Below are 57,012 nucleotides of genomic sequence, written 5' to 3'. Positions count from 1 at the left end.
GAGCGACGATGCGGGTCGGGTCGACACCCATCTTCACCAGTGCCATGCGCACGGAGCCCGCTCGGCGTTCCGACAACGACTGGTTGTGCGAGGCGGTACCGGTACTGTCGGTGTAGCCCTCGACAATCGCCTTGCGATCCGGGTTGTCCCGCAGGTACTGCGCCAGTTTGTTGATGTTCACCAGACCGTTGGATTTCAGCTCGGCCTTGTCGGTGGCGAACAGCACATCACCGAAGGTCACCAGCGTGCCGCGATCGGTCTGCTTGGCGTTGAGGCTGTCCTGCAGCTGTTTGATCTGCTGGTCGCGGGCGTCCAGACGGGCCTGGGCCCGTTGCGCGGAAGCGTTTTTCAGGTTGGCTTCGGCGGTGCGCAGGGCGATGGTCTGTTTCGCCACTTCGACGCGCTGGTTGGTCAGGTAGGCCAACTGGTCGACCTTGGCCGCGTCTTCCTTGTCCAGATAAGCCTTGTCGGCTTTGTCCAGGTAATCGCTGGCTTCCTTGGTTTCCAGCGCCGCGACTTTGCTCGCCTGCGGGTTGGCTTGCAGGCCAGCATAGTTGGTGCGGGCCTGTTCAAGGCTGGGGTTCGGTGGCGTGGAGCACGCAGCCAGGGCGACGCTTGCGGCCAGCAGGGCAGGGATCATCACGTGTTTGTAATTCATGCTTTTGGAAATCATGGTTTCGTCCTTTTAGTCGAAAAGAAATACGTCGGGCCGCGCCGTTACTGAACGGTGCGCTGGCTTTCCTGACGCAGTTCCTGAACTCCTTTCTGAGAGTCCTTCACAGTCTGTTCGGCTTTCATCGCCTGGGCTTTGCGCTCGGCGACGCGAGCATCCCACTCAGCCTGTTCGGCCAGGGTCCTGGCTTGATCGTACTTTTTGTCATGCATGGCAATTTCGGCTTGCTTGAGCTTGTCCTGGGCAGCCTTCATTTCCACCGCAGCGAATTCGGTACCACCGGCGCTGACGGCGTCGTTGACCGCGGACTCGGTGACGGCAAATTGCTCGCTGGGTGGGTTACCGGCGCAACCGGCCAGTACCAGGCTGCCGCCGATCGCCAGTGCCGCCATTTTCAGGCTGTGCAGGGAAGAAAATGTGCCAGTTCGGGTTTTCATCGTTTTCAACTCCATGGGGCTAACTCCTGAGAAACGTGAACATCCATCCTGGGCAAGGAGCCGAAAGCTACCGTTTTGGGGGCGTTTTGATACGGCCGTCCCAGGCGTGGTTACTGGGTTGACCCGAGGCGTTTTTCGAAAGTTCAGAGAAATTAGCCTGCTACCGAAAAAAACTTCGATTCAGTGGACAGGGCTCTATATCGAGGAGTGCGGCGATGAACATGGCTGTTCACGCCCCCCTCGAAGGGGGCACGAGCAGCGTTTTTCAGAAGGGGATGAATGCGGGGAAGTCAGTGTTTCTGCTTGTCGTTACCGGTCGACAAGTCGTGCAGATGACGACGGGACAACGCTAGAAAACGTGGGGTAGGGCCGATGTCTTCGTACAGCGGATCGCCTTCTTCATCCGTGGCGACCACGGTCGAACCTTTCACGTAGGGAAAGCTTTTTTCCAGCTCTTCCAGGGCGGCCCCGATCAGTTCGCCCAACAGTTCTTCGGGGCTGCGCTTGGGGTACATTTCGATGATCGCCGCAAGCCGTGCGGCAGCCTCCACGTCCAGATGAATCGAATAGCCTGTATCGGTCAGGCGACCTTTGGCGTTTTCTTCCCAGTGGTTGGCAAGCTCGCGGATTTTCATAATGACCTCATTGCGCTCCTGCTCCAGGCAGGCGGGGAATGTCCGGCAGGCGCCGGCGACAGCCGCTGTACGGCTTACTCTTGAGACTAGCTTCAACGCCAAAGGTTTACAGGCCCTTCGTCGTCTTGCTTGTAAGAACCGGTCTGGAGCGGCACTCTTAAGGTTCCTGGTCGACCGGATTTTTCCCTGGAGAACTGTTGATGACCGATATTGATGCACGCTTGCGCGAAGACGTTCACCTGCTGGGTGAGTTGTTGGGCAATACCATTCGTGAACAGTACGGGGACGGCTTTCTCGACAAGATCGAGCAGATCCGCAAGGGCGCCAAGGCGGACCGCCGCGGCTCCATGGACGCCGAACTGAGCGCCAGCCTCAACCAGTTGACGGAAGACGAATTGCTGCCGGTGGCGCGGGCCTTCAATCAGTTTCTCAACCTGGCCAACATCGCGGAGCAGTACCAGCTGATTCACCGTCGCGAAGAATCCCAGGCCGCGCCCTTCGAAGCGCGGGTGCTGCCGGAGTTGCTCGCCCGCCTGCGCGCCGAAGGTCATGGCGCCGAGGCCCTGGCCCGGCAACTGGGTCGGCTGGAAATCGAACTGGTGCTGACCGCGCACCCGACCGAAGTCGCGCGCCGCACGCTGATCCAGAAATACGACGCCATCGCTGCGCAACTGGCGGCTCAGGACCATCGCGACCTGACCAGCGCCGAGCGCGAGCAGATCAAGTCGACCTTGCAGCGCCTGATCGCCGAAGCCTGGCACACCGAAGAAATTCGCCGCACGCGCCCGACGCCGGTCGACGAAGCCAAATGGGGCTTCGCGGTGATCGAGCATTCGCTGTGGCAAGCGATCCCCAATTACCTGCGCAAGGCCGACCAGGCCCTGCACGCTGCCACCGGCCTGCGTTTGCCACTGCAAGCCGCACCGATTCGCTTTGCCTCGTGGATGGGCGGCGACCGCGACGGCAACCCGAACGTGACGGCGGCGGTGACCCGGGAAGTGCTGCTGCTGGCGCGCTGGATGGCGGCCGATCTGTACCTGCGCGATGTCGATCACCTGGCTGCCGAGTTGTCGATGCAGCAGGCCAGCGAGGAATTGAAGGCCAAGGCAGGCGACAGCGCCGAACCCTATCGCGCCGTGCTCAAGCAGCTACGCGAACGCCTGCGGGCGACGAGAAACTGGGCGCACACCGCGTTGTCGACCCCGACGCCTGCCCCGGCCGATGTCTTGCAGAACAACCGCGAGCTGCTCGACCCGCTGGAGTTGTGCTACCACTCGCTGCATGAGTGCGGCATGGGCGTGATTGCCGACGGTCCGTTGCTCGATTGCCTGCGCCGGGCAGTGACCTTCGGCCTGTTCCTGGTGCGCCTCGATGTGCGTCAGGACTCGTCGCGCCATACCGCGGCCATGACCGAAATCACCGATTACCTTGGCCTGGGTCGCTATGAGGACTGGAGCGAAGAAGAGCGCATCACCTTCCTGACGCGCGAACAGAATAACCGTCGGCCCTTGCTGCCGGCCCACTACAAGCCCTCGGCCGACACCGCCGAAGTACTCGCGACCTGCCGGGAAATCGCCGCCGCGCCAGGGGCGTCGCTGGGTTCCTACGTGATCTCCATGGCCGGTGCCGCTTCCGATGTGCTGGCCGTGCAGCTGTTGCTCAAAGAGTCAGGAGTGCTGCGGCCGATGCGCGTGGTGCCGCTGTTCGAAACCCTCGCCGACCTCGACAACGCCGGCCCGGTGATCGAGAAGCTGTTGCTGCTGCCGGGTTATCGCTCGCGCCTGCAAGGCCCGCAGGAAGTGATGATCGGTTATTCCGACTCGGCCAAGGACGCCGGGACCACGGCCGCCGCCTGGGCACAATACCGGGCGCAGGAGCGGCTGGTGGATATCTGCCGCGAACAGCAAGTGGAACTGCTGTTGTTCCATGGTCGCGGTGGCACCGTGGGGCGTGGTGGCGGCCCGGCCCACGCGGCGATCCTGTCGCAGCCACCCGGTTCGGTTGCTGGACGTTTCCGCACCACCGAGCAGGGAGAAATGATTCGTTTCAAATTTGGCCTGCCGGACATCGCCGAGCAAAACCTCAACCTGTACCTGGCCGCGGTACTCGAGGCGACCTTGCTGCCGCCACCACCGCCCACGCCTGAGTGGCGCCACTTGATGGACGAACTGGCCGCCGACGGAGTCAGCGCCTACCGCGCCGTGGTGCGGGAAAATCCGCAGTTCGTGGAATATTTCCGCCAGTCCACCCCGGAACAGGAACTGGGGCGCCTGCCGCTGGGCAGTCGTCCGGCCAAGCGCCGCGCTGGCGGGATCGAAAGCCTGCGGGCCATCCCGTGGATCTTCGGCTGGACCCAGACCCGCCTGATGCTGCCGGCCTGGCTCGGCTGGGAAGCGGCCCTGAGCAAGGCGCTGGAGCGCGGTGAAGGCGCACTGCTTGCGCAGATGCGTGAGCAATGGCCGTTCTTCCGCACCCGCATCGACATGCTGGAAATGGTCCTGGCCAAGGCCGACGCGGATATCGCGCGGTCTTACGATGAGCGGCTGGTCGAACCGGACTTGCTGCCGTTGGGCGCGCACTTACGCGACCTATTGTCGCAGGCATGCACCATCGTTCTCGGGCTGACCGGTCAGTCGCAGCTGCTGGCACATAGCCCAGCCACCCTTGAATTCATCCGCTTGCGCAACACGTACCTCGACCCGCTTCATCTATTGCAGGCCGAGTTGCTGGCACGCTCGCGGCAACGTGATGTGGCACAGGATAGCCCGGTAGAACAGGCGTTGCTGGTGTCTGTGGCGGGGATTGCCGCCGGTTTGCGCAATACCGGCTAAGGTTTGTTGTCGTGCTTTGGAGCATCCGGCGCGAGCGTCGGATGTGCTTCGATAGCGGGTGCAAAAGTGCTGCCAAGCGACAGTTAATGATGGGGTTGCGACTTGGGGAACCGGGTTACAGGGTCACGACAGACAGCGGTTTCTCCGACTTTTGGCGGCTTGTGTGGGCGCAGCCTGCTGTGTATCTTGAGCAGCCTTTGGCCGTTTGGGCGGTCACGACCCTATTTTTGAGATTGGCCCCACGAGGCGAATCTGACGTTATCTAAATAAAAAATTGAGGAGCACATCGATGCGCGTCATTCTGCTGGGAGCTCCCGGGGCCGGTAAAGGTACTCAGGCTAAGTTCATCACCGAAAAATTCGGCATTCCACAAATCTCCACGGGCGACATGCTGCGCGCCGCGGTCAAGGCCGGCACCGAGCTGGGCATCAAGGCCAAGAGCATCATGGATGCCGGCGGCCTGGTGTCCGATGACTTGATCATCGCCCTGGTCAAGGACCGTATCGCCCAGCCCGACTGCGCCAACGGTTTCCTGTTCGACGGCTTCCCGCGCACCATTCCCCAGGCTGAAGCCCTGGTGACTGCTGGCGTCGAGCTGGATGCGGTGGTTGAAATCGCCGTTGAAGACGAAGAGATCGTGCAACGTATCGCCGGTCGCCGTGTTCACGAGGCCAGCGGCCGCGTTTACCACATCGTCTACAACCCGCCGAAAGTTGCCGGCAAGGACGACATCACTGGCGAAGAGCTGGTGCAGCGCAAGGACGACACCGAAGAAACCGTGCGTCATCGCCTGTCGGTCTACCATTCGCAGACCAAGCCGCTGGTGGCCTTCTATCAGGAGCTGTCGGCTGCCAATGGCAAGCCGAAGTACAGCCATATCGAAGGCGTCGGTTCGGTTGAAGCAATCACCGCCAAGGTGCTTGCAGCCCTGAGCTGAAAAATCGCTTGATCTTCTACGGCCCGCTTGCGGGCCGTAGTTGTTTATACTGACGCACTTTTTTCCGATCACTCTTGTGGATACATCGATGAGCACCTTGCTGGCCCTGGACACCGCGACTGAAGCTTGCTCCGTTGCCTTGCTGCATGACGGCAAAGTGACGAGCCATTACGAGGTGATTCCGCGCCTGCATGCACAGAAGCTGCTGCCGATGATCCAGCAGTTGCTCGCCGATGCAGGCACCACCCTGCAAGCGGTCGACGCCATCGCCTTCGGTCGCGGGCCGGGCGCGTTCACCGGCGTGCGCATTGCCATCGGTGTGGTGCAAGGCCTGGCGTTTGCGCTCGATCGCCCGGTGTTGCCAGTGTCGAACCTGGCCGTGCTGGCCCAACGCGCCTATCGCGAGCATGGTGTGAGCCAGGTCGCGGCGGCCATCGATGCGCGTATGGACGAGGTGTATTGGGGCTGCTACCGCGAGACGGCGGGGGAGATGCGCCTGGTCGGCGCTGAAGCGGTATTGCCGCCGGAGTCGGCTGCCTTGCCGGCCGATGCCAGTGGCCAATGGTTCGGTGCAGGCACGGGCTGGGGGTATGCCGAGCGCATCGCTGTCGAGCTGAGTGGCCAGGATGAAGGCATGCTACCCCATGCAGAAGATTTGCTGACCTTGGCGCGGTTTGCCTGGGCGCGGGGGGAGGCGATTGTGGCGGATGAGGCGCAGCCGGTTTATCTGCGGGATAAAGTGGCGACGCCTAAGGCGCGTTAATCCTCCAGACCGAGTTGGTCCCATCGCGAGCAAGCTCGCTCCCACAGGTTCTCCACCACCCTGTGGGAGTGAGCCCGCTCCCACAGGATCTCCGCTAACCCTGTGGGAGCGGGCTTGCTCGCGAAGGCGATCTATCTGACAAAGCCAATCGTCAGTTTGTAACCCCGGGTTTTAAACCTTTTGCCTTTTATGTGTTCTAGTTATCACTAGGCGGTTTGCGATGTGGCCTGGGTGCCACTAGACTGCCATTACTGATACCGAGCATGCACCTATGCGTATAGACGGCGTTTCCTCTCAGTCCTACCCCATCAAGCGCAAGCCTCGCAAAGACCAGGTAGTGCATGACGAGTCCGTCGATATCGAGGGTGAGCTGGAGTTTGCCAGCGAAGAACAACTGGCTTCCCGTGCCGCCAAGGCCGCCGCGCAAAAGCTCAGCAATCTTCCCGCCCGTCAGCAGGACATGCTTTATCACCGCGCGATGAGCAAGAGCGTGGCAACGGCGCTGGCCAGTTACCTGAGCACCGCCAGTTTCGTCGATTGGGATGCGCAAGTGCTGGGCCTCGACCTGTACATCTGATGCTGCCTTACTACCTCGGTTGTCCGTCCTGGAGTGAAAACGCCTGGCGCGATTACCTGTACCCGCCTGCGGCCAAACCCGCCGATTTTCTCAATCTCTATGCGCAAGTGTTCAATGCCGTGGAAGGCAATACGACCTTCTACGCGAGCCCGGCTGCCAGCACCGTGCAGCGCTGGGCCGAGGCCATGCCCGGACACTTTCGCTTCACCGCGAAGTTTCCCCGCGAGATCAGCCACGGCGGTGACCTGCGCGAACAACTGACCGCCGCCGAAACCTTCACCCAGCTACTCAGCCCCCTCGGTGAGCGGGTGTCCCCACTGTGGTTGCAGTTGTCGAAGAGCTTCACACCACAACGCTTGCCGGAGCTGGCCGGATTTATCGATGGGCTGCAGCGGCCATTGGCGGTGGAAGTGCGCCATGACGACTTTTTCGCCAAGGGTGACAGCGAGCGCGAACTCAATCGCCTTCTACTCGATCGCGGCGTCGAACGTATCTGCCTCGATCCCCGTGCGCTGTTCAGCTGTACCTCGACCGAGCCCTCGGTGCTTCACGCCCAATCGAAGAAACCCCGGGTGCCACCACGCCCGGCAGCGTTCACGCAATTTCCGCAGGTGCGTTTCATCGGTCATCCGCAGCTTGAAGCCAACGATCCGTTCCTGGAGCCGTGGGTAGAAAAAATCGCCCTGTGGATCGAAGAGGGTCGCACGCCCTACATCTTCCTGCACACCGCCGACAATCTGCTCGCGGCGAAACTGGCGCAACGTTTTCACACACGCCTGATGTTGCGACTGCCTGGCTTGCCGGCGCTGCCTGAGCTATACAGAGAGCCCGCGGCCGAGCAACTTGGCTTGCTCTGACAGCGGACTCGTTTTCCTGCACAGGAGCCTGCCAATGGATGCGCAAACCCTTCGAGCCCAAGCGTTCAGAGTCCTGCACGAACGCCAAGGGGCTTTTGTGATTCCCAATCCGTGGGACGCCGGCTCGGCGAAAATGCTCGCCAGCCTGGGTTTCGAGGCGCTGGCGACCACCAGCGCCGGGTACGCTTTTTCCCAGGGCCGCCCCGATGGCGGCCTGACGCTGGACGACACCCTGGCCAACGTCCGGGCGATTGTGGCCGCCACCGACCTGCCGGTCGCGGTCGATCTGGAAAACGGCTTTGCCGATGATCCCGCCGAGTGCGCACAAAGCATTCTGGCAGCCGCGGCCGCCGGTGCCGTCGGCGGTTCGATCGAAGACTTCACCGGCCGTGCAGAGGGGCCGATTTACTGCTTCGAACATGCCGTGGCGCGTATCGAGGCTGCCGTCGCTGCCGCCCGCAGCTTGCCCTTCGCGTTTACGCTGACAGCCCGGGCCGAGAATTACCTGCATGGCAATCCGGATCTGGCCGACACCATTCGCCGCTTGCAGGCGTTCGCCGAAGCCGGCGCCGACGTGTTGTATGCGCCAGGGTTGCGCAGCGCTGAAGAGGTATTGGCCGTGGTCCGCGCCGTGGCACCGAAACCGGTCAACGTGTTGATGTCCGGCGGCTTGAAGCTGACGGTCGAGCAACTGGGCGAAATGGGCGTCAAGCGCATCAGTGTCGGCTCGGCGCTGGCCCTGGCGGCGTTAGGCGAGTTCTATCGCGCCGCCGAGGAGATCAAGACGTCGGGCACGTTCGGCTTCACGACGCGCTCCATGCCGTATGCCCAGGCCAATCAGTTTTTCAAAGGCTGACGATGCGGTTTCGCGGGTGGCTTTTGCTGTTGATCATTGCAGCGGCGGGAGTGGGCGTCTGGCGCGGCTGGATCTCCCTGCCGCCACAGTGGAATCCCTGGGCGCCGCTCGATGTGAAAGCTGAGCCTAACCTTCTGACCCGCTACAAACTGATGCGTCTGCGTGATGATCCGCAGCTGTGCGACCAGGCGTTGAGCAGCTCCGGTTTGCGCGTGACCCGTCAGGCCGATAGCCCGGACGCCAAATGTCCGCTGACCGATACCCTGCGTGTCCAGGGCAGTGACGTGGCCCTGAGCAGCAGTTTCCTCGCCAGTTGCCGCTTGGCGGTGTCGTTCGCCCTGTTCGAGCATCACGCGCTGCAACCCGCGGCGCAGGCGGTCTATGGGCAAGCCGTCACGCGGGTCGATCATCTCGGCAGCTTTGCCTGTCGCAATGTCTACAGTCGCGAGAATGGCAGGCGTAGCCAGCATGCGTCGGCCAATGCCCTGGATATCGCCGGTTTTCGCCTGGCTGACGGTCGGACCATCAGCGTGCTCAAGGATTGGCCGAAGGGTAACCAGGACGCCGCGTTTCTAAGGCAGGTCCGCGATGGCGCCTGTGGCCTGTTCAGTGTGGTGTTGAGCCCGGATTACAACGCCGCCCATCGCAATCACTTTCATGTGGATGTCGGGCCTTGGTGGGTCTGTCGTTGAGGCTCAGGCGGCCAGGCGCAGGTTCTGCAGCACGATCGGGCGTGCCCAGCGGCTGTCGAAATCGAGCTGTTTCTGTTGCTCCACCATCTCTTCGGGCGAGAATGGCGGGAAGGGCTTGTCCAGCAGCTCGAGTTCGAACTCGGCGATGGGCAGGTGCAGCGCCCGCGGTTGCGGCGCCGGGCCAGTTTCTGGCAACGGTTGGCCGGCGGTGAGCACGATCGGGCGCACCCAGCCGCTCTCGAAGTCCTGCTGTTTTTGCTGGGCAACGATTTCTTCAGGCGGGAAGGGCGGGAACGGCTTGTCGGCCAGGTCCATTTCGAATTCGGCAATCGGCAGGAACAGCGGCTCGGGCGGACGAACTTCGTTGTCTTTCACATCGCATTCGCGCTGGGAAACGATGTGGGCCAGCAGGTCGCTGCCTACGGTGGGCTCAACCGGGCTGTCGAGGTCGACCGGGGGAAAATTCAACGATTCAGGCAGCACTGCTTCACCCGACTGATCGGCCAGCGCACGGGCAAAGAAATCCTGCCACAGGTGACTGACGCCGCTCAGCGCCTGGGTGTTGCGCAGGTTGTAATCGCCGTAGGGCGAGATAAAACCTGTGATTGTGGGTTGAATGTCTGACATTTCTCTCGGTCGACGCTCAGCTCTGGCAAAATGCTCGATAGTTTTGTTATCGGCCGTTTTTGCCGATCATTAATTTTTTGAGCGTGTTTTCCGATGATTGATCAACCAGCGGCCTGCCGCATCCATGTCGAGGCGCTGGGTGCGGCCTTCGAGCCCCAGGCCGAGCAATGGGCCGAGCGCCTGGGCCTGCCGCTGCAAGTGGCGGACGGCGAGTTCGCGTTGCAGGTGGGTGACCAGGGTTTGCAGCTGCAACAGCTGGGGCCGGACGCGCCCGGCCCGGTGCGGGTGGATTTCGTCGAGGGTGGCGCGGCGCATCGCCGGTTGTACGGTGGCGGTAGCGGGCAGATGATCGCCAAGGCCGTCGGTATCGCCCAGGGCGTTCGCCCGCGTGTGCTGGATGCCACCGCCGGGCTGGGCAAGGATGCGTTCGTGCTGGCGAGCCTGGGCTGCGAGATGAGCCTGATCGAGCGTCAGCCCTTGATCGGTGCCTTGCTCGAAGATGGCCTGGCCCGGGGCGCGGAAGATTTCGACGTGGCGCCCATCGTGGCGCGCATGCGCTTGCTCAAGGGCAACTCGATCGAGGTGATGCGCAATTGGGAGGGGGAGCCGCCGCAGGTGATCTACCTCGACCCGATGTTCCCCCATCGTGAGAAAACCGCCCTGGTGAAGAAGGAAATGCGCCTGTTCCGGCCGCTGGTGGGGGATGATCCGGATGCGCCGGCCTTGCTCGAAGCGGCGTTGGCGCTGGCCACCCACCGGGTGGTGGTGAAGCGCCCGCGCAAGGCGCCGTGCATCGAAGGGCCGAAGCCGAGTCATGCGCTGGATGGCAAGTCCAGCCGGTATGACATCTATCCGAAGAAGGCGCTCAAGCCGTAAGACCGAGTCGCCTGCTTCGCGAGCAAGCCCGCTCCCACAGGGATTTGTGTAACGCCTCGGCCCCCTGTGGGAGCGGGCTTGCTCGCGAATACGCCGGCACAATCACTACAAATCCATCAGGCTCACTCAGGCCGATAAGCCCGCATGAACAACCCCACCACTTCCTGCACATGGCTCTCCGCCGCATCGCCGGTCAACGGCTCGCCGCAACCGTAAAGCAACCGGAAATTCGCCGCGCCCTTGAGCAGGCAGAAGAAGTGCTCCGCCGCATTGCGCGGTTTATCGATACTCAACACACCACTCTCGTCGATCCGCGCCAGCAACCGCTCCATGCCGTGCAGCATGCGCTGTGGCCCGGCCTCGAAGAAGATCAGCGAGAGTTTCGGGTCCTGGCTGCCCAGGGCCATGATCAACCGGTGCAGGTTCACCGACTCGTCGCTGTTGATCAGCTGGTGAAAGCCGCGGGCGATATTCAGCAGCACCGTTTCCACTGCCACGCCTTCCGGCAACTCAAAGAACAGCGACGGCAATTGCTCCTCGCACTTGGCCACCACGGCAGCGGAGAACAGCGTCTCCTTGTCGTTGAAGTGGCTGTAGACCGTCAGCTTCGACACCCCGGCCTGCGCTGCAACGGCATCCATGCTGGTGTTGGCATAACCCTTGGTCAGAAACAGCGTCTTCGCTGCATCGAGGATCGCCTGGCGCTTGGCCAGATCCTTGGGGCGGCCCGGGCCATTGGGTGCTGAAAGATTGTTCGGCATATTCGCTTTTATTACTGGACTGGTGAGTTTGCTATTAATAACATACTCGTCAGTATAATTATTCCAAGCACCATTGGCGAAAGGTCCTTCACCATGTTCCGCTATGCCTTGCCCCTCGCGTTGCCAGTCAGCCTGGCGTTCTTATTGACCGCGTGTGGTCACGAGGAGGCGCCCGTGGCCAGCGTGCGCCCGGCCATGGTGATCCAGCCAGAGCCTTCGGCCCAGGCGATGGAAAGTTATCCCGGTGAAGTGCGCGCCCGTTTTGAACCGGACCTGGCGTTCCGCATTGGCGGCAAAGTCAGCCGACGACTGGTCGACGAAGGGCAGCGGGTCAAGGCCGATCAACCACTGGCAGAACTCGACCCCCAGGACGTGCGCCTGCAACTGGAAGCCACCCGCGCCCAGGTCGCGGCCGCCGAGGCCAACCTGAACATGGTGCGCGCCGAACGTGATCGTTACAAAACGCTGATGGAGCGGCAGCTGGTCAGCCGCTCGCAGTACGACAATCACGAAAACCTGTACCGCTCCGGTGAAGCGCGCCTTAAACAGATCAAGGCCGAATTCAACGTCTCGACCAACCAGGCCAGTTACGCGGTATTGCGCGCGCCGCAGGATGGCATCGTTGCCAAGCGTGCGGTGGAAGTCGGGCAAGTGGTCGCGGCCGGGCAAACAGTGTTCACCCTGGCCACCGATGGCGAGCGTGAAGTGTTGATCAGCCTGCCGGAGCAGAGCTTCGGCCGCTTCAAGGTCGGCCAGCCGGTGGCAGTGGAGTTGTGGACGCAACCGGATCAACGCTTCGCCGGACACATCCGCGAGCTGTCGCCGGCCGCTGATCCCAAGTCCCGCACCTTCGCTGCACGTATCGCCTTCAATGCCGGCAAGGTGCCGGCCGAACTCGGCCAGAGCGCCCGTGTCTTCGTGCAGACGGCCGAAGCCGTGGCGTTGTCGGTGCCACTGTCGGCGCTGACTGCAGAAAACGGCGTGACCTACGTCTGGGTCGTCAGCGCCAACAACACCTTGAAGAAGACCCCGGTGCGGGTCGGCGCCTTCGGTGAGAAAACCGTTCCGGTGCTCGAGGGCCTCAATGCCAGCGACTGGGTGGTGGCCGCCGGCGTCCATGTGCTTCTCGACGGGCAGGCCGTACGCCCGGTGGATCGCTCCAACCGCGTGGTCAATCTGGCGGACAAGGAGTAATCCCCGATGGGTTTCAATCTTTCCGCCTGGGCACTGCGCAATCGCCAGATCGTCCTGTTCCTGATGCTCTTGCTGGCGATCGTCGGCGCATTGTCCTACACCAAGCTGGGTCAAAGCGAAGACCCGCCCTTCACCTTCAAGGCCATGGTGATCCGCACCAACTGGCCGGGAGCAACGGCGCAGGAAGTCTCGCGCCAGGTCACCGAACGCATTGAAAAGAAGCTGATGGAAACCGGCGAGTACGAGCGCATCGTGTCGTTCTCCCGCCCCGGTGAATCCCAGGTAACCTTCATCGCCCGTGACTCCATGCACTCGGTGGATATCCCGGAACTCTGGTATCAGGTGCGCAAGAAGGTCAGCGACATTCGTCATACCCTGCCGCCGGGTATCCAGGGGCCGTTCTTCAACGATGAATTCGGCACCACCTTCGGCAATATCTACGCACTGACCGGCGAAGGTTTCGATTACGCCGTGCTCAAGGACTACGCCGACCGCATCCAGATCCAGCTGCAGCGGGTCAAGGATGTAGGCAAGGTCGACCTGCTCGGTTTGCAGGACGAGAAGATCTGGATCGAGCTGTCCAACGTCAAGCTCGCCACCCTCGGGCTGCCCTTGGCGGCGGTGCAACAAGCCCTTGAAGAACAGAATGCGGTGTCCACCGCGGGGTTCTTTGAAACCACCAGCGAGCGATTGCAGCTACGGGTCTCGGGGAATTTTCAGACGGTAGAGGAGATCAAGAACTTCCCGATTCGCGTCGGCGATCGGACGTTCCGCATCTCGGATGTCGCGAACGTGCGTCGCGGGTTCAACGATCCACCGGCTCCGCGCATGCGCTTCATGGCTGAAGACGCCATCGGCCTGGCGGTGGCGATGAAGGACGGTGGTGACATCCTGGTGCTGGGCAAGGCCCTGGAAATCGAGTTTGCCCGTATCCAGAAGAATCTCCCGGCCGGCATGCAATTGCGCAAGGTCTCCGACCAACCGGCCGCGGTGAAAACCGGGGTCGGCGAGTTCGTCCAGGTGTTGGTCGAAGCGCTGGCCATCGTGTTGCTGGTGAGCTTCTTCTCCCTCGGTGTGCGCACCGGCATGGTGGTGGCCCTGGCCATTCCGCTGGTGCTGGCGATGACGTTCGCCTGCATGTATTACCTGGGGATCGGCCTGCACAAGATTTCCCTCGGCGCACTGGTGCTGGCGCTGGGCTTGCTGGTGGACGACGCCATCATCGCCGTGGAAATGATGGCGATCAAAATGGAGCAGGGCTTCGACCGGATCAAGGCGGCGAGCTATGCCTGGACCAGCACCGCCTTCCCGATGCTCACCGGTACGCTGATCACCGCCGCCGGTTTCCTGCCGATCGCCACCGCGCAATCGGGCACAGGCGAATACACCCGTTCGATCTTCGAAGTGGTGACCATTGCGCTGCTGGCATCCTGGGTGGCGGCGGTGCTCTTCGTGCCGTACCTGGGGGAAAAACTCCTGCCGGACCTGGCGAAAATTCATGCAGCCAAACACGGAGCCGGCCAACCCGATCCTTACGCTACGCCGTTTTATCAGCGCGTTCGGCGTCTGGTGGAATGGTGCGTGCGCTGGCGTAAAACCGTGATCACCGCGACCGTGGTGCTGTTCATTGCCTCCATCGTGCTGTTCCGCTTCGTGCCGCAACAGTTCTTCCCGGCCTCCGGCCGTCTGGAGTTGATGGTCGACCTGAAGCTGGCCGAAGGCGCATCCCTGAGCAATACGGCCGAAGAGGTCAAGCGCCTCGAAGCGTTGCTCAAGGACAAAGCCGGGATCGACAACTACGTGGCCTACGTCGGCACCGGTTCACCGCGTTTTTACCTGCCATTGGATCAGCAGCTGCCCGCCGCGAGCTTCGCCCAGTTTGTCGTCCTGGCGAAAACCATCGAGGATCGCGAACCCCTGCGCACCTGGCTGATCACCACCCTCAACGAACAATTCCCGGCCTTGCGCTCGCGGGTCACGCGCCTGGAAAACGGCCCGCCGGTTGGCTATCCGGTGCAATTCCGGGTGACCGGTGAGCACATCGAGGAAGTCCGCGCACTGGCCCGAAAAGTCGCGGCCAAGGTTCGCGAAAACCCCCATGTGGTCAACGTCCACCTGGACTGGGAAGAGCCGAGCAAGGTGGTGTACCTGAACATCGATCAGGACCGTGCGCGGGCCCTGGGGGTGAGCACGGCGAACCTGTCGAAGTTTTTGCAGAGCTCGCTGACCGGTTCCAGCGTCAGCCAGTACCGCGAAGACAACGAGTTGATCGAGATCCTGTTGCGCGGCACCTTGCACGAGCGCACCGAGCTGTCGCTGCTGCCAAGCCTGGCGGTGCCGACCGACAATGGCCGCAGCGTGGCCCTGTCGCAGATTGCGACCCTGGAATACGGCTTTGAAGAAGGCGTGATCTGGCACCGCAATCGCCTGCCCAACGTCACCGTGCGTGCCGATATCTATGGCAAGGAACAACCGGCGACTTTGGTGCAACAGATCATGCCGACACTTGATCCGATCCGCGCTGAACTGCCCGACGGCTACTTGCTGGATGTCGGCGGTACCGTGGAAGACTCGGCACGCGGGCAGAACTCGGTGAAGGCTGGCGTGCCGTTGTTCATCGTGGTGGTGTTGACCTTGCTGATGCTGCAGTTGCGCAGTTTCTCACGCACGGCAATGGTGTTCCTGACGGCGCCCTTGGGCTTGATCGGAGTGACGCTGTTCCTGATGGTGTTCCGCCAGCCGTTCGGCTTTGTGGCCATGCTCGGGACCATCGCGTTGTCGGGGATGATCATGCGTAACTCGGTGATCCTGGTGGATCAGATCGAGCAGGACATCGCTGCCGGGTTGAAGCCCTGGCAGGCGATCATCGAGGCCACGGTGCGGCGGTTCCGGCCGATTGTGTTGACCGCGCTGGCGGCTGTTCTGGCGATGATACCGCTGTCGCGCAGTGTGTTCTTCGGGCCGATGGCGGTGGCGATCATGGGTGGTTTGATTGTGGCGACGGCGTTGACGCTGTTGTTTTTGCCGGCATTGTATGCGGCCTGGTTCCGGGTCAAGAAAGAGCCGATCTGACCTTGGGCGGCCTTCGGGCCGACCATTTGCTCGCGGCTGTACCCGATCTACTGTAGGCGCTGGCTTGCCGGCGATGGCGGCCTGACAGCCAACTCGAGCCAGCGGAACTTCCTACAGCCATATCAGAACCGTCCGATATTGAGCCCCAGAGGCCCGGATGTTGTACTCAAGACTCGGTTTCACAAGTTTTGAGACGGCACCAATGAAAAAGCCACCCATGCTGAAGGGGAGGTCGGACCCGGTTTTCGATTTGCTGACAAAATCGCCACACAAGGAACGCCGAAAGCCCGCACAGCGCAGTACGCCAGCCTGTTGCTCGCCGGGGGTTCTGCGGCTCAACGATGACGTGGTGGTGCAGGACGGCCAGGGCAATACGGTTCATGTTCCGCCTCCCGCCGCGGGGCTCGCGGCTCGATTGCGGGTGCTGTCGAGGTGGATCAATCAATCCCATAACGATCCGCATCGCGCGGATTACCTGCACCCGTTGATCAAGGGTATCGCGCTGCATTTCGCGCTGGGTTATGAGCATCCATTTCGTGATGGCAACGGTCGCGTCGCACGGGCGTTGTTCTACTGGTTCATGTTCAAGAATGATTTCTCGGCGTTTCGTTACATCGCGATCAGCGTCTTGCTGCGCAATGCGCCGGTGAAATACGGACGCTCCTATCTCAATAGCGAAGCGGATGACCTGGACCTGACGTACTTCATCGATTTCCAGTGTTGGGTGGTGCTGCGTGCTGTCAGCAGCTTTACCGAGGCTTATAGGAAAAGTCTGGTTAATGCCGAGAGCTTTGATCGTTGGTTGTCGGAGTCCGGTTTTTTTGAGCGGGTAGGAGCTGCCGAAGGCTGCGATCTTTAGATCTTGTTTTTTAAATCAAAATCAAGAGATCGCAGCCTGCGGCAGCTCCTACAGGTGGTTGTTACAGTGTGCCGAATACTTTCTTGGCCAAACTGGTCGCCGCCGCCGCCGGGTTCTGGCGGATGGTTTCTTCCTGTTTGGCAATCATCTCGAACAAGCCGTTCAACGCCTGTTCGGTCACATAGTTCTCGACGTTGGCACTCTTCGCGTCGATCACGCCCATGGTCGCGGCCTGGCCGGCGAACGAGTTGTACTGCTGGGCCAGGCCGACCTGGTCGGTGGCTTGCTTGACGATCGGCAGGAACCTGGCGCGGATCTGTTCGCGGCTGGTCTTGTTCAGGTACTGGGTGGCCGAGTCATTGCCGCCACTGAGGATGCCCTTGGCGTCTGCAACGGACATTTTCTTCACCGCGTCGACGAGGATCGGCTGGGCCTGGGTCACGGCGGTTTCCGCCGCTTTGTTCATGCTGGTTTCCAGTTGATCGACCTGATCACCCATGCCGAACTGTTTCATTTTGCTGGCGACCTTGCCCAGTTTGCCCGGCAGTTCGATCTTCACGTCCGGGTTGTTGCTGAAGCCGCCCGGGGTGCCGAGTTGTTTCACGGCCAGTTGCGCGCCTTGGGTCAGGGCGTCCTTGAGTCCGCCGGTGGCGTCTTTCTGCGACAGGTCAGTGAGGGACAGCGCCATAGCGCTGGCAGAGATCATCAAACCTGCGCACAGGGCGGTAAAACGGATTTTTTTCATGAAGCGGATCCTTGTCATTGGCGCGTGAAGAAGAGCGGCGCCAACGACAATTTAACGGATTTCGCCTGCAATATCGCCTCGCAAACCGATCCAGGCACCTGGCATTACATCAGGCATCCGGCTGCGCGGTTGCGGCGACGTTGTCGACCCGTATGTCCAGTGGCTGCAAATAGTCGACACCCAACTCTACCGGGTAGCGTTCAGTGTTGATGAAGATGAGCCGTCCTTCGTTTTCGATTTGTGCACGGATTGCGTAGGTGTGACCTGGCTGAATATCCGCGGTGCTGTACTCAAGATTGAAACTCAACCCGGCGGTCTCAGCATTGCGGGTAACCTGGGCAGCGAGCTGCCTGGCCGGTGCATCAGCCAGGGAGACGTCCTCCAGGCTGACTTGAAGTGTCGAGTTCGGTGCGAGCCCGATCCTCTGCGGATAGTGAACGGTACCGTTGATGCTCTTGGTGTGTTCGTTGTTCATCATGATTTCCTTATCCAATGATTCGTCGAAGATGACGAGTGCCAAGCATATGGTTGAATTAGCCAAACCCTTGTAGGGGAATTCGGCAAATCCACGACGAATCTTCCTGAACATCCATGTTCAGGGTCGTCAGGAATTTCAGGGCGCGGTGGGTGGCGGTTGATCCGCCGCATCTTCACTGCGATGCAACGCCACCTGGCGGATCGACAAGCGAATCTCCGCCGGCAATACCCGCTTGGCCGCGCCTTCTGCCAGTTCACCGAGCAGTTCGTGGTAGCTCAGCTTGCCGGCTTCGTCGCGCTTGAGCACTTCAAGGTCGAGCATCGTCTGGATGAAGTGGCGGAACAGGCTCTTGTCGAAGAATTCCGGGGCGTTCAGGCCATGCAGGATCGACAGGCGCTGGGCCATGACCGTGCACAGGTCTTCCAGTTCTTCGGCGCTGATGCTGTTCTGGCCGCTGTTGAGCAGCAGGGAGACGGTCATGTAGAAGCGCTGCAAGGTCTGGGCGATGCTTTTCGACAGCAGCGTCAGCAATACGAAATGCCGTGAACTTGGTGCCGGGCGCAGGTAGACGTCGTTCTCGAAGCGCAACAGACCTTGCTCGACGAAGGCTTGCAGCCACTGGTCGATCACCGCATCCAGCTCGTCCAGCGACCAGCGAATGAACAACTCTGCTTGCAGGTAGGGGTACAGCGCACGGGTGTAGCGCAGGATCTGTTCGCGGCTCATGCGCGACGCGCTCTGGAAGAAACTCGCCAGCAGCGCCGGCAGCGCAAAGATGTGCAGCACGTTGTTGCGGTAGTAGGTCATCAGGACGGCGTTCTGCTCGTCCAGATAGAGAATCTTGCCCAAGGCATCGCTCTGCTCGGAGAGCAGGTCCATGTCCTTCACATGCTCGATCAACGCCCGGCCGTCACCTTCCGGCAACGTGGTGTGCGGTGAGTACGGGACTTTGCGCAACAACGCCAGGTACAGGTCGAGCACCCGCGCCATGGCGCGATCGTCCAGGGCCAGGCGGCTGGTGGACAGCAGCGCCAGCGCGACCAGGTTGACCGGGTTGATCGCCGCCGCTTCGTTCAAGTGCTGTGCGACTTTCTCACCGAGGCGGTTGGTGGTTTCGTTGAGCCAGGCGGGTTTGAACTGCGGGCCCAGTTCCTGCTTGCGCCAGTCCGGCTGTTCGCTGTCGAGGAATTCCGCGAGTTTGATCGGCTCACCGAAGTTCACCGCGACCTGACCGAAGCGCTGCTTGAGGGCGCCGATGACTTTGAAGATGTCGAAGATCGATTCTTTCTTCTTGGTCGCGCCACGCAACTCGCCAAGGTAGGTGCGGCCTTCCAGCACGCGCTCGTAACCGATGTACACCGGCACGAAGACGATGGGCATGCGCGACGAGCGCAGGAAGCTGCGCAGGGTGATCGCCAACATCCCGGTCTTCGGCTGCAGCATGCGCCCTGTGCGCGAACGGCCGCCCTCGACGAAGTACTCCACCGGGAAGCCCTTGGTGAACAGGGTATGCAGGTACTCGTTGAACACCGAGGTGTACAGCGGGTTGCCCTTGAACGTGCGGCGCATGAAGAACGCGCCGCCACGGCGCAGCAGGCTGCCGATCACCGGCATGTTCAGGTTGATACCGGCGGCGATGTGCGGCGGGGTCAGGCCGTTGCGAAACAGCAGGTACGACAGCAGCAGGTAGTCGATGTGGCTGCGGTGGCACGGGACGTAGATCACTTCGTGACCCTGGGCGACCTTCTGTACGCCTTCGATGTGGTTGACCTTGATGCCGTCGTAGATCTTGTTCCAGAACCAGCTCAGCACCACTTCCAGGAAACGGATAGCGGTGTAGGTGTAGTCCGAGGCGATCTCGTTGCCATAGCGCAGGGCCTGGGCCTTGGCTTTCTCCGGCGAGATGTTCTCGCGCTCGGCTTCGTCGAGGATCGCTTGCCGGACCAGGGGCTGGTTGACCAGGCCCTTGACCAGGTTGCGTCGGTGGGAAATGTCCGGGCCGATCACTGCGGCCTTCAGGTTGCGGAAGTGCACCCGCAGGATACGCTGGGCCATGCGCACGGTGCGTTCGTGGCCCTTGTTATGGTCGATCAGTTCGCGCAGGTGGATGGGCGCGGAGAACTGCACGCGGGTCTTGCGTCCCAGCACGATGATGCTGAGCAGGCGACGCAGGCGCCCGGTGACCGCCCAGCTGTCGGCGAACAACAGTTTCCATGGACTGTTTTCGCTGTCCGGCGACTGGCCCCAGAACACGCTGACCGGAATGATCTGCGCGTCTTCGGCGGCGTTCTGGCTCAAGGCGCTGACCAGGCGGGTCAGGGTGGGTGGCGCGCCGCGCTTGTCCTGGCGGCCGAGCCAGTCCGGGTCCGGGGTCAGGTAGAAGAACGCGGCCGGTTCCAGCAGGTTGCCCACCGATACCGGCAACACCGGGCGCGGCAGGCCGGCCTTGGTGCATTCGGTGTCGACCACGGCGAGGTCGGTCAGCGAAGGGTTTTGCAGGACGTAGAACACCGGACGACTGCGGTCGAGGTTGAGGGTGAACGACGACTGGTTGATCGTCTCCGAGCGAACCCAGAGGTACAACAGTCGGCGCAGGGTGCCAAACACAAGACGGCGGAACGGGGAGCGGGTCATACGGCTTCTGCGTGAGTGAATAAAACCGAGCGGTTGCTCGGGCGCTCGATAGTGTGCCGTATTCATCGAAAATCGGCAAAAAAGCGGTCAACCAATCTGTAGTTGAGAGTTTCTGTGCCTGTCATATACTCGGCCGCTCAAAATAAAAACAACGGGGGTACTGAAAATGGCTACGCGCGAAACCGGCAACGTGAAGTGGTTCAACGACGCCAAGGGCTACGGCTTTATTCAACGCGAGGACGGGGTGGACGTGTTCGTGCATTACCGCGCGATTCGCGGCGAAGGGCATCGTTCGCTGACCGAAGGCCAGCAGGTTGAGTATGGGGTGGTGACTGGCGAGAAGGGTTTGCAGGCTGAGGATGTGGTGGGGCTGTAACCCATTCTTCAGACCACAAAAAAACACTGTGGGAGCGAGCCTGCTCGCGATGAGGCCGTGTCAGTCGACATCAACGTTGACTGATCCACCGCAATCGCGAGCAGGCTCGCTCCCACAGGTTTTGCGTATAGCTATTAAGCAGTTTTCCAGGTGATCTCTTCTTCACCATCGGCGCTGATGCGAATCCAGCGATCCGCCGTCTCTTCACCTTCTTCCTCGACCCAGCTACCTGGTGCGCAGCGCACTTCGACGTTCAGCGCGGCAAACGCGGCGCGAGCGCAGGCGATGTCGTCGTCCCACGGCGTCTGGTCGCTTTCCAGGTACAGGCTGTTCCACTTTCCTACGGCTTTTGGCAACCAGGTCACCGGCACATTGCCCGCCTTGCACTTGTAGGTCTGGCCTTTCTGTACCCAGTCGGTGCACGGGCCCAGTGCAGTGCCGAGCCAGGCCGAGATGGCCTTGTGGTCGACGTCGGCGTCTTTCAGGTAAATCTCGATATCGGGTTGGCGCATGGATGTCCTCACTGCGTGTCTGAAAAATCCATTCGCGGATTTAGCCGGCCTCGGGCCGTTGCCCAAGGCCAAAAATGTTTGAAGTTATTGAAGTACGAAATAATCGTAGCGCATCGATACGGTGACCTCGAAGGGTTCGACCTGCTCGATCACCGCTGCCCGGCGTTCGGCACTCGCACGCCAGCCGTGGGGCGTCATGGCCAGCAGGTTCGCCCGGTCCTGGCCGCTGGTGAGCGTCAGTTTGAAGGTCAGGGTTTCACTGTGCGCCAGCGCCATGCCTTCGGGCACCAGGTCCAGGTGCTTGTCGTCGATGTACTCGCGCACTTCGTCGTACAGCCGCTCGCGTAATTCCATCAGGTGGCCGCTGGTCGGTCCGACTTTCATCAGGCCGCCGCCGGGGCTGAGCAGGCGTTTGGCTTCGTCCCAATCCAGCGGGCTGAAGACGCTGGCGAGGAACTGACAGCTGCCCGACGCCAGCGGTACGCGGGCCATGCTGGCGATCAACCAGGTGAGCCCGGGATTGCGTTTGCACGCACGCTTGACCGCTTCCCGGGAAATGTCCAGGGCGTAGCCGTCGGCCTCCGGCAAGGCGTCGGCGATCTGCGCGGTGTAGTAACCCTCGCCACAGCCGATGTCGACCCAGCGCTGTGGCGCGTAACTGGCCGCCAGCTCCGCCAGGCGCCTGGCCACCGGCGCGTAATGGCCGGCGTTGAGGAAGTCGCGGCGGGCTTCGACCATTGCCTGGTTATCCCCAGGGTCGCGGCTGTTCTTGTGCTGCACCGGCAACAGGTTCAGGTAACCCTGGCGCGCGCGGTCGAAACGATGCCCGGCGGGGCAGGCCACGCCGTTGTCCACCGCGCCCAGCGGTTCGCTGCAGATCGGACACGCGAGCATCAGGCGAGCAACTTGATCAGGGTCTGGTAGTAAATCTCGGTCAGCACGTCGAGGTCAGCCGCCAGTACGCGCTCGTTGACCTGGTGGATGGTCGCGTTGACCGGCCCCAGTTCGACTACTTGCGTGCCCATGGTGGCGATGAAGCGGCCGTCGGAGGTGCCCCCACTGGTGGACGCCTTGGTGTCCCGACCGGTGATGTCCTTGATGCTCGACGACACCGCATCGAGCAGCGCGCCCGGCTCGGTGAGGAACGGCAGGCCGGACAATGCCCAGTCGATGTGCCAGTCCAGGCCGTGCTTGTCGAGGATGTCGGCGACGCGCTTTTGCAGGCCTTCGACGGTGGATTCGGTGGAGAAGCGGAAGTTGAACACGGCGACCAGGTCACCCGGGATGACGTTGGTCGCGCCGGTGCCGGAGTTGACGTTGGAAATCTGGAAACTGGTCGGCGGGAAGAAGTTGTTGCCATGGTCCCAGTGCTCGGCGGCGAGTTCCGCGAGGGCCGGGGCGGCGAGGTGGATCGGGTTCTTCGCCAGGTGCGGATAGGCCACGTGGCCCTGCACACCGCGTACGGTCAGCTTGGCACCGAGTGAGCCGCGACGGCCATTCTTGACCACGTCACCGACCAGGGTGGTGCTCGACGGTTCGCCGACGATGCACCAGTCCAGACGCTCCTTGCGCGCAGCCAGGCGCTCAACCACTGCCTTGGTGCCGTGATGCGCCGGGCCTTCTTCATCACTGGTGATCAGGAAGGCGACCTTGCCTGTGTGATCCGGGTAGTCGGCGACGAAACGCTCGGCGGCCACGGTCATCGATGCCAGGCTGCCTTTCATGTCCGCCGCGCCACGGCCGCAGAGCATGCCGTGCTCGTCGATCACCGCATTGAACGGGTCGATCTGCCAGGCCGTTACCGGGCCCGTCGGTACCACGTCGGTGTGGCCGGCGAAGCACAGCACCGGGCCGTCGTGTTTGCCGTGGGTGGCCCAGAAGTTATCCACATCTTCGATGCGCATCGGTTCCAGGGCAAAACCGGCATCGCCCAGGCGCTGCATCATCTGCTTCTGGCAATCGGCGTCGACCGGGGTCACGGACGGACGGCGGATCAGGTCGATGGCGAGTTGAAGGGTCGGCGAAAGGTCGGCGTGGGCCGTCATGGAAAACTCCGGAGATCATGAATATGGGCGCGGACTGAATGTGGGAGCCAGCCTGCTGGCGATGGCGGTGTGGCAGTCAACATAAACGGTGATTGTTACATTGCCATCGCCAGCAGGCTGGCTCCCACAGGGATGGATATCACGCCAAGCCCCGCAAAATGGCGGTTATCTTAAAGCAAAACGGCGACCATTGGCCGCCGTTTAGTGTATCCGGCCTTATTTAGACCACGGGTGCCGCTTGCGCTTCGACCGACGGCTTGGGCAGCGACGACAGGAACGCCATGATCAGCGCGGCCAGGTACGGCAGCGACTGCACCAGCAACATGGTCACCCAGAAGCGCATGTCGTTGCTCGGCATGCCGTTCACCAGGTAGATCCCCAGGGCCGCGCCCCACAGCAGCAGCATGATGAACACTTCTTCGCGGGCCTCGGAAATCGCCACCCAGAAGCCGTGGTTATCGGCATTCTTCGGCGTGCGGAAGAACGGAATGCTGCTGGTGAAGAAGCCGTACAACACCGCCTTGGCGATAGTGTGCGACAACGCCAGCCCGGCCAGCGCCGCGCAGAAGGCATCCTTGAGGTTCACGCCCACCGCGCGACGGTAGAGGAAGATGATCTTGCCGACCTTGAACACGAACAGCGCCAGGGGCGGGATGGCGAAAATCAGCAGCGGCGGGTCGACCCGTTGCGGCACGATGATCATCGCCGCCGACCACAACAGCGCGCCGACGGTAAAGAAGATGTTCATGCCATCGGCCACCCATGGCAGCCAGCCCGCGAGGAAGTGGTAGCGCTGGCCGCGCGTCAGCTCGGTGTCCTTGCCGCGCAGCAGGCTGCGGGTGTGACGCTTGATGATCTGGATCGCGCCGTAGGCCCAGCGGAAACGCTGTTTCTTGAAGTCGATGAAGGTATCAGGCATCAAGCCTTTGCCGTAGCTGTCGTGGTAATAGGCCGCCGACAGGCCTTTTTCGAACACCCGCAGGCCCAGCTCGGCGTCTTCACAGATGCACCAGTCGGCCCAGCCCAATTCTTCGAGCACCGAGCGACGGGTCATGGTCATGGTGCCGTGCTGGATGATCGCGTCACGGTCGTTGCGGGTGACCATGCCGATGTGGAAGAAACCTTTGTACTCGGCGTAGCAGAGCTTCTTGAAGGTACTTTCGTTCTGGTCGCGGTAGTCCTGCGGCGACTGCACCACGGCGATCTTCGGATCGGCGAAGTGCGGCACCATGTGCTTGAGCCAGTTGGGGTGCACGCAATAATCGGAATCGATCACCGCGATCACTTCGGCATCCTTGGCGGTGTGCGGAATCAGGTAGTTCAGCGCGCCGCCCTTGAAACCGGCCAGGGGCGCGACGTGGAAGAACTTGAAGCGCGGGCCGAGGGTTGCGCAGTAATCGCGCACCGGCTCCCAGACCGCCGGGTCCTTGGTATTGTTGTCGATGATCAGGACTTCGAAGTCCGGATAGTCGAGGTTGGCCAGGGCGTTGAGGGTCTGTTTGACCATCTCCGGCGGTTCGTTGTAGCACGGCACGTGGATCGACACTTTCGGACGGTAGCTGGAGTCGCCTTCCACCGGCAGGAACTCGCGCCGGCGCTTGTGCACCCACACGGCTTCGGCCAGTTCATGGGCCTCGGTCAGCAACACGATGAACACCCCGAGCGCACCGAGGGCGAGCAGGAACCCCACGGTCAGGCTGAACCAGGTGCTGTATTGCAGGCTGTAGTCATAACCGATCCACACCAGCACCGAACCGCAGAGGAACGCGATGAAGGTCAGGAAGGTGCGTCCACGCTGGCGCAACGCCGAGCCGTCGATCATCAACAGGGTCAACGACAGCAGGGCCAGCACCACCGAACCGACGGCCAGCACGCGCCATTGCGGAATGGCGACCACCGGGCCTTCGAAGTTGAATTTCTGTTGGCGCGCGGCGTTGAACACGCCCCAATAAGCACCCACCGAGCCTTCGTCACTGGCCTTCCACGGCTGGTCGAAGGCTTCGATCACGAAGTAGTTGAAGCCCTGGCGGTTGAGCTTGTTGACCAGGGTTCGCAGGTAGATCGCCTGGTCTGCCGGCGACGCATCGGCGCCCCCGCGCATGCGGCCGTTGCTCGGCCAGCCCACTTCGGAGAGCAGCAGCGGTTTTTTCGGGAACATCTTTTTCAGGTCGCGGGCGCGGTCGAGGACGAACTGCCCGGCCTTGTCCATCGGGATGAATTCCCAGTACGGCAGCACGTGGGCGGCGATCAGGTCGACGTGCTTGGCCAGTTCCGGGTGCTCTTCCCAGACGTGCCACTGTTCGGACGTGGTCACCGGCACTTTCACGGCAGCGCGGACGCGGTCGAGCATGACGCTGAGTTCCTGGGCGGTGATTTCCTTGCGGAAGATCGCTTCGTTACCGACCACCACGCGAACCACACTGCGTGAGGTGTTGGCGATTTCGATGGCGCGGGTGATTTCGCGCTCGTTGCGCTCCTGGTCCGGGCTGATCCAGATCCCCAGGGTCACGCGCAGGCCAAACTCTTCCGCCAGCTTGGGAATGTTCTCCAGCGTACCGTCGACCGAGTAAGTACGGATGTTGTCCGTCAACTTGCTCATGATCTCCAGGTCACGACGCATTTGATCGTCGGTCGGGTACTGCTCTTTCTGCGGGAATTGACCCTGCTGGAAAGGTGAGTACGAGAAGCCGGAGATCTGTTCGGGCCAGTTGGGGGCGGTCACCGGGCGGTTGATCAGCGCCCAGAAGCCGGTAAACAAGGCAGCGATGGCGAGCACCACCACCAGGTTGAGTCCAAATTTACGCGATGACATAGTTATTTCGGGTTCCAAAGACTGTGGAACGAAGGAACGGTCGGACCGCCGAGGGGCGCGCATCCTACACTGGGCATTCTCTGAACGTACAGCGGACAGGGAATTACCCGATATTGGGCAGTTTGATTTCGTTAAAGTTCTTTCAGTTTTTCATGTAACTGATTTTGTCTTCATATCGCCATATAATGCCCGCCGGTTTTTGGGGTTATGGTCATGAGTACAGAAGATCCGCGGTTTGCAGGCATCGCCCGTTTGTATGGCATCGAAGGCCTTGAGCGCTTGAAAGCGGCGCATGTGGCGATCGTCGGTGTCGGTGGCGTCGGCTCCTGGGCGGCGGAAGCCATGGCGCGTTGCGGTGTGGGCGAGATATCACTGTTCGATCTGGATGATGTTTGCGTCAGCAACGCCAACCGCCAGTTGCATGCGCTGGACAGCACCGTCGGCAAACCCAAGGTCGAGGTGATGGCCGAGCGCCTGCGCGGGATCAACCCGGACTGCACGGTGCACGCGGTGCCGGATTTCGTCACGCGCGAGACCATGGCCGAGTACATCACGCCGAACATTGACTGCGTGATCGACTGCATCGACAGCGTCAACGCCAAGGCGGCGCTGATCGCCTGGTGCAAGCGGCGCAAGATCCAGATCATCACCACCGGTGGTGCGGGCGGGCAGATCGACCCGACGCTGATCCAGGTCTGCGACCTCAACCGCACGTTCAATGACCCGCTGGCTTCGAAAGTACGCTCCACCTTGCGTCGCGACTATGGCTTCTCGCGCACCGTGACCCGTCATTACAGCGTGCCGTGCGTGTTCTCCACCGAACAACTGCGCTACCCGAAACCGGATGGCAGCATTTGTTTGCAGAAGAGTTTTGTCGGCGATGGCGTGAAGCTCGATTGTGCTGGCGGCTTTGGCGCGGTGATGATGGTGACGGCGACCTTCGGCATGGTCGCGGCGACCAAGGCGGTGGACAAGATTGTGGCGGGTGTAAGGCGGCCGGCGGAGCGGGTCAAACCCCTGTAGGAGCTGCCGCAGGCTGCGATCTTTTGATCTTGAAAATCAAGATCAACAGATCGCAGCCTGCGGCGGCTCCTACACGTCGCTTAGGCTCCGCATCCGCTGGAGAACAGCATTCAAGCCGTTACTGCGCGACTGCGACAACTGCCGCCCCAGTCCCAACTGATTGAACCACTCCGGCAAATCCACCTGCCGCAACTCGACCGCAGACAAGCCGTTGACCCGCGCCAGCAGCAATGCCACCAACCCGCGAATCAACCGCGCATCGCTGTTGGCGCTGAACTGCCAATGACCGCCCTGCAACTCACCCACCAGCCACACCTGGCTTTCACAGCCGTGCACCCGGTTGGCGTCGCACATCTGCGCGTCGCTCAAGGCGGGCAGACGCTCGCCCCATTGCATCAGCAAACGCGCACGCTGTTCCCAGCCAGCCGCAGCCTGAAAGGTTTCGAGTGCAGTCACGGCATCGGCGGGCAAGCTCATCGCAGCAACTCCAGCGCCTGGTCCAGCGCTTCAAAGAACCGTTGAAGATCCTCGGAATCGTTGTACAACGCCAACGACACCCGAATCGCGCCGGACAGCTCAAGACTTTTGAGCAATGGCATGGCGCAGTGATGACCGGCGCGCACGGCGATGCCCTGTTCGGTCAGCAAGTGCGCCAGATCCGAGTTATGCACACCTTCGACGGTAAAACTGGCCAGTGCTACCTGCGGTTTGCCCAGCAACCGGATGCCGTTGCGTGACTCAAGGCCTTTCAACAGACAGGCATGCAGCGCCGCTTCATGGGCCGAGACCGCGTCCTGGTCGAGACCGGCGAGGTAATCCAGGGTTGCCCCCAGCCCGATGACACTGGAAATCGGCGGCGTTCCGGCCTCGAAACCCAGCGGGGCAGGGCGAAAGCGCGCGCTGAGGTAATCCGCGTCCAGCACCATTTCGCCGCCGAACTGCCAATGGCGCAGTTGCTTGAGCGCCTCATTGCGCCCGAACAGCACGCCCAGGCCATCGGGGCCGTAGAGCTTGTGACTGGAAAACACGTAGAAGTCGCAGCCCAGCGCCTGCACGTCATGGCGGCCATGGACCACGCCCTGGGCGCCGTCGATCACGGTCAAGGCGTTGTGTGCCTTGGCCAGCGCCAGCAGCGCGGGTAACGGTTGCCAGGCGCCAATAACGTTGGACAACTGACTGACGGCCAGCAGACGTGTGCGAGGGCCGATCATGGGTGCGGCGGCTTCAAGGTCGATCACACCGTCGGCATCCAGCGGCAGGATCACCAGCTTCAGGTCGCGACGGTGCGCCAGTTGCTGCCACGGCAGCAGGTTGGCGTGGTGTTCCAGGGCGCTGATGACAATCTCGTCGCCTGGATTGAAAAGAGGTTCCAGGCCATAGGCCAGGAGGTTCAGCGCGCTAGTCGCGCCGTGGGTAAAGACAATTTGACCGCTGTCGCCGGCATTCAGCCAATGGGCGGTTTTGCGCCGACTGTCCTCGAACGCCTGGGTGGCATGGGCGCCGGGCAGGTGTTGCGCCCGATGCACGTTGGCCGCGCCGTTGGCGTAGTAATGCGCCAGGGCATCGAGCAGGGCTTGCGGTTTTTGCGTGGTGGCGGCGTTGTCCAGATAGGTCTGGCCTTGCCGTTGCAGGGCGGCGATGGCCGGAAAGTCGGCACGCCAGGGAGAGAGAATCATCATGCTATCGGGCCCTGGTGAACATGGGCGGGGTGTACGCCTGACCATTATGGGTTCGATTCTGCTCACGATGGCGGTTTCGAGGACGCCATCGCGAGCAGGCTCGCTCCCACAGGCTTAGTTGTGAGCGTGCAGCGCTTCGTTCAGTTCGATGGCCGATTTGTGGGTTTTGCATTCCACGGCACCGGTTTCCGAATTGCGGCGGAACAGCAGGTCGGCCTGGCCGGCCAGTTCCCGGGCCTTCACGACCTTGACCAGCTTGTTGTTCTCGTCCAGCAGCGCCACTTTGGTACCGGCGGTCACGTACAGGCCCGATTCAACGGTGTTGCGATCGCCCAACGGGATGCCGATACCGGCGTTGGCGCCGATCAGGCAGCCTTCGCCCACCTTGATCACGATGTTGCCGCCGCCAGACAGGGTGCCCATGGTCGAGCAACCGCCGCCCAGGTCCGAGCCCTTGCCGACGAATACGCCAGCGGAAACGCGGCCTTCGATCATGCCAGGGCCTTCGGTGCCGGCGTTGAAGTTGATGAAGCCTTCGTGCATCACGGTGGTGCCTTCGCCCACGTAGGCGCCCAGGCGCAGGCGCGCGGCGTCAGCGATACGCACGCCGGCCGGTACCACGTAGTCGGTCATTTTCGGGAACTTGTCCACCGAGAACACTTCCAGCAGCTCGCCGCGCAGGCGGGCTTCGAGTTGGTGCTCAGCCAGTTCGGCCAGGTCAATCGCGCCCTGGCTGGTCCAGGCGACGTTCGGCAGCAGCGGGAACACGCCAGCCAGGTTCAGGCCGTGGGGCTTGACCAGGCGATGGGACAGCAGGTGCAGCTTGAGGTAGGCCTCAGGCGTGGAGGTCAGTTGTGCGTCTTCAGCCAGGATGGTGGCGACCAGCGGCTTGTGGCTCTCTGCCAGACGAGTCAGCAGGGCGGCCTGGGCAGCGTCGACGCCTTTCACGGCTTCAGCCAGCTGCGAAGCTTGCGCGGTGGTGAAGGTGATGGCCTGGTTGCCTTCGCTGTAGCCCAGGATCGGCGCGATGGCAGCAACCAGTTCGGCCGAAGGGTTGAGCAGTGGCTGTGCGTAAAACACTTCCAGCCACGCGCCTTGGCGGTTTTGAGTGCCGACACCAAAGGCCAGGCTGAACAGGGTAGTGGACATGTTGATACCTCTAACAAATTGGAACGGGCCGCTTACTTGAGCGCGGCCGCGTAGATATCTGGCTTGAAGCCAATCAGGGTTCGGTCACCGAGATCGAGCACCGGGCGCTTGATCATCGAAGGTTGTGCGAGCATCAGTTCGATGGCTTTCGGCTGGTCGAGATCGGCTTTGCGTTCGTCGTCGAGCTTGCGAAAGGTCGTGCCTGCACGGTTCAACACCACTTCCCAGCCGTGCTCGTTGCACCATTGGGTCAGGTGTTCACGGTCGATACCGACCGCTTTGTAATCATGGAAGTCATAGCTGACAGCGTGTTCATCGAGCCAGGTGCGCGCCTTTTTCATGGTGTCGCAGGCTTTGATGCCGAAAAGGTGCAACGTTTTACTTGAAACGGTCAAGGAATCGCCCCCTTTACAGGTGTCGGAAATAAAAGGTGTCGGATTATGCCATGGCCGGACGGTTTCGCGGCGCTTGAGGTCGATTTCCCACTGCAAAACCTGTGGGAGCCAGCCTGCTGGCGATAGCGTCGGATCTGTCGGCATCAGTATTGAATTTGGCGCCGCCATCGCCAGCAGGCTGGCTCCCACACGGGGGCTGCGACATAGGTACAACGGTCAGACGTATCCTAAGCGGCTAATATGGCAGTTCAACGCTGTCGATCGTCTGAGATTTCCGTTTTATGCAAACCGCCTACACCGTCCTGATCCTGTTGATGCTGGTAGGCGTTTCGCGCTTGCTCGGGCGGGTGATCCCGCTGCCACTGCCGTTGGTACAAATTGCCGCGGGCGCCTTGCTGGCCTGGCCGACCCTCGGCCTGCATGTGGCGTTGGACCCTGAATTGTTTCTGTTCCTGTTCCTGCCGCCTTTGTTGTTTTCCGACGGTTGGCGCATGCCCAAGCGTGAATTCTGGCAACTACGTGGCCCGATCCTGACTCTGGCGGTGGGGTTGGTGCTGTTTACCGTGGTCGGCGCCGGGTATTTCATTCACTGGTTGCTGCCGACTATCCCGCTTCCGGTAGCCTTTGCCTTGGCCGCAGTGCTGTCGCCCACGGACGCCGTGGCGGTCTCGGCGATCTCGCAGAATCGCTTGCCCACGCCCTTGATGCACATCCTGCAGGGCGAAGCCTTGATGAACGATGCCTCGGGTCTGGTGACGTTCAAGTTCGCCCTTGTGGCGGCAGTGACCGGGGCGTTCTCGCTGGCCAACGCCAGTGTCACCTTCGTCTTGGTGGCGGTGGGTGGCCTGGCCATCGGCGTGGCATTGAGCTGGTTGGTGGGGCGCCTGCGCTCATGGATGATCGCCCGTGGCTGGGATGACCCGGCCACCCACGTCGTCTTCATGTTGTTGCTGCCGTTTGCCGCGTATGTGCTGGCCGAGCGCGTGGGGGCGTCGGGCATCCTGTCGGCGGTCGCGGCGGGGATGATGCAGAGCTGGCTCGATCTGCTGCCGCGCCAGACCAACACGCGGCTGCTCAATCGCAGCGTCTGGTCATTGCTCGAGTTCGCCTTCAATGGCCTGATCTTCCTGCTGCTGGGCTTGCAGTTGCCGGACATCGTCAAGGCCGTGGCCAGCCATGAAACCTCGCTGTGGCCGACGCTGTTGTATCGATGCTTCGATGTGCTGGCGATTTTCCTGGTGTTGCTGGTGCTGCGGTTCGTCTGGGTGCAAAGCATCTGGCGCCTGTCCATTGTCCTGCGGCGCTGGCGCGGCAAGGATGAGATCACCCGGGTGCCGAGCGCGCGCTCCTGCTGGTTGCTGACCGTCGGTGGCGTGCGCGGGGCGGTGACGCTGGCGGGTGTGTTGTCGGTGCCGATGCTCATGGGGGGCGACGCATTTCCCGAGCGCGACCTGCTGATCTTCATCGCCGCCGGGGTGATTCTGCTGTCGTTGATCGCCGCGTGCATTGCCTTGCCGTTGCTGCTGCGCGGCATCGAGAAAAGCCCGGACGACAAGCGCCGCAATGAAGTGCGCGACGCCTGGCGCAAAACCGCCGAAGCGGCGATCCATGCCCTCGAAACCGAAGAGGTCAACCCACAGGACGCTGCTCAAGCGGCGCTGGCGGCAGAGCTCAAGGCGCGGATCATGTCCGAATATCGGCATCAGCTGGAGGTGTTCAATGACTCGGCCGAAGCCCAGGCACTGGCGTTCCAGATGGATTTGCTGGAGCGGCGTTTGCGCTTGAAGGCGCTGCGGGCGCAGCGCCTGGAGCTGTACAGCCTCAGTCGTCATCACCAGATCGGCGATGACGTGTTGCGTGAGGTGTTGGGTGAGCTGGATCTGAGTGAAGCCAAGCTCGGCCAGGTGAAATAACCCCGCGGTTATTTGCGGCGCTGGATGAAGTCGCGGATACGTTGCGCAGCCTCGACACACTCGGCCAACGGCGCAACCAGCGCCATGCGCACACGGCCGGCACCCGGATTGACGCCATCGACATCCCGCGACAGGTAGGAGCCCGGCACCACGGTCACGTGCTCCTGCTCGAACAGGTCGCGGCAGAAGGCTGCGTCGTCCCCGGCCACATTCGGCCACAGGTAAAAACCGCCGTCCGGGCGTTGCACGTCCAGCACCGGGCTGAGGATTTCCAGCACGGCGTCATACTTTTCGCGATACAGCGCACGGTTGGCGCGTACGTGCACTTCGTCGTTCCACGCGGCGACGCTGGCCAGTTGGGTTTGAACCGGCATCGCGCAGCCGTGGTAGGTGCGATAGAGCAGGAAGCCCTTGAGGATATCCGCGTCACCGGCCACGAAGCCAGAACGCAGGCCCGGCAGGTTGGAGCGCTTGGAGAGGCTGTGGAAGACCACGCAACGCTTGAAGTCCTTGCGACCCAATTCCACGCAGGCGCTGAGCAGCCCGGCCGGCGGGGTCTGTTCGTCGAAATACAGTTCGCTGTAGCACTCGTCCGCGGCGATCACGAAGTCGTGCTCATCAGCCAGGGCGATCAGCTTCTTCAGGGTCTCGACCGGAATCAGAGCGCCGGTCGGGTTACCCGGCGAGCACAGGAACAGGATCTGGCAGCGTTTCCAGATGTCCGGGGAAACGGCATCGAAATCCGGGTTGAAGCCGTTTTCGTCCAGGCACGGCAGGTAGTGCGGCTTGGCCCCGGCGAGGAACGCGGCGCCTTCGTAGATCTGATAGAAGGGGTTCGGGCTGACTACCAGCGCATCGTCGCCACGATTGACCACGGTCTGGGTGAAGGCGAACAGCGCTTCGCGGGTACCGTTGACCGGCAGCACGTTGCGCGCCGGGTCGATCCAGCCGTTCGGCACGCCGAAGCGACGCTCGCACCAGGCGCCGATGGCTTCGCGCAGGGCCGGGATGCCGAGGGTGGTCGGGTACACGGCCATCTGATCCAGGTTGCTGGCCAGGGCCTCGGCGACGAAGCTTGGCGAGCGGTGCTTGGGTTCGCCGATCGACAGCGCGATAGGGCGCTTGTCGGGGTTGGGCGTGACGCTGCCGAGCAGGGCGCGGAGCTTTTCGAACGGGTAGGGCTGGAGCTGGGTCAGGGCGTTGTTCATCGGTAGATCTCGTTCGGTGTGGCGGCTGGCCGGCCCTTTGTAGGAGCTGGCTTGCCAGCGATGGTCGTTAACGATGACGCGTTTTTACAGGGTAAACGCGGCGCCTATTAGTCCATCGCTGGCAAGCCAGCTCCTACAGGGGGCGGTTTTTTGATTCAGATACTGATGCGCGACAACTTGATATCGGGTTCCTGGTTAACACTCAACTGCTCGACGATTGCGTCTTGTAACCGACTGCACAACAACGGGTCGGACAACGGCTGGTTGTTCGCGTCGGTAATGAAGAACACGTCTTCCACGCGCTCGCCGAGGGTGGCGATCTTGGCGTTTTGCAGCGACAGGTCGAACTCCAGGAAAATCGTGCCGACCCGTGCCAGCAGGCCGGGGCGGTCAGGGGCGGTCAGTTCCAGGACGGTCACCGGACGCTGGGCGTCATTGTGGATCGTCACCTGTGGCGCAAAGGCGAAATGCTTGAGCTGGCGCGGCACTCGGCGCTGGATGATGGTCGGGTAGTCGTCCGGGTTGCGCAGGGCTTCGGCCAGGCCGTCACGGATCTGCTTGACCCGCGCCGGATTATCGCCGATCGAGTCGCCGTCGGTGTCGAGCACAATGTAGGTGTCGAGGGTGAACTGGCTGCTGGAGGTGATGACCCGGGCGTCATGGATGTTCAGGTTGAGCTGGTCCATCGCGGCCACGGTCACGGCGAAGAAGTCGTGCTGGTCCGGTGCGTAGATGAAGATCTGCGTGCCGCCCTCGAACTCGCGTTGGGTGGTTTCCTTGATCAGCACCAGCGGCCCGCCGTCGGCCGGCTGCTGGAGGATCGCATCGCTGTGCCAGGCGACGTCGCCGGCGGTGTGGCGCAGGAAATAGTCGTCACCCAATTGCGCCCACAACTGCTCGACGTCGTCCGGGTCGGTGCCGCCCCGCACGAGGATGTCCAGCGCGGCGCTCTGGGTCTGGCGGATCTGTTCTTCGCGGTCCACCGGGTTTTCCAGGCCACGACGCAGGGCGCGCTTGGTCTCGGTGTAGAGCTGGCGCAGCAGGCTGGCCCGCCAGGAATTCCACAGGGTCGGGTTGGTGGCGTTGATGTCGGCGACCGTCAGCACGTACAGGTAGTCGAGGCGGGTTTCATCGCCCACGGCCAGGGCGAAATCATGGATCACCTGCGGGTCGGACAAATCCTTGCGCTGGGCCGTGGTCGACATCACCAGGTGGTTTTGCACCAGCCAGACGATCAGGCGGCTGTCCCACACCGGCAGTTGATGGCGCTGGCAGAAGGCGGCGGCGTCCACTGCGCCGATCTCCGAGTGATCGCCATGGCGGCCCTTGCCGATGTCGTGATACAGCCCGGCGAGGTAGATCAGTTCAGGCTTGGGCAGCTTGGCCATGAGCTTGCTGGCCAACGGGAATTTTTCCGACACTTGCGTGTACTGCAACTTACGCAGGTGCTTGATCAAGTTCAGGGTGTGGGCGTCGACCGTGTAGATGTGGAACAGGTCGTGCTGCATCTGCCCGACGATGAAACCGAACTCCGGCAGATAACGCCCGAGAATGCCGTAGCGGTTCATCCGGCGCAGGTTGCGGTGGATGCCGATCTTGCATTTGAACAGCTCGATGAACAGGCTGGTGTTGCGAATGTCGTTGCGGAAGTTGTCGTCGATCAGGTGGCGATTTTCGCGCAGCAGACGAATGGTGTCGGCGCGCACGCCCTTGATTTCCGGTTGCTGGGCCATCAGCACGAAGATCTCGAGCATGGCGAACGGCGTGCGGCGGAACACATTGTCGTTACGCGCCTCGATGTAGCCGTCGTGCAGCTGGAATCGCGAGTTGACCGGCTGTGGCGGCGCTGCATCCTCCGGTGCGAGGATGACTTCCTCGAAGTGCTGGATGATCAGGTCGCTGAGCTGGGCAATGCTCATGACCACGCGGAAATACTGCTGCATGAAGTTCTCGACGGCCTGCTTGGCGTCGTCCCCTTCAAAGCCCAGCAGCCCGGCAATGGTGCGCTGGTGATCAAACAGCAGGCGGTCTTCGGCGCGCCCGGCGAGCATGTGCAGGGCGTAGCGGACCTTCCACAGGAACTCCTGGGAGGAGGCCAGCAAGGCGTTTTCGCTTTCGACCAGGAACCCTTCGCCGGCCAGTGCCCGCAGGTTCAAGGTGCCGTACTCGCGACGGGCCACCCACAGAATCGTCTGGATATCCCGCAGGCCGCCGGGCGAGCCCTTGACGTTGGGTTCCAGGTTGTATTCGGTGTCGTTGTACTTGTGGTGACGGGCTTTCTGCTCGGCGCGCTTGGCCAGGAAGAAGTCCTTGCTCGGCCACATGTGCGCGGTGCTGGTGACATCCAGCATGCGCTGGCGCAAGTGCTCCGGGCCGCAGATGGTGCGGCTTTCCATCAGGTTGGTGACGACTGTCAGGTCGGCGCGGGCTTCGATGGCGCACTCCTCGACCGACCGAACGCTCTGGCCGACTTCCAGGCCGATGTCCCACAGCAGGGTCAGGAAGCGCTCGATGGAATCGCGGAAAACCTCGTGGTCGGCGCTGTCGAGCAGGATCAACAGGTCGATGTCGGAGTAGGGGTGCAGCTCGCCACGACCGTAGCCGCCGACCGCGACCAGCGCGATGTCGGCGTCCTCACTCCAGTCGAACTGCTCCCAGGCCTTTTGCAGGAGGTTATCGACGAACCAGGCACGGTCCTCGATCAATCGGCGAATGTCCCGGCCGCTGCGAAAGCGTCCGTCGAGCACTTCGCGCGCCTGGCGGATCGCCTTCTTGAAGGCCGCGATCGGGCTGGCCTTCAGGGCCAGTTCAGCCTGGAACTGGCCACGATCGAAGAGTTCGGGATCCACCTGCGGCATTGATTGGCTTTCCTTTCTATAGGCTGGGTTCGGTGAGCGGATCAGGCCGAAACGCGGGGGATGGTGTCATCGCTGCGCAGGGTGAAGATCTCGTAACCGGTCTCGGTCACCAGCAGGGTGTGTTCCCACTGTGCCGACAGCTTGCGGTCCTTGGTGATCGCGGTCCAGCCATCGCCCAGCACCTTGGTGTCGGCCTTGCCCTGGTTGATCATCGGCTCGATGGTGAAGGTCATGCCGGCCTTCAGTTCCATGCCGGTGCCGGCACGGCCGTAGTGCAGGATCTGCGGCTCTTCATGGAACACCTTGCCGATGCCGTGGCCGCAGAACTCGCGAACCACCGAGAAGCCGTTTTTCTCGGCGTGCTTCTGGATGATTTCGCCGATGTCGCCGAGGCGGCAGCCGGGTTTGACGATCTCGATCGCCTTGTACATGCATTCCTGGGTCACCTGGGACAGTCGCTCGGCCCAGACCGGCACGGTGCCGACGTGGAACATGCGGCTGGTGTCGCCGTGGTAGCCATCCTTGATGACGGTGACGTCGATGTTCAGGGTGTCGCCATCCTTGAGCGGCTTGTCGTTCGGGATGCCGTGGCAGACCACATGGTTGATCGAGGTGCAGATCGACTTGGGATAGCCCTTGTAGTTCAGCGGGGCAGGGATGGCCTTCTGCTCGTTGACGATATAGTCGTGGCAGATCTGGTTCAGTTGATCGGTGGTAACGCCCGGTTTGACATGTTCAGCAATCATTTCCAGCACATCGGCGGCCAGTTTGCCGGCGACGCGCATTTTTGCGATGTCCTCGGGGGTTTTGAGGGTGACGGTCATACAGGCTCTCTCTGCGCTCGATGGCGCTTTCTTGACGAAAAGGGCGTTGCGCGATCGATCTTCGCAGCCCTGAAAAACGCGATTCTAACAGACGATCAGCGCAAATCCGCGGCTCAGTGCATCGCTTCTCCTTATAGAATGGTGCATTCTGGGCGGATTCCAAGGGCTGGCGATGTGCGTTCGCCTCGATTTGAGAATCCGGGTTCCGTTTTTTCCATCCTTGTGGTATAAAATGCGCCGCTTTCCGGGGATGCCCCGAAAAGCCTAAATCCACACACGTGTCGACACGATGACCTGGGTGCCGCAAGCGAAATGCTGGTGGTTGGTCATTGGGATACGTGGAGGCCAAACCCGACTTATTAAGGAACTATCATGTCCCAAGTCAACATGCGCGATATGCTGAAGGCCGGTGTGCACTTCGGTCACCAGACCCGTTACTGGAACCCGAAAATGGGTAAATACATTTTCGGCGCGCGTAACAAGATCCACATCATCAACCTTGAAAAAACCCTGCCAATGTTCAACGAAGCTCTGACTTTCGTAGAGCGTCTGGCCCAGGGCAAAAACAAGATTCTGTTCGTCGGCACCAAGCGTTCCGCTGGCAAGATCGTTGCTGAAGAAGCAGCACGTTGCGGTTCGCCGTACGTCGATCACCGCTGGTTGGGCGGCATGCTGACCAACTTCAAGACCATCCGTGCTTCCATCAAGCGTCTGCGTGACCTTGAAGTACAAGCCGAAGACGGTACTTTCGCCAAGCTGACCAAGAAAGAAGCGCTGATGCGCTCCCGTGACCTGGAAAAGCTGGATCGTTCCCTGGGTGGTATCAAGGACATGGGCGGTCTGCCAGACGCTCTGTTCGTTATCGACGTTGATCACGAGCGCATCGCGATCACCGAAGCCAACAAGCTGGGCATCCCGGTTATCGGCGTAGTCGATACCAACAGCAGCCCGGAAGGCGTTGACTACATCATCCCAGGCAACGATGACGCAATCCGCGCTATCCAGCTGTACATGGGTTCGATGGCTGACGCTGTGATCCGTGGTCGCAACAACGTTGCCGGCGGCACCGTAGAGTTCGCAGCTGAAGAAACTCAGGCTGCAGCTGAGTAATTGACGCCCTGGCGTTGACTCAGTAAGCAAAAAGGGGGCTTGGCCCCCTTTTTGCCACCTCGAAAACCATTTGTCGGCGCCCACTGCTCTATCTGTAACGTGCGGCAGCTAACAAGGGTGGTTCGGGAAGAATTGAACGCCCGTTCGATCGGGTGGAATGGTTGATAACCTATCCAAGAGGAATTTTGAAATGGCAGAGATTACTGCAGCGTTGGTCAAAGAACTGCGCGAGCGTACTGGCGAAGGCATGATGGACTGCAAAAAGGCCTTGACCAAGGCCGGCGGCGACATCGAGAAAGCCATTGATGACATGCGTGCTTCGGGCGCCATCAAGGCTGCCAAGAAAGCGGGCAACGTTGCCGCTGAAGGCGCCATCGCCATCAAGGCTGACGACAAGTCCGCCGTACTGCTGGAAGTGAACTCGCAGACCGACTTCCTGGCACTGCAAGACGACTTCAAGAACTTCGTTGCTGCCAGCGTAGAAAAAGCATTCGACGAAAAACTGACCGACGCAGCTCCGCTGATCGCCGCTCAGGAATCGGCTCGTGAAGCCCTGGTGGCCAAAGTTGGCGAAAACGTCAACATCCGTCGCCTGGTTCGCGTTGAAGGTGACGTGGTCGGTACTTACCTGCACGGTAACAAGATCGGTGTTGCTGTTGTTCTCAAGGGCGGCGATGTTCAGCTGGCCAAAGAGATCGCCATGCACGTGGCGGCAAGCAACCCTGAGTTCCTGCTGCCATCGCAGGTTTCGCCAGAAGCCATCGAGCGTGAAAAGGGCGTTTTCCTGTCCTTGAACGAAGACAAGATGAAAGGCAAGCCAGCTGAAATCGTCGAGAAGATGATTGCCGGCCGTATCACCAAGTTCCTGGCCGAAGCCAGCCTGGTTGAGCAAGCTTTCGTGATGAACCCGGAAGTCACCGTAGGTGCCCTGGCCAAGAAAGCCGGCGCTGAAATCGTTTCCTTCACCTACTTCAAAGTGGGCGAAGGCATCGAGAAGCCAGTTGACAACTTCGCTGAAGAAGTTGCCGCACAACTGGCTGCCGCCAAGCAATAAGACGGTTTTTTAACTGTCGCCCTGAAGAGGCTGCCCGCTCACGCGCGCAGCCTCTTTTCAGATGGGTTGCCAATTTTTAATTGGCTTCCACTTGGAACTGGCTTACAAAGCCATGTTCCGATGGCGCTGAAGCAGCGTCACGCTAGAGTGAACGCCAGCTGAAAAACAGCTCGCAAAGAATTTTTAAAATACGCCGCAGGAGAGATTCGCAATGGCTCAGCAGGGCAGTGGTTATCAGGCTCGCTATAAACGCATTCTACTCAAGCTTAGCGGCGAGGCCCTGATGGGCTCGGAAGAGTTCGGGATCGACCCGAAGGTTCTGGATCGCATGGCGCTGGAAGTCGGCCAGTTGGTCGGCATCGGTGTCCAGGTCGGCCTGGTGATCGGCGGCGGCAACCTGTTCCGCGGCGAAGCGCTGAGCAAGGCCGGCATGGACCGGGTCACAGGCGACCACATGGGCATGCTGGCCACTGTGATGAACGCCCTGGCCATGCGCGACGCGCTGGAACGTGCCAATATCTCGGCCATCGTGATGTCGGCCATTTCCATGGTGGGCGTGACCGATCACTACGATCGCCGCAAGGCCATGCGCCACCTCAACTCCAAGGACGTGGTGATTTTCGCGGCCGGCACCGGTAATCCGTTCTTCACCACGGATTCGGCGGCTTGCCTGCGTGCAATCGAAATCGATGCCGATGTCGTGCTCAAGGCAACCAAGGTCGATGGCGTCTACACCGCTGACCCATTCAAAGACCCGCATGCCGAGAAGTTCGATCATCTGACCTACGATGAAGTACTGGATCGCAAGCTGGGCGTGATGGATCTGACGGCCATTTGCCTGTGCCGCGACCACAAGATGCCGTTGCGCGTCTTTAACATGAACAAGCCCGGCGCCCTGCTGAATATCGTCCATGGTGGCGCTGAAGGAACCCTGATCGAGGAAGGCCAACAATGATCAACGAAATCAAGAAAGACGCTCAAGAGCGCATGCAGAAGTCCGTGGAATCGCTGGCGCACAACTTCGGTCGGATCCGTACCGGCCAGGCGCACCCAAGCATTCTGGAAGGTGTAATGGTTCCGTATTACGGCGCCGATACCCCGATCAAGCAAGTGGCGAACATCACCGTCAAGGACGCCCGTACCCTGCAAGTCGTTGCCTTCGAGCGCAACATGCTCGGTGCCGTCGACAAGGCCATCGGCAGTGCAGGTCTGAACCTGAACCCGACCAACCTGGGTGAGTTGCTGCTGATCTCCATGCCGGCCCTGACCGAGGAAACCCGCAAGGGCTTCACCAAGCAGGCGCGTGATGTAGCTGAAGATGCCCGCGTTGCCGTGCGCAACATCCGTCGCGATGCCAACAGCTCGCTGAAGGATCTGGTCAAGGAAAAGGAAATAAGCGAAGACGAAGAGCGTCGCGCAACTGGCGAAATCGATGATCTGACCAAGAAGTACGTGGCTCAAATCGACGCGAACCTGGCGCAGAAAGAAAAAGACCTGATGGCCGTATAAGGGTCGCGTGTTCATGGAAAAGACCAAGCAGGTTGCACCTTCCGCGGTGCCGCGCCATGTCGCGATCATCATGGATGGTAATAATCGCTGGGCGAAAAAACGCTTTATGCCGGGTGTCGCCGGGCATAAAGCGGGTGTGGATGCGGTGCGTGCAGTCATTGAGGTGTGCGCCGAGGCAGGGGTCGAAGTATTGACCCTGTTCGCGTTCTCCAGTGAGAACTGGCAGCGCCCGGCCGATGAAGTCAGTGCCTTGATGGATCTGTTCTTCAAGGCATTGCGTCGTGAGGCCAAGCGCCTCAACGACAACAACATCAGCTTGCGCATCATTGGCGACCGCTCGCGCTTCCACCCGGAGCTCCAGGCCGCCATGCGTGAAGCCGAGGCCATGACGGCCGGCGCCAATCGCTTCGTCCTGCAGATCGCCGCCAACTACGGCGGTCAGTGGGATATCGCCCAAGCCGCACAGCGTCTGGCGCGTGAAGTCCAGGCCGGGCATCTGCGGCCGGAAGACATTACCCCGGAACTGCTGCAAACCTGCCTGGCCACCGGCGACCTGCCGTTGCCGGACTTGTGCATCCGTACCGGTGGCGAGCATCGCATCAGTAACTTCCTGCTGTGGCAGCTGGCCTACGCCGAGTTGTACTTCTCCGACCTGTTCTGGCCGGACTTCAAACACGATGCCATGCGCAATGCGCTGGCCGATTTCGCATCTCGCCAGCGCCGCTTCGGTAAAACGAGCGAGCAGGTCGAGGCTGGAGCCCGGGTTTAATGCTTAAACAACGAATCATCACCGCGCTGATCCTGCTGCCGATTGCCCTGGGTGGGTTTTTTCTGCTGGAGGGTTCCGCTTTTGCGCTGTTCATCGGCCTGGTCGTAACCCTGGGCGCCTGGGAATGGGCGCGCCTGGCCGGTTTCGCTGCGCAAGCGTTTCGTGCCGGCTATGCCGCCGTCGTCGCCTTGATGCTGTTCGTCATGTACATCCTGCCCGGCCTTGCGCCCTGGGTGTTGGGGGCTTCGGTGCTCTGGTGGGCGCTGGCGACTTACCTGGTGCTGACCTACCCGCGCTCCAGTGAGCATTGGGCGAGCGCCGCCTGCAAGCTGCTGATCGGCCTGTTGATCCTGTTGCCGGCCTGGCAAGGCCTGGTGCAGATCAAGCAGTACCCGCTGGGCAACTGGTTGATCATGGCGGTGATGGTGCTGGTCTGGGGCGCGGATATCGGTGCCTATTTCTCCGGACGTGCGTTTGGCAAGCGCAAGCTGGCGCCGCAGGTCAGCCCGGGCAAAAGCTGGGAAGGCGTGTACGGCGGCCTGGCCCTGAGCCTGGTGATCACCACCCTGGTTGCCCTGGTGCGCGACTGGACGGTGGCCGAATTGTTCAAGGGGCTGATCGGCGCCGCGCTGATCGTGTTCGTCTCGGTGGTGGGTGATCTCACCGAAAGCATGTTCAAGCGCCAGTCCGGGATCAAGGACAGCAGCAACCTGCTGCCGGGGCATGGCGGCGTGCTGGATCGCATCGACAGTCTGACCGCGGCGATCCCGGTATTTGCCGTACTGTTGTGGATGGCTGCACCATGAGCCGTCCTCAGCAGATTACCGTCCTCGGGGCGACCGGCTCGATTGGTCTGAGCACCCTGGATGTCATCGCCCGCCACCCTGAGCGCTACCAGGTCTTCGCCTTGAGCGGTTTCACTCGCCTGAGCGAGCTGCTGGCGCTGTGCGTGCGTCACGCCCCGCGGTTTGCCGTGGTGCCTGAGGCCGCTGCTGCCCGCGGCTTGCAGGATGACCTGCGCGCTGCCGGTCTTGCCACTCGCGTGCTGGTGGGGGAGGAGGGGTTGTGCCAGGTGGCTGCCGACCCTGAGGTTGATGCGGTCATGGCGGCCATCGTCGGCGCCGCAGGCCTGCGCCCGACCCTGGCGGCCGTCGAGGCCGGCAAGAAGATCCTCCTGGCCAACAAGGAGGCGCTGGTCATGTCCGGCGCCTTGTTCATGCAGGCCGTGCGCAAAAGCGGCTCGGTATTGCTGCCGATCGACAGTGAGCACAACGCGATTTTCCAATGCATGCCCCGGGATTTTGCCCGTGGCCTGGAACCGGTCGGCGTACGCCGGATCCTGCTGACCGCCTCTGGCGGTCCGTTCCGGCAGACGCCCATGGCCGAGCTGGCGCATGTTTCACCCGAGCAGGCCTGTGCCCACCCTAACTGGTCCATGGGGCGCAAGATCTCGGTCGATTCGGCCAGCATGATGAATAAAGGGCTTGAGCTGATCGAGGCCTGCTGGCTGTTCGATGCCAAGCCGTCCCAGGTTGAAGTAGTGATCCACCCACAAAGCGTGATTCATTCGCTGGTCGACTACATCGATGGTTCGGTATTGGCCCAGTTGGGTAACCCGGACATGCGCACGCCGATCGCCAACGCGCTGGCCTGGCCGGAGCGAATCGACTCGGGCGTGCCGCCGCTGGACCTGTTTGCCGTCGCGCGCCTGGACTTCCAGGCCCCGGACGAAGATCGATTCCCGTGCCTGCGACTGGCGCGCCAGGCAGCCGAGGCGGGTAACAGCGCTCCGGCGATGTTGAATGCGGCAAATGAAGTCGCTGTCGCGGCCTTTCTCGACGGACGGGTTCGTTACCTGGAAATCGCGAGTATCATCGAGGAAGTCCTCAATCTCGAACCTGTGGTTGCAGTGAATGATCTTGAGGCGGTGTTCACGGCGGATGCCAAGGCGCGTTTGCTGGCTGAACAATGGTTGAGTCGTCAAGGGCGGTAAGTGCTGCGATGCAGGACTGGATAGGAATGCGGAGAAAATAGATGAGCGCGCTCTATATGATTGTCGGCACCCTGGTCGCTTTGGGCGTGCTGGTTACCTTCCACGAGTTCGGCCATTTCTGGGTCGCGCGTCGCTGTGGGGTCAAGGTGCTGCGTTTCTCCGTGGGCTTCGGCATGCCGCTGCTGCGCTGGCACGACAAGAAGGGTACCGAATTCGTGGTGGCTGCCATTCCATTGGGTGGCTACGTGAAGATGCTCGACGAGCGTGAAGGCGAAGTGCCGGCCGATCAGCTCGAGCAATCCTTCAACCGCAAATCCGTGCGCCAGCGCATTGCCATCGTTGCAGCGGGACCGATTGCCAACTTCCTGTTGGCGATGGTGTTTTTCTGGGCATTGGCGATGCTTGGCACCGAGCAGGTCCGCCCGGTCATCGGCGCTGTCGAGTCCGGTAGCCTGGCGGCCAAGGCGGGCCTGAACGCAGGCCAGGAAATCGTTGCCATCGACGGCGAGCCCACTTCCGGCTGGGCTGCGGTCAATCTGCAACTGGTCCGTCGCCTGGGTGAAAGCGGTTCCCTGCAGCTGCTGGTTCGCGAGCAGGGCACGACAGCGGATTCGCCGCGCGAGCTGGTGTTGGACAACTGGCTCAAAGGTGCCGATGAACCGGATCCGATTCGTTCCCTGGGCATTCGCCCGTGGCGCCCGGCATTGCCGCCCGTCCTGGCTGAACTGGATTCCAAAGGCCCGGCCCAGGCCGCCGGCCTGAAGACCGGTGACCGCCTGTTGGCGCTCGATGGCAAGGCCGTGGATGACTGGCAGCAGGTCGTCGATATCGTTCGTATGCATCCTGATACCAAAATCATGCTGCGGGTGGAGCGTGACGGTGCTCAAATCGACGTTCCTGTGATGTTGGCTGCCCGTGGCGAAAGCAAGGCACCCACCGGTTACCTCGGGGCGGGGGTAAAAGCTGTCGATTGGCCACCTGAGATGATTCGCGAAGTCAGTTACGGGCCGTTGGCAGCCGTGGGGGAAGGGGCTCGACGCACCTGGACGATGAGCGTGCTGACCCTCGATTCGCTGAAGAAAATGTTGTTCGGCGAGCTCTCGGTAAAAAACTTGAGTGGACCGATAACCATTGCTAAAGTGGCGGGCGCTTCGGCCCAGTCGGGTGTCGCTGATTTCCTGAATTTCCTTGCTTATCTGAGTATTAGCCTGGGGGTTCTGAATTTGCTGCCCATTCCTGTGCTGGATGGGGGGCATTTGTTGTTTTATCTGATCGAGTGGGCGCGTGGTCGTCCCTTGTCGGATCGGGTGCAAGGTTGGGGGATACAGATCGGCATCAGTTTGGTGATCGGGGTGATGTTGCTTGCTCTGGTTAATGATCTGGGTCGACTGTAACGCTTCGCTGAATTGCGAATCTGCCGCATTTTGCGGCAGTTTTTATTGCCAGTTGGAATAAGAAAGGACTTCATGAAACGTCTGCTGCTAACTGCGGTTCTCACCGTATTGATGATCGCCGAAGTTCACGCCGAGTCCTTCACTATCTCTGATATTCGCGTCAATGGCCTCCAGCGGGTCTCCGCGGGTAGCGTCTTTGGTGCTTTGCCGTTGAACGTCGGTGAACAGGCGGATGATCGACGCCTGGTGGAATCCACTCGTGCGCTGTTCAAAACCGGGTTCTTTCAAGATATCCAACTGGGCCGCGATGGCAACGTCCTGGTTATCACGGTAGTCGAGCGTCCGTCGGTTGCCAGTATCGAGATCGAAGGCAACAAGGCGATCTCCACCGAAGACCTGATGAAGGGTCTCAAGCAATCCGGCCTGGCCGAAGGCGAGATCTTCCAACGCGCCACCCTCGAAGGCGTACGTAACGAACTGCAGCGCCAGTACGTCGCCCAGGGTCGCTACTCGGCTACCGTCGACACTGAAGTGATCCCGCAGCCGCGCAACCGCGTCGGCTTGAAGGTCAACATCAACGAAGGCACCGTTGCCGCTATCCAGCACATCAACGTGGTAGGCAACACGGTCTTCCCTGATGAAGACCTGATCGACCTGTTCGAACTCAAGACCACCAACTGGCTGTCGTTCTTCAAGAACGATGACAAGTACGCCCGTGAAAAACTCTCCGGTGACCTGGAGCGCCTGCGTTCCTACTACCTGGACCGCGGCTACATCAACATGGACATCGCTTCGACCCAGGTGTCCATCACGCCGGACAAGAAGCACGTCTACATCACCGTCAACATCAACGAAGGTGACAAGTACACCGTTCGTGACGTGAAGCTCAGCGGCGACCTGAAAGTCCCTGAAGACCAGGTCAAGTCCCTGCTGCTGGTACAGAAAGGCCAGGTGTTCTCGCGCAAGCTGATGACCACCACGTCTGAACTGATCACTCGTCGCCTGGGTAACGAGGGCTACACCTTCGCCAACGTCAACGGCGTGCCTCAGCCCCACGATGACGACCACACGGTAGACATCACCTTCGCTGTCGATCCAGGCAAGCGTGCCTACGTGAACCGCATCAACTTCCGTGGCAACACCAAGTCCGAAGACGAAGTGCTGCGTCGCGAAATGCGCCAGATGGAAGGCGGCTGGGCCTCGACCTACCTGATCGACCAATCCAAGACCCGTCTGGAGCGACTGGGCTTCTTCAAGGAAGTCAACGTTGAAACCCCGGCTGTACCGGGTGTCGATGACCAGGTTGACGTCAACTACAGCGTTGAAGAGCAGGCGTCCGGTTCGATTACCGCCAGCGTCGGCTTCGCCCAGAGTGCGGGCCTGATCCTCGGTGGTTCGATCACCCAGAACAACTTCCTCGGTACCGGTAACAAGGTCAGCCTCGGCTTGACCCGCAGCGAATACCAGAGCCGCTACAACTTCGGTTACGTTGACCCCTACTGGACTGCCGATGGCGTGAGCCTGGGTTACAACGCGTTCTACCGTACAACTGACTACGATGACCTCGACGTCGACGTAGCCAGCTATGCCGTGGACAGCCTGGGTGCCGGCGTGAGCGTCGGTTATCCGATCAGCGAGACTTCGCGCCTGACCTTCGGCCTGACGGCCCAGCAGGACGAGATCAAGACCGGTGTCTATACCGTCGACGAGATCTTTGATTTCGTTAACAAGGAAGGCGACAAGTACCTGAACTTCAAGGCTTCGGCCGGTTGGTCCGAGTCCACCCTGAACAAGGGCGTACTGGCGACCCGTGGTCATTCCCAGAGCCTCGTGCTGGAATCCACGGTTCCAGGCAGCGACCTGTCGTTCTTCAAGCTCGACTACCGTGGCCAGTTGTTCCAGCCACTGAGCGACAACTACACCATGCGCCTGCATACCGAACTGGGTTATGGCGATGGTTACGGTTCGACCGATGGCTTGCCATTCTATGAAAACTACTATGCTGGTGGTTTCAACTCGGTTCGCGGCTTCAAGGACAGCACCCTGGGTCCTCGCAGTACACCAAGTACCGGCAAGAACCCTGGCACTGCGCTCGACCCGGACCAGGATCCGCTGCCGTTCGGTGGTAACGTCCTGATCCAGGGTGGTGTTGAAGTCCTGTTCCCGCTGCCGTTCGTCAAGGACCAGCGTTCCCTGCGTACCTCGGTATTCTGGGATGTGGGTAACGTTTTCGACTCATCGTGCTCTGATTCCACCAACGCTGATGGCACGAAGTCCAACACCAAGTGCAACGACATCAGTCTGAGCAATATGGCCAGTTCCGTCGGTGTGGGTGTGACCTGGGTCACCGCACTGGGTCCTCTGAGTTTTGCGTTGGCCATGCCAGTCAAGAAACCGGATGACGCTGAAACTCAAGTGTTCCAATTCTCCCTCGGTCAGACGTTCTAAGCGTCTGCCCCAAGATAACGACAATGGATTTTGTAGGAGTGCATCGTGCGTAAGTTGACTCAATTGGTTCTCCTGGCTTCCGTACTGGTTGCAGGTCCGGCATTTGCCGACATGAAAATCGCCGTCCTGAACTATCAGATGGCTCTGCTGGAATCCGATGCGGCCAAGAAATACGCCGTGGATGCCGAGAAGAAATTCGGTCCTCAGCTGAGCAAGCTCAAGACGCTGGAAAGCAGCGCCAAGGGTATCCAGGATCGCCTGATGGCCGGTGGCGACAAAATGCAGCAAGGCGAGCGTGAGCGTCTGGAGCTTGAATTCAAGCAAAAGGCCCGTGACTTCCAGTTCCAGTCCAAGGAACTGAACGAAGCCAAAGCCGTTGCCGACCGTGAAATGCTGAAGCAGCTCAAGCCGAAACTGGACAGCGCTGTGGAAGAAGTCATCAAGAAAGGTGCTTTTGACCTGGTCTTCGAGCGTGGTGCAGTGATTGATGTCAAACCTCAGTACGACATCACGCGCCAGGTTATCGAGCGCATGAATCAGCTGAAGTAATCCATGACAGTGACCATTAAGCTCGGCCAGCTGGCCGAGTTCCTCGGCGCCACGCTACGTGGCGACCCGGAGAAAGCAATTACTGGGCTAGCCACCTTGCAGGAGGCTGGCCCAGCTCAGTTGAGCTTTCTCGCAAACCCCCAATACCGCAAATACCTGGCAGGCAGTCAGGCGGCAGCGTTGTTGCTCAAGGCCGCTGACGCCGAAGGTTTTGCCGGGGATTGCCTGGTGGTGCCCGATCCTTACGCTGCTTACGCGCGTATTTCCCACCTGTTCGATCCCAAGCCCAAGGCGGCAGCCGGTATTCATCCGACGGCAGTGATTGCCGCGGATGCGGTGGTCGATCCGGCGGCGAGTATCGGTGCATTTGCGGTGATTGAAAGCGGGGCGCATATTGCTGCCGGTACGACCATTGGTGCGCACTGCTTCATCGGCGCCCGCAGCGTCGTTGGCGAAGGCGGCTGGCTGGCACCGCGCGTCACGCTGTATCACGACGTACGCGTCGGCAAGCGGGTGGTGATCCAGTCCGGTGCGGTGCTTGGCGGCGAAGGCTTCGGCTTTGCCAACGAGAAAGGCATCTGGCAGAAAATTGCCCAGATCGGTGGTGTCCTGGTCGGCGATGACGTGGAAATCGGCGTGAACACCGCCATTGACCGTGGTGCGCTGGCCGATACCGTCATTGGCAATGGTGTGAAACTCGACAACCAGATCCAGATCGCCCACAACGTTCAGGTCGGTGATCACACCGCCATGGCGGCCTGCGTGGGGATCTCCGGCAGCACTAAAATCGGCAAGCATTGCATGCTCGCCGGTGGCGTAGGGCTGGTGGGGCATATCGATATTTGCGACAACGTTTTCATCACCGGGATGACCATGGTGACCCACTCGATCACCGAGCCGGGTGCCTATTCTTCCGGAACGGCGATGCAGCCAGCCGCCGAGTGGCGCAAAAGCGCGGCCCGTATTCGTCAGCTCGATGACATCGCGCGGCGTCTGCGACAGCTGGAAAAGCAAACTGGGGACGTGACCCCTGGCGGTAATGCTTCATCAGATGGCTGATACCATTTCCATATCAAGTGTGCACAGCCGCTAGACTGCGTCCTTGATTTGCTAGAGGAGTGTGCATCAGTCGCGCGCTCCCAATCTTTACATAGGCTTCCCCCCGAAATGATGGACATCAACGAGATTCGCGAATACCTGCCTCACCGTTACCCGTTCCTGCTGGTGGACCGGGTAGTGGAGCTGGATGTTGAAGGCAAGCGCATTCGCGCCTACAAGAATGTCAGCATCAACGAACCCTTCTTCAATGGTCACTTTCCTGCGCATCCAATCATGCCGGGCGTACTGATCATCGAAGCGATGGCTCAGGCTGCAGGGATCCTTGGTTTCAAAATGCTCGACGTGAAACCCGCCGACGGCACCCTTTATTACTTCGTCGGCTCCGACAAGCTGCGCTTCCGCCAGCCTGTACTGCCGGGCGACCAGCTGATCCTGGAAGCCAAGTTCATCAGCTGCAAGCGGCAGATCTGGAAGTTCGAGTGCCAGGCTTCGGTCGATGGCAAGCCGGTCTGCTCCGCTGAAATCATCTGCGCGGAACGCAAACTATGAGTTTGATCGACCCTCGCGCAATCATCGATCCGACGGCCGTCCTGGCTGACGGTGTCGAGGTCGGCCCGTGGTCGATCATCGGCGCAGGTGTGGAAATCGGCGAGGGGACCGTGATCGGGCCGCATGTGATTCTCAAGGGCCCGACCCGAATCGGTAAGCACAACCGTATCTACCAGTTTTCCTCGGTAGGTGAGGACACGCCCGATCTGAAATACAAAGGCGAGGAAACCCGCCTGGTGATGGGTGACCACAACGTCATCCGCGAAGGTGTGACGATTCACCGTGGGACCATTCAGGACCGTTCGGAAACCACCCTGGGCGATCACAACCTGATCATGGCCTACGCCCACATCGGTCACGACAGTGTCATCGGCAACCACTGCATCCTGGTCAACAACACGGCGCTGGCCGGCCACGTGCACGTGGAAGACTGGGCGATCCTGTCCGGTTTTACCCTGGTTCACCAGTATTGCCACATCGGTGCCCACAGCTTTTCCGGCATGGGTACGGCGATTGGCAAGGACGTCCCGGCCTATGTCACGGTGTTCGGCAACCCGGCCGAAGCCCGCAGCATGAACTTCGAAGGCATGCGCCGTCGCGGTTTCAGCGAAGACGCGATCCACGCCCTGCGTCGTGCCTACAAGGTGGTCTATCGCCAGGGCCTGACGGTTGAGCAGGCGCTCGCCGAACTGGCCGAATCCTCTGCCCAGTTCCCGGAAGTGGCGGTGTTCCGCGACTCCATACAGTCCTCGACCCGCGGCATCACCCGCTAACCATGGCCAATTTGCGTATTGCGCTGGTGGCGGGCGAGGCTTCCGGCGACATTTTGGGCGCGGGTCTGATGCGCGCGCTCAAGGCTCGCCATCCGGCGGTCGAGTTCATCGGAGTCGGCGGTCCGTTGATGCAGGCCGAAGGCCTGACGTCCTACTTTCCCATGGAACGTCTGTCGGTCATGGGCCTGGTGGAAGTGCTGGGCCGCTTGCGTGAATTGCTGGCGCGCCGAAAAAAGCTGGTGGCTGACCTGATCGCCGCGAAGCCGGACGTGTTCATCGGTATCGATGCCCCGGACTTCAACCTCAACATCGAACTCAAGCTGCGTCAGGCCGGGATCAAGACCGTGCATTACGTCAGTCCATCGGTCTGGGCCTGGCGGCAGAAGCGCGTGCTGAAGATTCGCGAAGGTTGCGACCTGATGCTCACCCTGTTCCCGTTCGAAGCGAAATTCTACGAAGAGAAGGGTGTGCCGGTGCGGTTTGTCGGGCACACCCTGGCCGATGCCATTCCGCTGGAAGCCGATCGCGCTGCGGCGCGGGCCGAACTGGGATTGCCCGACGGGCCGTTGGTGGCGCTGATGCCCGGCAGTCGTGGCGGCGAAGTCGGCCGACTAGGCGCCTTGTTTCTCGATACCGCCCAACGCCTGCGGGCACTGCGCCCCGGTGTGCGGTTTGTCGTGCCTTGTGCCAACCCACAGCGCCGGGCCCAGCTTGAAGAGCTGCTGGCCGGTCGCGATTTGCCGCTGACCTTGCTCGACGGCAAGTCCCATCTGGCTTTGGCAGCCTGCAACGCCGTACTGATTGCCTCGGGGACCGCAACGCTTGAAGCCTTGTTGTACAAGCGGCCGATGGTGGTTGCCTATCGCCTGGCACCGCTGACGTTCTGGATTCTCAAGCGCATGGTGAAGAGCCCGTACGTGTCCTTGCCGAACCTGCTGGCCCAGCGCCTGTTGGTGCCCGAGTTGTTGCAGGACGATGCCACGGTCGAAGCGCTGGCCCAGACCCTGTCGCCGCTGATCGAGGGTGGCGAAGAGCAAACCCGCGGTTTTGATGAAATTCACCGGACCCTTCGTCTGGATGCCTCCAACCAGGCTGCGGATGCAGTGCTGAACCTGATCGACCCAGTAAAATGAGTAAGACAAGCATGCAGATGGGGCTGGATTTCACCTTGGTCGCGGAAGTGGAAGAACTGGTTGCCGGTGTCGACGAAGTCGGTCGCGGCCCGTTATGCGGCGCCGTGGTGACCGCGGCGGTGATTCTTGATCCGAACCGTCCGATCCTCGGGCTGAACGACTCGAAGAAGCTCACCGAAGCCCGGCGCGAAAAACTCTATGACGAAATCTGCGAAAAAGCCCTGAGCTGGTGCATTGCCCGCGCGGAAGTCGAAGAGATCGATGAGCTGAACATCCTCCATGCCACCATGCTGGCCATGCAGCGCGCCATTGCCGGGCTGCACGTCCAGCCGAAACTGGCGATGATCGACGGCAACCGTTGCCCGAAGTTGCCGATGCGTGCCGAAGCGGTGGTGCAGGGCGACGGCAAGGTCCCGGCGATCGCCGCGGCATCGATTCTGGCCAAGGTCAGTCGCGACCGTGAAATGGCTGCTTTCGAATTGATCTACCCGGGTTACGGGATCGGCGGGCACAAAGGCTACCCGACGCCCGTTCATCTGGAAGCGCTGGCACGCCTGGGGCCGACGCCGATTCACCGGCGCTCGTTTGCCCCGGTGCGCCTGGCCTATGAGGCCCGAGAGAGTCTCATCGAGTCTTAGTTGCAAGGCTGATTTTTTTCACCAAGGCCCGGTACAATCCGGGCCTTGTTGTTTTCATGACTTAATGCAGGATCACTATGCCGGCTTCATTCGTTCACCTACGCCTGCACACTGAATACTCCCTGGTCGACGGTCTGGTGCGGATCAAGCCGCTGGTCAAGACCCTGGTCGGCATGAACATGCCTGCCGTAGCGGTCACTGACCAGAACAACATGTGTTCCCTGGTCAAATTCTATAAAAACGCCATGGGTGCCGGGATCAAGCCGATCTGCGGCGCCGACCTGTGGTTGTCGAACAAGGATCCGGACAACCCCCTGAGCCGGATCAGCCTGCTGGTGATGAATGCCGCGGGTTATCGCAACCTCACCGAATTGATCTCTCGAGGTTTCATCGACGGTCAGCGCAATGGCTCGATCATCATCGAGCGCGAATGGGTGGCCGAAGCCAGCGACGGCCTCATCATGCTGTCGGCGGCCAAAGAGGGCGAGATCGGCCAGGCCATGCTCAGCGGCAACCCGGACGAAGCGGAAACCCTGGCGCGTGAGTGGATGGCGGTTTTTCCGGATCGTTTCTACCTGGAAATCCAGCGCACCAACCGCCCCAACGATGAAGAGCAACTGCACGGCGCCGTGGCGCTGGCCGAGAAAATCGGCGCACCGCTGGTCGCGACCAACGACGTGCGCTTCATCAAGCAGGAAGATTTCGCCGCCCACGAAACCCGCGTGTGCATCGGCGAGGGCCGGGCCCTCGACGACCCGCGCCGTTCGAAGAACTACAGCGATCAGCAGTACCTCAAAAGTGCCGAGGAAATGGCCGAGCTGTTCAGCGACATTCCCGAGGCGCTGGAAAACACCGTCGAGATCGCCAAGCGCTGCAACATCGAAGTCAAGCTGGGCACGCACTTCCTGCCCAACTTCCCGATCCCCGATGGCATGACCATCGACGAATATTTCCGCAAGGTGTCCTTCGATGGCCTCGAAGAGCGGCTGTCCGTCCTGCTGCCCAAGGACACCACCGAGGACTATGAAGCCAAGCGCCAGGTCTATGTCGACCGGCTGAATTTCGAGCTGGATATCATCATCCAGATGGGGTTCCCCGGTTACTTCCTGATCGTGATGGACTTTATCCAGTGGGCCAAGAACAACGGTGTGCCGGTAGGTCCTGGCCGGGGGTCGGGTGCCGGGTCGCTGGTGGCCTATGTGCAGAAGATCACCGACCTCGACCCGTTGGAATATGACCTGCTGTTCGAACGTTTCCTCAACCCGGAACGGGTCTCCATGCCCGACTTCGACGTCGACTTCTGCATGGACGGTCGCGACCGGGTGATCGACTACGTGGCCGAGAAATACGGCCGCAACGCGGTAAGCCAGATCATTACTTTCGGTTCCATGGCCGCCAAGGCTGTGGTCCGCGACGTGGCGCGGGTGCAGGGCAAGTCCTACGGCCTGGCGGATCGCCTGTCGAAGATGATCCCGTTCGAAGTCGGCATGACCCTGGAAAAGGCCTACGAACAGGAAGAAATCCTGCGTGACTTCATCAAGGTCGATGAAGAAGCCGCGGAAATCTGGGAGATGGCCCGCAAGCTTGAAGGCGTTGTGCGTAACGTCGGCAAGCACGCCGGTGGCGTGGTAATCGCGCCGACCAAGCTGACTGACTTCTCGCCCATTTATTGCGACGAAGCGGGCGATGGCCTGGTAACCCAGTTCGACAAGGACGACGTCGAAGCCGCTGGCCTGGTGAAGTTCGACTTCCTCGGCCTGCGGACCCTGACGATCATCGACTGGGCGCTGAAGACCATCAACCGCGACCGCGCCAAGGTCAACGAGCCGCCGCTGGACATCGCGTTCATCCCGCTGGACGACAAACCGACCTATTCGCTGCTGCAAAAAGCCGAAACCACAGCGGTGTTCCAGCTTGAATCCCGAGGCATGAAAGAGCTGATCAAAAAGCTCAAGCCCGACTGCCTGGAAGACTTGATCGCACTGGTAGCGCTGTTCCGTCCCGGCCCGCTGCAATCGGGCATGGTGGACGACTTCATCAACCGTAAGCACGGTCGCGCCGAACTCGCGTATCCGCACTCGGACTACCAGTACGAAGGCCTCAAGCCCGTATTGGCCCCGACCTACGGCATCATCCTGTATCAGGAACAGGTGATGCAGATCGCCCAGGTCATGGCCGGCTACACCCTCGGCGGTGCGGACATGCTGCGCCGGGCCATGGGTAAGAAAAAGCCCGAGGAAATGGCCAAGCAGCGCGGCGGTTTCATCGAAGGTTGCGCGACCAACAACATCGACGCGGACCTTGCCGGTAACATTTTCGACCTGGTGGAAAAATTCGCCGGTTACGGCTTCAACAAGTCCCACTCCGCCGCCTATGGCCTGGTGTCGTACCAGACCGCGTGGCTGAAAGCGCACTACCCGGCGCCGTTCATGGCCGCGGTACTCTCGGCGGACATGCACAACACCGACAAGGTCGTGACCTTGATCGAAGAAGTGCGCACGATGAAGCTGCGTCTCGACGCGCCGGACGTGAACACTTCCGAGTTCAAGTTCACGGTGAACGACGAAGGCCGGATCATTTACGGCCTTGGCGCGATCAAGGGTGTGGGCGAGGGGCCGGTGGAGGCGATCACCGAAGCGCGGCAGGACGGTCCGTTCAAGGACCTGTTCGATTTCTGCGCCCGGGTTGACCTCAAGCGCATCAACAAGCGCACCCTCGACGGCTTGATCCGCAGCGGTGCGCTGGATCGCCTGGGCCCGTATTTCCACGACGAAGCCAAAGCCTATCAGGCCAATATCGACCGCAACCGTGCGGTACTGCTGACCGCGATGGAAGAGGCGATCAAGGCTGCCGAGCAAACCGCCCGTACCCATGACAGCGGCCATGCCGACCTGTTTGGCGGGCTGTTCGTCGAGGAAGACGCCGACGTCTACGCCAATCATCGCAAGGCCAAGGAACTGACCCTCAAGGAACGGCTCAAGGGCGAGAAAGACACCCTGGGCCTGTACCTGACCGGTCACCCGATCGACGAATACGAAGGCGAAATCCGCCGTTTCGCCCGTCAGCGCATCATCGATTTGAAACCTGCGCGCGATACCCAGACCGTTGCCGGCATGATCATCGCCCTGCGGGTGATGAAAAACAAAAAGGGCGACAAGATGGGCTTCATCACCCTCGACGACCGTTCGGGGCGGATCGAAGCGTCGCTGTTCGCCGATGCGTTCCATTCCGCGCAATCGCTGTTGCAGACCGATGCGATGGTGGTGGTCGAAGGCGAAGTCAGCAACGACGACTTCTCCGGTGGCCTGCGCTTGCGGGTCAAGCGGGTGATGAGCATGGAGGATGCGCGCACCAACCTGGCCGAGAGCCTGCGCCTGAAGTTACACGCCAAGGATCTCAAGGGCGATCAGCTACGCTGGCTGGGTGAGCTGTTGAAGCGTCACCGCGGTGCGTGCCCGATCACCATGGACTACACGAGTCCCGATGCGAAAGCCTTGCTGCAGTTCGGCGAAGGCTGGCGAATCGACCCGGCGGATGCGTTGATTCAAGCCCTGCGTGACCAGTTCGGGCGAGACAACGTCTTCCTCCAATACCGTTAACGGTCAGGGTGTCGCTTTTAACTTTGAGCGGGGCCCTGAGCTTGACCAGAATTTAATCTCGACCTGAACGCGCCTGTCCCTTATGGTAGGGCGCGAATAGACAACCGGCCGGCCCAAGCTCTCTTGGACGTCGACCCAAGACGGACGCCTATGAACCCGAATTTTCTAGATTTCGAACAGCCGATCGCCGACCTGCAAGCCAAGATCGAAGAGTTGCGCTTGGTCGGTAATGACAATTCGCTGAATATCGGCGATGAGATTTCCCGCCTGCAGGACAAGAGCAGCACGCTGACCGAGGACATCTTCGGCAAGCTGACCAGCTGGCAGATCGCGCGTCTGGCGCGTCACCCGAAGCGTCCATATACCCTGGACTACATCGAACACATCTTCACCGAGTTCGACGAGCTGCATGGTGACCGTCACTTCTCCGACGACGCCGCCATCGTTGGCGGTATTGCCCGTCTGGAAGACCAGCCAGTAATGGTCATCGGTCACCAGAAAGGCCGCGAAGTGCGCGAGAAGGTTCGCCGCAACTTCGGCATGCCGCGTCCGGAAGGCTACCGCAAGGCCTGTCGCCTGATGGAAATGGCCGAGCGTTTCAAGATGCCGATCCTGACCTTCATCGACACCCCGGGTGCGTACCCTGGCATCGACGCTGAAGAGCGCAACCAGAGCGAAGCGATTGCCTGGAACCTGCGCGTCATGGCTCGCCTGAAAACCCCAATCATCGCCACCGTGATCGGTGAAGGTGGTTCCGGTGGTGCACTGGCCATCGGCGTTTGCGATCAGTTGAACATGCTGCAGTACTCGACCTACGCGGTGATCTCGCCGGAAGGTTGCGCATCGATCCTGTGGAAAACCGCCGAGAAAGCACCGGACGCCGCTGAAGCCATGGGCATCACCGCCGAGCGCCTCAAGGGCCTGGGCATCGTGGATAAAGTGATCAGCGAGCCACTTGGCGGCGCACACCGTGATCCGGCTGCTGCCGCTGCCTCGATCCGCGCCGAACTGAGCTCGCAACTGGCAATGCTGAAGAAGTTCGACAACGATGCGCTGCTGAAGCGCCGCTATGATCGTCTGATGAGCTACGGTCTCTAACGCGGTACCCCTGTAGGAGCTGCCGCAGGCTGCGATCTT

General features: G+C 61.0%; 49 protein-coding genes and 1 pseudogene (1 of these 50 only partly in view). 31 read left to right on the top strand and 19 right to left on the bottom strand.

The genetic code is table 11. The features are described from left to right. The 3 genes from NPS56_RS25440 to NPS56_RS25430 form a co-directional block, all read right to left on the bottom strand. A protein-coding gene (locus NPS56_RS25440; RefSeq protein WP_274077216.1) for an OmpA family protein crosses the window boundary here: on the bottom strand, positions 1-658 show its 5' portion. It extends 140 nt beyond the left edge of the window; the window shows 658 of its 798 coding nt (coding positions 1-658); it begins with the start codon at positions 656-658; the stop codon falls past the left edge of the window. Positions 659-717: 59 nt separating this feature from the next. Further along, positions 718-1,125 carry a DUF4398 domain-containing protein gene (locus tag NPS56_RS25435; RefSeq protein WP_274077193.1) on the bottom strand — a complete coding sequence of 136 codons (408 nt, stop codon included), beginning with the start codon at positions 1,123-1,125 and terminating at the stop codon, positions 718-720. Positions 1,126-1,400: 275 nt separating this feature from the next. Then, the gene (locus NPS56_RS25430) at positions 1,401-1,745 is read right to left on the bottom strand and encodes a pilin assembly protein (protein WP_274077192.1); all 345 of its coding nucleotides are present in this window, start codon (positions 1,743-1,745) and stop codon (positions 1,401-1,403) included. A gap of 200 nt (positions 1,746-1,945) precedes the next feature. Between NPS56_RS25430 and ppc the strand changes: the two genes are divergently transcribed. The 7 genes from ppc (at position 1,946) to NPS56_RS25395 (ending at position 9,258) form a co-directional block, all read left to right on the top strand. Then, positions 1,946-4,576, top strand: coding sequence for a phosphoenolpyruvate carboxylase (ppc, locus tag NPS56_RS25425; RefSeq protein WP_274077191.1), 2,631 nt, complete (start codon positions 1,946-1,948; stop codon positions 4,574-4,576). A gap of 289 nt (positions 4,577-4,865) precedes the next feature. After that, a complete protein-coding gene (gene adk, locus NPS56_RS25420; RefSeq protein WP_274077190.1) occupies positions 4,866-5,513 on the top strand; it encodes an adenylate kinase in 648 nt (215 codons plus the stop codon). 88 nt (positions 5,514-5,601) lie between these two features. Beyond that, positions 5,602-6,276 carry a tRNA (adenosine(37)-N6)-threonylcarbamoyltransferase complex dimerization subunit type 1 TsaB gene (tsaB, locus tag NPS56_RS25415; RefSeq protein WP_274077189.1) on the top strand — a complete coding sequence of 225 codons (675 nt, stop codon included), beginning with the start codon at positions 5,602-5,604 and terminating at the stop codon, positions 6,274-6,276. Positions 6,277-6,547: 271 nt separating this feature from the next. Then, positions 6,548-6,853, top strand: coding sequence for a hypothetical protein (locus NPS56_RS25410; protein ID WP_274077188.1), 306 nt, complete (start codon positions 6,548-6,550; stop codon positions 6,851-6,853). Next, entirely contained in the window at positions 6,853-7,710 is an 858-nt protein-coding gene (locus NPS56_RS25405; RefSeq protein ID WP_414919780.1) for a DUF72 domain-containing protein, read from the top strand. Before NPS56_RS25410 ends, NPS56_RS25405 begins: the two co-directional genes overlap by 1 nt. A 34-nt stretch (positions 7,711-7,744) precedes the next feature. After that, positions 7,745-8,566, top strand: coding sequence for an isocitrate lyase/PEP mutase family protein (locus tag NPS56_RS25400; protein ID WP_274077187.1), 822 nt, complete (start codon positions 7,745-7,747; stop codon positions 8,564-8,566). A 2-nt stretch (positions 8,567-8,568) separates the two neighbouring features. After that, the gene (locus NPS56_RS25395) at positions 8,569-9,258 is read left to right on the top strand and encodes an extensin family protein (RefSeq protein WP_274077186.1); all 690 of its coding nucleotides are present in this window, start codon (positions 8,569-8,571) and stop codon (positions 9,256-9,258) included. 3 nt (positions 9,259-9,261) lie between these two features. On the opposite strand, the gene NPS56_RS25390 is transcribed toward NPS56_RS25395, so the two are convergent. After that, the gene (locus NPS56_RS25390; RefSeq protein ID WP_274077185.1) at positions 9,262-9,885 is read right to left on the bottom strand and encodes an energy transducer TonB; all 624 of its coding nucleotides are present in this window, start codon (positions 9,883-9,885) and stop codon (positions 9,262-9,264) included. Positions 9,886-9,978: 93 nt separating this feature from the next. On the opposite strand from NPS56_RS25390, the gene NPS56_RS25385 reads away from it, so the two are divergent. Further along, positions 9,979-10,761 (top strand): class I SAM-dependent methyltransferase, encoded by a 783-nt coding sequence (locus NPS56_RS25385; protein ID WP_406591885.1) that lies wholly within the window; start codon positions 9,979-9,981, stop codon positions 10,759-10,761. A 122-nt stretch (positions 10,762-10,883) separates the two neighbouring features. Here NPS56_RS25385 and NPS56_RS25380 read toward each other — a convergent pair whose 3' ends face one another. After that, positions 10,884-11,522: a TetR/AcrR family transcriptional regulator gene (locus NPS56_RS25380; RefSeq protein WP_274077184.1), complete on the bottom strand. Its 639-nt coding sequence runs from the start codon at positions 11,520-11,522 to the stop codon at positions 10,884-10,886. Positions 11,523-11,615: 93 nt separating this feature from the next. Here NPS56_RS25380 and NPS56_RS25375 point away from each other — a divergent pair, with 93 nt between their 5' ends. The 3 genes and pseudogenes from NPS56_RS25375 to NPS56_RS25365 all read left to right on the top strand — a co-directional run. Next, positions 11,616-12,716: an efflux RND transporter periplasmic adaptor subunit gene (locus NPS56_RS25375; protein ID WP_274077183.1), complete on the top strand. Its 1,101-nt coding sequence runs from the start codon at positions 11,616-11,618 to the stop codon at positions 12,714-12,716. A gap of 6 nt (positions 12,717-12,722) precedes the next feature. Further along, the gene (locus NPS56_RS25370; protein WP_274077182.1) at positions 12,723-15,788 is read left to right on the top strand and encodes an efflux RND transporter permease subunit; all 3,066 of its coding nucleotides are present in this window, start codon (positions 12,723-12,725) and stop codon (positions 15,786-15,788) included. 316 nt (positions 15,789-16,104) lie between these two features. Beyond that, a pseudogene (locus tag NPS56_RS25365) lies at positions 16,105-16,647 on the top strand (Fic family protein); the annotation flags it as partial. A gap of 61 nt (positions 16,648-16,708) precedes the next feature. On the opposite strand, the gene NPS56_RS25360 reads toward NPS56_RS25365, so the two are convergent. The 3 genes from NPS56_RS25360 to plsB form a co-directional block, all read right to left on the bottom strand. Beyond that, complete coding sequence (locus tag NPS56_RS25360; protein WP_274077181.1) at positions 16,709-17,392, bottom strand: DUF4197 domain-containing protein; 684 nt, start codon at positions 17,390-17,392, stop codon at positions 16,709-16,711. 109 nt (positions 17,393-17,501) lie between these two features. Further along, positions 17,502-17,867: a YbaY family lipoprotein gene (locus NPS56_RS25355; RefSeq protein WP_274077180.1), complete on the bottom strand. Its 366-nt coding sequence runs from the start codon at positions 17,865-17,867 to the stop codon at positions 17,502-17,504. Positions 17,868-18,005: 138 nt separating this feature from the next. After that, a complete protein-coding gene (gene plsB, locus NPS56_RS25350) occupies positions 18,006-20,504 on the bottom strand; it encodes a glycerol-3-phosphate 1-O-acyltransferase PlsB (protein WP_274077179.1) in 2,499 nt (832 codons plus the stop codon). A gap of 166 nt (positions 20,505-20,670) precedes the next feature. On the opposite strand from plsB, the gene NPS56_RS25345 reads away from it, so the two are divergent. After that, a complete protein-coding gene (locus NPS56_RS25345; protein ID WP_008035470.1) occupies positions 20,671-20,880 on the top strand; it encodes a cold-shock protein in 210 nt (69 codons plus the stop codon). Between the two features lie 134 nt (positions 20,881-21,014). Here NPS56_RS25345 and NPS56_RS25340 read toward each other — a convergent pair whose 3' ends face one another. The 4 genes from NPS56_RS25340 to NPS56_RS25325 all read right to left on the bottom strand — a co-directional run bounded on the left by NPS56_RS25340 (position 21,015) and on the right by NPS56_RS25325 (position 26,249). Beyond that, positions 21,015-21,392, bottom strand: a complete 378-nt coding sequence (locus NPS56_RS25340; protein ID WP_046816499.1) for a hypothetical protein — start codon at positions 21,390-21,392, stop codon at positions 21,015-21,017. An 84-nt stretch (positions 21,393-21,476) separates the two neighbouring features. After that, positions 21,477-22,286, bottom strand: coding sequence for a putative RNA methyltransferase (locus NPS56_RS25335; RefSeq protein WP_274077178.1), 810 nt, complete (start codon positions 22,284-22,286; stop codon positions 21,477-21,479). Next, positions 22,286-23,437, bottom strand: a complete 1,152-nt coding sequence (gene dapE, locus NPS56_RS25330; RefSeq protein WP_274077177.1) for a succinyl-diaminopimelate desuccinylase — start codon at positions 23,435-23,437, stop codon at positions 22,286-22,288. Before dapE ends, NPS56_RS25335 begins: the two co-directional genes overlap by 1 nt. Positions 23,438-23,657: 220 nt before the next feature. Then, positions 23,658-26,249, bottom strand: a complete 2,592-nt coding sequence (locus tag NPS56_RS25325; protein ID WP_274077176.1) for a glycosyltransferase — start codon at positions 26,247-26,249, stop codon at positions 23,658-23,660. Positions 26,250-26,462: 213 nt separating this feature from the next. On the opposite strand from NPS56_RS25325, the gene tcdA reads away from it, so the two are divergent. Next, on the top strand, positions 26,463-27,272 hold the full coding sequence (gene tcdA, locus NPS56_RS25320) for a tRNA cyclic N6-threonylcarbamoyladenosine(37) synthase TcdA (RefSeq protein ID WP_406591888.1): 810 nt from the start codon (positions 26,463-26,465) through the stop codon (positions 27,270-27,272). 69 nt (positions 27,273-27,341) lie between these two features. Here tcdA and NPS56_RS25315 read toward each other — a convergent pair whose 3' ends face one another. The 4 genes from NPS56_RS25315 to NPS56_RS25300 form a co-directional block, all read right to left on the bottom strand. Then, a complete protein-coding gene (locus NPS56_RS25315) occupies positions 27,342-27,749 on the bottom strand; it encodes a SufE family protein (protein WP_274077174.1) in 408 nt (135 codons plus the stop codon). After that, complete coding sequence (locus NPS56_RS25310; protein WP_274077173.1) at positions 27,746-28,951, bottom strand: aminotransferase class V-fold PLP-dependent enzyme; 1,206 nt, start codon at positions 28,949-28,951, stop codon at positions 27,746-27,748. Before NPS56_RS25310 ends, NPS56_RS25315 begins: the two co-directional genes overlap by 4 nt. A 114-nt stretch (positions 28,952-29,065) precedes the next feature. Beyond that, positions 29,066-30,100, bottom strand: coding sequence for a 2,3,4,5-tetrahydropyridine-2,6-dicarboxylate N-succinyltransferase (gene dapD / locus NPS56_RS25305; RefSeq protein ID WP_274077172.1), 1,035 nt, complete (start codon positions 30,098-30,100; stop codon positions 29,066-29,068). 32 nt (positions 30,101-30,132) lie between these two features. Next, positions 30,133-30,495 carry an ArsC family reductase gene (locus NPS56_RS25300; protein WP_046816507.1) on the bottom strand — a complete coding sequence of 121 codons (363 nt, stop codon included), beginning with the start codon at positions 30,493-30,495 and terminating at the stop codon, positions 30,133-30,135. 281 nt (positions 30,496-30,776) lie between these two features. Between NPS56_RS25300 and NPS56_RS25295 the strand changes: the two genes are divergently transcribed. Next, complete coding sequence (locus tag NPS56_RS25295) at positions 30,777-32,408, top strand: Na+/H+ antiporter (protein ID WP_274077171.1); 1,632 nt, start codon at positions 30,777-30,779, stop codon at positions 32,406-32,408. 8 nt (positions 32,409-32,416) lie between these two features. Here NPS56_RS25295 and dapC read toward each other — a convergent pair whose 3' ends face one another. The 3 genes from dapC to map all read right to left on the bottom strand — a co-directional run bounded on the left by dapC (position 32,417) and on the right by map (position 37,298). Next, the gene (gene dapC, locus NPS56_RS25290) at positions 32,417-33,616 is read right to left on the bottom strand and encodes a succinyldiaminopimelate transaminase (RefSeq protein WP_077184460.1); all 1,200 of its coding nucleotides are present in this window, start codon (positions 33,614-33,616) and stop codon (positions 32,417-32,419) included. 155 nt (positions 33,617-33,771) lie between these two features. Beyond that, entirely contained in the window at positions 33,772-36,474 is a 2,703-nt protein-coding gene (locus tag NPS56_RS25285; RefSeq protein WP_274077170.1) for a [protein-PII] uridylyltransferase, read from the bottom strand. Between the two features lie 41 nt (positions 36,475-36,515). Next, positions 36,516-37,298, bottom strand: coding sequence for a type I methionyl aminopeptidase (gene map, locus NPS56_RS25280; protein WP_046816511.1), 783 nt, complete (start codon positions 37,296-37,298; stop codon positions 36,516-36,518). 372 nt (positions 37,299-37,670) lie between these two features. On the opposite strand from map, the gene rpsB reads away from it, so the two are divergent. The 17 genes from rpsB (at position 37,671) to NPS56_RS25195 (ending at position 56,973) form a co-directional block, all read left to right on the top strand. Then, a complete protein-coding gene (rpsB, locus tag NPS56_RS25275) occupies positions 37,671-38,408 on the top strand; it encodes a 30S ribosomal protein S2 (RefSeq protein ID WP_003222119.1) in 738 nt (245 codons plus the stop codon). A gap of 190 nt (positions 38,409-38,598) precedes the next feature. After that, a complete protein-coding gene (gene tsf / locus NPS56_RS25270; RefSeq protein ID WP_274077169.1) occupies positions 38,599-39,462 on the top strand; it encodes a translation elongation factor Ts in 864 nt (287 codons plus the stop codon). Positions 39,463-39,673: 211 nt separating this feature from the next. Beyond that, entirely contained in the window at positions 39,674-40,417 is a 744-nt protein-coding gene (gene pyrH, locus NPS56_RS25265; RefSeq protein WP_003222124.1) for a UMP kinase, read from the top strand. Further along, on the top strand, positions 40,414-40,971 hold the full coding sequence (gene frr, locus NPS56_RS25260; RefSeq protein ID WP_274077168.1) for a ribosome recycling factor: 558 nt from the start codon (positions 40,414-40,416) through the stop codon (positions 40,969-40,971). Before pyrH ends, frr begins: the two co-directional genes overlap by 4 nt. A gap of 13 nt (positions 40,972-40,984) precedes the next feature. Then, positions 40,985-41,740: a polyprenyl diphosphate synthase gene (gene uppS, locus NPS56_RS25255; RefSeq protein WP_008057310.1), complete on the top strand. Its 756-nt coding sequence runs from the start codon at positions 40,985-40,987 to the stop codon at positions 41,738-41,740. After that, a complete protein-coding gene (locus tag NPS56_RS25250) occupies positions 41,740-42,546 on the top strand; it encodes a phosphatidate cytidylyltransferase (RefSeq protein WP_274077167.1) in 807 nt (268 codons plus the stop codon). Before uppS ends, NPS56_RS25250 begins: the two co-directional genes overlap by 1 nt. Beyond that, positions 42,543-43,733, top strand: a complete 1,191-nt coding sequence (gene ispC / locus NPS56_RS25245; RefSeq protein WP_274077166.1) for a 1-deoxy-D-xylulose-5-phosphate reductoisomerase — start codon at positions 42,543-42,545, stop codon at positions 43,731-43,733. The genes NPS56_RS25250 and ispC overlap by 4 nt, the downstream gene beginning before the upstream one ends. A 41-nt stretch (positions 43,734-43,774) precedes the next feature. Beyond that, complete coding sequence (gene rseP, locus NPS56_RS25240; RefSeq protein ID WP_274077165.1) at positions 43,775-45,127, top strand: RIP metalloprotease RseP; 1,353 nt, start codon at positions 43,775-43,777, stop codon at positions 45,125-45,127. A 72-nt stretch (positions 45,128-45,199) separates the two neighbouring features. Then, positions 45,200-47,575, top strand: a complete 2,376-nt coding sequence (gene bamA / locus NPS56_RS25235) for an outer membrane protein assembly factor BamA (RefSeq protein ID WP_274077164.1) — start codon at positions 45,200-45,202, stop codon at positions 47,573-47,575. A gap of 45 nt (positions 47,576-47,620) precedes the next feature. Then, positions 47,621-48,124 (top strand): OmpH family outer membrane protein, encoded by a 504-nt coding sequence (locus tag NPS56_RS25230; protein ID WP_008057318.1) that lies wholly within the window; start codon positions 47,621-47,623, stop codon positions 48,122-48,124. 3 nt (positions 48,125-48,127) lie between these two features. Further along, positions 48,128-49,183 carry a UDP-3-O-(3-hydroxymyristoyl)glucosamine N-acyltransferase gene (lpxD, locus tag NPS56_RS25225; RefSeq protein ID WP_274077163.1) on the top strand — a complete coding sequence of 352 codons (1,056 nt, stop codon included), beginning with the start codon at positions 48,128-48,130 and terminating at the stop codon, positions 49,181-49,183. A gap of 108 nt (positions 49,184-49,291) precedes the next feature. Further along, the gene (gene fabZ, locus NPS56_RS25220; protein WP_007978374.1) at positions 49,292-49,732 is read left to right on the top strand and encodes a 3-hydroxyacyl-ACP dehydratase FabZ; all 441 of its coding nucleotides are present in this window, start codon (positions 49,292-49,294) and stop codon (positions 49,730-49,732) included. Continuing rightward, positions 49,729-50,505, top strand: a complete 777-nt coding sequence (gene lpxA / locus NPS56_RS25215; protein WP_274077162.1) for an acyl-ACP--UDP-N-acetylglucosamine O-acyltransferase — start codon at positions 49,729-49,731, stop codon at positions 50,503-50,505. Before fabZ ends, lpxA begins: the two co-directional genes overlap by 4 nt. A gap of 2 nt (positions 50,506-50,507) precedes the next feature. Further along, positions 50,508-51,638, top strand: a complete 1,131-nt coding sequence (gene lpxB / locus NPS56_RS25210) for a lipid-A-disaccharide synthase (protein WP_272604841.1) — start codon at positions 50,508-50,510, stop codon at positions 51,636-51,638. Between the two features lie 11 nt (positions 51,639-51,649). Continuing rightward, positions 51,650-52,276: a ribonuclease HII gene (gene rnhB / locus NPS56_RS25205; RefSeq protein ID WP_274077213.1), complete on the top strand. Its 627-nt coding sequence runs from the start codon at positions 51,650-51,652 to the stop codon at positions 52,274-52,276. Positions 52,277-52,353: 77 nt separating this feature from the next. After that, positions 52,354-55,875 carry a DNA polymerase III subunit alpha gene (dnaE, locus tag NPS56_RS25200; protein ID WP_274077161.1) on the top strand — a complete coding sequence of 1,174 codons (3,522 nt, stop codon included), beginning with the start codon at positions 52,354-52,356 and terminating at the stop codon, positions 55,873-55,875. A gap of 150 nt (positions 55,876-56,025) precedes the next feature. Next, positions 56,026-56,973 carry an acetyl-CoA carboxylase carboxyltransferase subunit alpha gene (locus NPS56_RS25195; RefSeq protein ID WP_274077160.1) on the top strand — a complete coding sequence of 316 codons (948 nt, stop codon included), beginning with the start codon at positions 56,026-56,028 and terminating at the stop codon, positions 56,971-56,973. Positions 56,974-57,012: the final 39 nt, after the last annotated feature.

This window comes from Pseudomonas putida (assembly GCF_028682635.1).
GTDB classification, from domain to species: domain Bacteria; phylum Pseudomonadota; class Gammaproteobacteria; order Pseudomonadales; family Pseudomonadaceae; genus Aquipseudomonas; species Aquipseudomonas putida_AE.
The sequence above is the reverse complement of the archived record's forward strand: the minus strand, read 5'-3'. Positions and strand labels throughout refer to the sequence as shown.

What these genes read in the sequence shown, in the direction of transcription:
- NPS56_RS25435 (WP_274077193.1), bottom strand. Translation starts at nt 1,125, where the DNA reads ATGGAGTTGAAAACGATGAAAACCCGAACTGGCACATTTTCTTCCCTG.
- NPS56_RS25430 (WP_274077192.1), bottom strand. Translation starts at nt 1,745, where the DNA reads ATGAAAATCCGCGAGCTTGCCAACCACTGGGAAGAAAACGCCAAAGGT.
- ppc (WP_274077191.1), top strand. Translation starts at nt 1,946, where the DNA reads ATGACCGATATTGATGCACGCTTGCGCGAAGACGTTCACCTGCTGGGT.
- adk (WP_274077190.1), top strand. Translation starts at nt 4,866, where the DNA reads ATGCGCGTCATTCTGCTGGGAGCTCCCGGGGCCGGTAAAGGTACTCAG.
- tsaB (WP_274077189.1), top strand. Translation starts at nt 5,602, where the DNA reads ATGAGCACCTTGCTGGCCCTGGACACCGCGACTGAAGCTTGCTCCGTT.
- NPS56_RS25410 (WP_274077188.1), top strand. Translation starts at nt 6,548, where the DNA reads ATGCGTATAGACGGCGTTTCCTCTCAGTCCTACCCCATCAAGCGCAAG.
- NPS56_RS25405 (WP_414919780.1), top strand. Translation starts at nt 6,853, where the DNA reads ATGCTGCCTTACTACCTCGGTTGTCCGTCCTGGAGTGAAAACGCCTGG.
- NPS56_RS25400 (WP_274077187.1), top strand. Translation starts at nt 7,745, where the DNA reads ATGGATGCGCAAACCCTTCGAGCCCAAGCGTTCAGAGTCCTGCACGAA.
- NPS56_RS25395 (WP_274077186.1), top strand. Translation starts at nt 8,569, where the DNA reads ATGCGGTTTCGCGGGTGGCTTTTGCTGTTGATCATTGCAGCGGCGGGA.
- NPS56_RS25390 (WP_274077185.1), bottom strand. Translation starts at nt 9,885, where the DNA reads ATGTCAGACATTCAACCCACAATCACAGGTTTTATCTCGCCCTACGGC.
- NPS56_RS25385 (WP_406591885.1), top strand. Translation starts at nt 9,979, where the DNA reads ATGATTGATCAACCAGCGGCCTGCCGCATCCATGTCGAGGCGCTGGGT.
- NPS56_RS25380 (WP_274077184.1), bottom strand. Translation starts at nt 11,522, where the DNA reads ATGCCGAACAATCTTTCAGCACCCAATGGCCCGGGCCGCCCCAAGGAT.
- NPS56_RS25375 (WP_274077183.1), top strand. Translation starts at nt 11,616, where the DNA reads ATGTTCCGCTATGCCTTGCCCCTCGCGTTGCCAGTCAGCCTGGCGTTC.
- NPS56_RS25370 (WP_274077182.1), top strand. Translation starts at nt 12,723, where the DNA reads ATGGGTTTCAATCTTTCCGCCTGGGCACTGCGCAATCGCCAGATCGTC.
- NPS56_RS25360 (WP_274077181.1), bottom strand. Translation starts at nt 17,392, where the DNA reads ATGAAAAAAATCCGTTTTACCGCCCTGTGCGCAGGTTTGATGATCTCT.
- NPS56_RS25355 (WP_274077180.1), bottom strand. Translation starts at nt 17,867, where the DNA reads ATGAACAACGAACACACCAAGAGCATCAACGGTACCGTTCACTATCCG.
- plsB (WP_274077179.1), bottom strand. Translation starts at nt 20,504, where the DNA reads ATGACCCGCTCCCCGTTCCGCCGTCTTGTGTTTGGCACCCTGCGCCGA.
- NPS56_RS25345 (WP_008035470.1), top strand. Translation starts at nt 20,671, where the DNA reads ATGGCTACGCGCGAAACCGGCAACGTGAAGTGGTTCAACGACGCCAAG.
- NPS56_RS25340 (WP_046816499.1), bottom strand. Translation starts at nt 21,392, where the DNA reads ATGCGCCAACCCGATATCGAGATTTACCTGAAAGACGCCGACGTCGAC.
- NPS56_RS25335 (WP_274077178.1), bottom strand. Translation starts at nt 22,286, where the DNA reads ATGCTCGCGTGTCCGATCTGCAGCGAACCGCTGGGCGCGGTGGACAAC.
- dapE (WP_274077177.1), bottom strand. Translation starts at nt 23,437, where the DNA reads ATGACGGCCCACGCCGACCTTTCGCCGACCCTTCAACTCGCCATCGAC.
- NPS56_RS25325 (WP_274077176.1), bottom strand. Translation starts at nt 26,249, where the DNA reads ATGTCATCGCGTAAATTTGGACTCAACCTGGTGGTGGTGCTCGCCATC.
- tcdA (WP_406591888.1), top strand. Translation starts at nt 26,463, where the DNA reads ATGAGTACAGAAGATCCGCGGTTTGCAGGCATCGCCCGTTTGTATGGC.
- NPS56_RS25315 (WP_274077174.1), bottom strand. Translation starts at nt 27,749, where the DNA reads ATGAGCTTGCCCGCCGATGCCGTGACTGCACTCGAAACCTTTCAGGCT.
- NPS56_RS25310 (WP_274077173.1), bottom strand. Translation starts at nt 28,951, where the DNA reads ATGATGATTCTCTCTCCCTGGCGTGCCGACTTTCCGGCCATCGCCGCC.
- dapD (WP_274077172.1), bottom strand. Translation starts at nt 30,100, where the DNA reads ATGTCCACTACCCTGTTCAGCCTGGCCTTTGGTGTCGGCACTCAAAAC.
- NPS56_RS25295 (WP_274077171.1), top strand. Translation starts at nt 30,777, where the DNA reads ATGCAAACCGCCTACACCGTCCTGATCCTGTTGATGCTGGTAGGCGTT.
- dapC (WP_077184460.1), bottom strand. Translation starts at nt 33,616, where the DNA reads ATGAACAACGCCCTGACCCAGCTCCAGCCCTACCCGTTCGAAAAGCTC.
- NPS56_RS25285 (WP_274077170.1), bottom strand. Translation starts at nt 36,474, where the DNA reads ATGCCGCAGGTGGATCCCGAACTCTTCGATCGTGGCCAGTTCCAGGCT.
- map (WP_046816511.1), bottom strand. Translation starts at nt 37,298, where the DNA reads ATGACCGTCACCCTCAAAACCCCCGAGGACATCGCAAAAATGCGCGTC.
- rpsB (WP_003222119.1), top strand. Translation starts at nt 37,671, where the DNA reads ATGTCCCAAGTCAACATGCGCGATATGCTGAAGGCCGGTGTGCACTTC.
- tsf (WP_274077169.1), top strand. Translation starts at nt 38,599, where the DNA reads ATGGCAGAGATTACTGCAGCGTTGGTCAAAGAACTGCGCGAGCGTACT.
- pyrH (WP_003222124.1), top strand. Translation starts at nt 39,674, where the DNA reads ATGGCTCAGCAGGGCAGTGGTTATCAGGCTCGCTATAAACGCATTCTA.
- frr (WP_274077168.1), top strand. Translation starts at nt 40,414, where the DNA reads ATGATCAACGAAATCAAGAAAGACGCTCAAGAGCGCATGCAGAAGTCC.
- uppS (WP_008057310.1), top strand. Translation starts at nt 40,985, where the DNA reads ATGGAAAAGACCAAGCAGGTTGCACCTTCCGCGGTGCCGCGCCATGTC.
- NPS56_RS25250 (WP_274077167.1), top strand. Translation starts at nt 41,740, where the DNA reads ATGCTTAAACAACGAATCATCACCGCGCTGATCCTGCTGCCGATTGCC.
- ispC (WP_274077166.1), top strand. Translation starts at nt 42,543, where the DNA reads ATGAGCCGTCCTCAGCAGATTACCGTCCTCGGGGCGACCGGCTCGATT.
- rseP (WP_274077165.1), top strand. Translation starts at nt 43,775, where the DNA reads ATGAGCGCGCTCTATATGATTGTCGGCACCCTGGTCGCTTTGGGCGTG.
- bamA (WP_274077164.1), top strand. Translation starts at nt 45,200, where the DNA reads ATGAAACGTCTGCTGCTAACTGCGGTTCTCACCGTATTGATGATCGCC.
- lpxD (WP_274077163.1), top strand. Translation starts at nt 48,128, where the DNA reads ATGACAGTGACCATTAAGCTCGGCCAGCTGGCCGAGTTCCTCGGCGCC.
- fabZ (WP_007978374.1), top strand. Translation starts at nt 49,292, where the DNA reads ATGATGGACATCAACGAGATTCGCGAATACCTGCCTCACCGTTACCCG.
- lpxA (WP_274077162.1), top strand. Translation starts at nt 49,729, where the DNA reads ATGAGTTTGATCGACCCTCGCGCAATCATCGATCCGACGGCCGTCCTG.
- lpxB (WP_272604841.1), top strand. Translation starts at nt 50,508, where the DNA reads ATGGCCAATTTGCGTATTGCGCTGGTGGCGGGCGAGGCTTCCGGCGAC.
- rnhB (WP_274077213.1), top strand. Translation starts at nt 51,650, where the DNA reads ATGCAGATGGGGCTGGATTTCACCTTGGTCGCGGAAGTGGAAGAACTG.
- dnaE (WP_274077161.1), top strand. Translation starts at nt 52,354, where the DNA reads ATGCCGGCTTCATTCGTTCACCTACGCCTGCACACTGAATACTCCCTG.
- NPS56_RS25195 (WP_274077160.1), top strand. Translation starts at nt 56,026, where the DNA reads ATGAACCCGAATTTTCTAGATTTCGAACAGCCGATCGCCGACCTGCAA.